The organism is Halalkalibacter okhensis, from assembly GCF_000787375.1.
GTDB lineage: Bacteria > Bacillota > Bacilli > Bacillales > Bacillaceae_D > Halalkalibacter > Halalkalibacter okhensis.
The window spans coordinates 1-52,067 of sequence record NZ_JRJU01000027.1; the positions used below are offsets into that span (position 1 = coordinate 1).

The following is a 52,067-nucleotide window of genomic DNA, read 5'->3' on the forward strand; positions in this document are numbered from 1 at the left end:
TAGAATGATCATACCTCGTCACATTCCATTCCTTATTCACTAAATAACTCGCTCCTCCTTGATGGATACCATTTAATCTCTGAACAGCATCGCTATTAATAAGTTCTTCTAGGACCCCTGTAATCGTATGAACCCCAAAAATAGTATCATTAATAATCATGAAATAACCCCTTTCCTGTGATGAACAATTATGCAGTTTTTTTAAAGATGAGATAAGAAAAATTGTCATTCCGTTTGATTTTCTTGCACATAGAACGTATACTAAGAATATACATGCATACTATAGAAAAAACCGACGGTGCTGGTAACACCATCGGCTTACACAATAGACTGCCCTTTAAAGGGGGCGGCAGATCACACATAATGATGGATCCACCCTGCTTCTCTAGAGCAAGGGTGGATTATTTTTCTTTTGACGTAAGGATCACAACAACCAATGTTGCAAATGCAATCATAAGCATTAGTGATTCAAATACTGTCACCGGCCTCACCCCCTTTCATTTGGGGATGATATACCGTCCACCCTTTAGAAGCTATTCTATTGCTCTACCATTATAGCATAACAAATTGGTAGATTTAAACACTAATCAAACGTATGTTCTAAACTGTACTATTTGCCTATTGCTTAATTCTCATTTCCTCCGCTACTAGACGATACGAGTTAATCCGAGCAAGTGGATCGTGAGTAATGGATATAATCATTAATTCATCAAAGTCATAAGTATCTCTAAGGTTTCTAATTTGTTCTCTAACGGTATCTGGATCTCCAATAATCATATTATTTTTCATTTTTTCTATTTCTTTTTTCTCTTGCTCATTTAGTAGGTACTCTCTCGCTTCTTTCATTGAAGGAATTCCATGTTTTCCTTCTCCCTTCCCTGTTTGAATCCTCCATACACATGAACATAGAGCTATTTCTTCGGCTTTTTCAATTGTTTCTGCACAAATCAATGAAACCGTTAAAATGATTTCAGGACAATTGCGATCCTTATTCGCTTTAAAGTTATTTTTATATGTATCCAATATTACCTGTCCATCATTTTCGCTCATAAATAAACCGAACGCATATGCCATACCGTATTCCGCTGCAAGCAACGCACTTTTCTTACTAGTCCCCAGTAGCCAAGGTTTTGGGGCAATATCGGGAACTGGTGAGGCTGTTACATTTGCATATTTATGTTCTGCCGGAAAATCTTGATCTAAAAAATGGAGGAGTTCTTTGACAGAACTGGGCATTTGAAAAACTTGTTGTAAAAAATTATCGGACAATGCATTTGTCACCTCGGCTGATCCGCCGGGAGCTCGGCCAATTCCTAGATCGATTCGCCCAGGAAACAAGGTTGCGAGTGTATTGTACACTTCTGCGACTTTATAAGGCTTATAATGTGGTAACAAAACCGCTCCACATCCAATCCGGATCGTTTCTGTATTTGCCCCGATATATCCAAGAACCACTTCAGGTGCCGAACATGCTAAGCCAGGAAGGTCATGATGTTCAGCAAGCCAATATCTCGTATACCCGAAAGCTTCCGCTGCTTTTGCAAGTTCCATTGATTCTTTTAGTGCTGTACTTGCCGTTTGATTTGTTGCAATAGGTGCTTGGTCTAAAATACTTAAATTCATTATAACTACCTACTTTCACATGAGATGTTAATGTGTCGTAATGTTGCTATTAACAGGATTAACGTCTTTTGGCAGATCCTCATCCTTTTGTGTAAGATTAGTTATCATTAGATTAATGATAATAAACAAAACAACTACTCCAGCTAATAAAAACCATTTTTTGTGATTCATGTTTTCACCTTCTTCAATTTTTATCTCCCTGTAACGATTATGAATAATACTTTCATTGGGCGCAAATAGTATGATTGAAACTTTCGAATGGAGGAACCTATATGAATAAGCAACGAGCTCAAGAAATAGCCGCTTCACCTGTTATGGCCAATGTCACTTATAATGGGACACCTATATACATTCAAAATGTAAGCAACGATCATGATATTGCTCGGATTTTCCCTTTAACTGATCCACAACATGAACAAGAAGTGAATGTATCAAGTTTAATTGAACATTAACGAAACCACCCTATCTTGGGTGGTTTCCTCGCCTAAGAATAAAGGAAGGTCGCTTAAACATTTTTCTCGTTAAGAATTATTTATAATTTGAGATATTTCATCCTCAGCTATGTCTTCATTTGCTCTTTCTAATTCTTTATGCTCATTCACTGAATCTCCTGCATAACGATCGATCGTATGTTCTGGATGAGCAGAATTCACTTCTGTTCTTATTCCGTATTCTCCTCTTGTATTTGCCTCAGTTGGCATATTGAATTGATGTTTCTTGTTTGCTTTCACTTGTATCACCTCATTAATTATCATTCACTGAACTATTCTTTTCATTCATATTCACACTAAGTATGATCCATTTCCTGATTTCCCCTCTTTTCTTCGGCTTATGTAAAAAATGACCAATAGATCCTCTAAAAGTTATATAATGAAACTATTAACTTGAGTTGAGGTGATTTCAATGAAAATTGAAGAAATTTATGGTAATCTACCCACCTTAGAAACAGAGCGTTTATTTCTTAGAAAGATCAAAACAGATGATTTAGAAGACATGTTTATTTATGGATCAAATGCTAATGTAACGAAATGTGTCACATGGAATACGCATCAAACACGAGCTGATACAAAAGAATTCATTGATTTTGCACTTGATAACTACAAGAATAAACAAGTTGCTCCGTGGGGAATTGAAATGAAAGGGGAACAAAAACTAATTGGAACGATTGACTTTGTTTGGTGGAAGCCAGTCCATAAAACAGCTGAAATAGGCTACGTTATTTCGGAGGATTATTGGGGAAAAGGGATAACAACTGAAGCTGTGAAAAGACTGATAGAATTTGGATTTCGAAATATGGAATTATTTCGTATACAAGCAAAATGCTTCGTCGAAAACATAGGTTCGCAAAGAGTTATGGAGAAGGCCGGAATGTCTTATGAAGGAACAAATAGAAAAGATATGTTAGTTAAAGGCATCCATCGTGATTTAAAAGTATATTCTATCTTAAAAGAAGAATTCCAAGGTTAATTATAGTAAAAGAACAGGATGGAGGTTATTTCTCCTCTCCTGTTCTTTCTAATTCTTCAACTTCCTTCCCAGAATCGTTTTGAACATATTCATTTAAATACGTGTTTTCAGTCGTAGCAAAATTGACAGATAACAAACTTTCTTCAGGATTTAACCCATATAATCCTTTCCTTAAATCTGATACTTCTTCTCCACTTTCAAATTGAGAGTTTTTTCTCTTATTTGCCAATAATACCACTCCTTGTTTATAGATAACCCTCCATTTTAATATTTGAAATAACTCCATTTTTTATTTAACTAAAAGCATGATTCCTCTACATAATTTGTTCATAAGTCGGCGAAGATAATAGCTGTACCATGATCAACATCACTTTCTTAGGAGGTTTCATAATGGGCTTTTTTGATTTGTTTAACGAAGAAGAATCTCAGAAGGAAATCCGTAAAGATGCACGTGAAGTAGATCGATCGACTAATACTGAATTTGCACAAGAAAATGCACATTTGGATTTGCGTGAAGAGGAATTAGATATAGATAAATACCGTGTAGAAACTGGTGATGTGACTCTTCACAAAGATATAGTTGAAGAAGAAAAAGCAGTTAATGTCCCTGTCTCTCATGATCAAGTCGTAATTGAACAAAGAGCTGTAAATCATGAACCGACAGACGAACCAATTACGGAGGAAGAAACGATTCATATTCCTGTTACCGCTGAAAAAGTAGATGTTGATAAGCATACGGTTGTTACAGGAGAAGTATCTGCTCATAAACGTTCGATCCAAGAAACAGAACAAGTACGAGATGTCCTTCATAAAGAAGTGGCAGAAGTTGAAGAACATGGTGAAACAGATATCATTAGAGAAGAGTAACAATAGCTTAACCCTACTTACTATTGTAAGTAGGGTTCTTCATAAATTTATGATTCAAGGCAAAACTATAAAAAACATTATTCAGGAGGTTCCTATGGGAAAACATATCCTTATTGGTGCCATAATTGGAATGCTTTTAGGTTGGCTTATGAATTTTTCACTTTTAACAGGAGGGATTATTGGAGGAGTTTTTGGAATCATTGCTAACATGCTAGTTAAGAGAACAGTTACGGAAGATTTAAATGAGGAAACAAGACGTAAGACGTTACAACTTCGGGAAGAAGAGCTAGAACTAACAAAAAAACGAGTACAAACAGGAGAAGTCAAAATACATCATGAAGTTGTAAAAGATAATAAGACGATTACAGTTCCAATAAAGCGCCAGGAAATGGTGATTGAAACAGCAAATGAAGATGAAATTCGAATTCCCATAAAAGAAGAAGAAATTGAAATTCATAAGCACCCTGTAAAGATAAATGAAGTATCTGTTGAAAATCGCCAAATTGAAGAAAATGTAACCGTAACTGAAAAACTAAAAAAAGAAGTGGCGCATTTAGACGTTGAAGGTGAAGCAGATGTTAAAGAAGAACACTAAAGATCTCTCATAACGCTTTAAATCGAAAGCGTTATGGTTTTCCACCCCCACGTTGTTGGTAATATTTTTACAATATATCTTTACATAAAAGAAAGCATTCTTAAACATACTAATCTCAAATCCAAAGAAAGAGGTGTTACAAACATGGCAAGTAGTAACAATAATTCAAATCAATTATTAGTTCCAGGTGTACAGCAAGCATTGGATCAAATGAAGGTGGAAATTGCATCAGAATTTGGTGTTCAACTAGGAGCTGACACGACTTCCCGTGCGAACGGCTCTGTTGGTGGAGAAATTACTAAACGTTTAGTTCAAATGGCTGAGCAACAAATGGGTGGATCTCAGTTTTAGTCATAAGAACGTGCACTTACAATCTCTGTAAGTGCACGTTTATTTAATTATTTAACTAATCAGTATTCGTTAGTTAAATCTACTCCACATCCTTGCTTGTTTATCAATTCCTTGTATGTACTCATTTTTCCCTTCCATATATTTGAAGATATCTGTAGGGAATTTTTTAGCCAATGCTTGCTTCAATCGGCTATATTTCAAAGATTCTTCAGGATGGGCGATCATATAATCCCTAAAAGCCAAGTGTTGTGAAATTTGGTTGTTTCCTTTTTCATATATATGAACGTGGTGAGTCCTGTTGTCACCGCCCTTACTAAAAAAACGCCTTTTTGAAATACCGTATTCCCCAAGAACTTCATAACCTAACTGTTCCATTTCCTTGTTAAATGCATCTATTTGTTTAATGTTAGTGACCTCAACCATAATATCAATTACTGGCTTAGCATGTATGTTCGGTATGGCTGTGCTTCCGATATGATAAATATTTATGAGTACTCCTCCAAGCACATCGTGTATCTTCTTGCTTTCTTCTTGAAACATCTTGATCCACTCCTGGTTATAGGGCAACACATTTACTTTTCTCATAATCGTTCACCTCGCTATTTTTTACAATTTAAATAACCTCACAAACTTTTCGATAAAATTCTGTAAATTAAATGGTGCATTACTTTGTTGATGATACGCCTTTCTAACAGCTTCCATAATCCAGAGTGGGATTTCTCTCCCATCTATTAAATGGTAATAATCTAAGTATCCTCTCTTTAAATAATCCCAGCGTTTATCACTATCCTCTTTCATATATTCAGATACGTCAATTACTTTTGCTCGACCTTCATGTAGGAGAATATTCTTCAAATGAATATCACTTGCATTTAGTCCTCTTTCAGCAGCATAATTACGTGCGCGTTCAACATCTTCTATTGCTTTTAATGGAATGTGAACTCCTTTTAATAAACAGTCATAAAGAGTTAAACCTTGTTCAAAACTTAATAGGAGAAAATTAGGACCTTGCCCATAAAAGTGAGGGAAAAATTCTGTCTGTCCAAGTGTCTTATAAACTTGAATTTCACTCTCCATTTTTACTAGCTTATCTTCGCTAAAAACCTTAATAGCTAACTCAGGTTCATCAAGTAAACGAAATACAGCGGCGTCTGTACCCACTCCTATAAATTCAAGGTTTTTCGAATGTCCGTTTACCGAAACAAGGTCATTTGCATTTGATGAAATCACTTGTATTTGTTTGATGCTATCCATTATTTTATTTTTAATCATGATGTCCCCCAAAACCATATGACTTGGTAACCATTTTTAAATTATCGAAAACTAGCCAAAAAAAATCGAAAAAAACCTTCACCGAGAACGGCAAAGGTTTTTAAATATAAATAGACCTTTACCATTAACAGTAAAGGTCTTGCTAACAATGTGTAATTGCCAACAAAGCCGAGAGCCTATTACTCTGTAATGACGACTTTGCTGTAAAAGCTACTCCCCTTTAGGAATACTATGAAATTAATATTATCTTAATGTTTTATTTTATTGTTGTCAATTACTTTCTTAGTTATTTGTCTTTCAACAGCTCTAAATAACAATTCTTGAAAGAGATGCTTGCCTTACCGTAATACATTGGCATAATCAACAACTTCTAATCCTTCTGGAATTTTCAAAATCAATATTTCTGGTGCTATATGTGTATGATGCCCATTCAAAAATGATTGTTGGTCATAAAATTGACCGATGGTAAATTCTTGGATGAATTGAGCAAAATGCTTATCAACCACTTCCGCTCGCATGAGTTCTAATGTAGTTCCATGAAGTTCTAAATCAATTCTGCTTATTGCATCAGTGATGTCAATGTTCCCAGAAGTGGATACACCTGTGTAATAATATGCTTCAATCGTTTTATCATTTGTTGGCTTTTGTTCCGTAATGACAGAGACAGAAATAGGATTGCTGTATTTTGATTTCAAATGAAGTTTTGGTTCATCATAATCAAACACCCATTCTTCTGCTCTCACAGCGCCATCAAATGAATGTAGCTCCCCCTTTAACGCAGCATCATGAAAATCGTTATAGAACTGTTCTTCCTCTAACTGAGAGATGTTAGAACCGATGACCTCTTTTTCTTTTGGAATCAGTTGATACGTACAGAAAGAAATAATGAGTAGTAAGACATATCCAGCCAGAAACCATTTTGTCCTACCACCTTCAAAAAACCACCGATATTGCCTTATTCCTACTCCTTTTACAATTGCTATAATTATTAAAATGATAATCATCAGGAGAAATAAACTCAGCATCATTGTCTAACCTCCAATCGATTTAACATTAGAATTGAACTTCCAAAACACAATCCACTCAAACCTATGACTTTAGCAGTAAAAATTATAAACGATGTCTCTTGAAATAAAAATTCATTAATCCACAAAAACACATTTCCGACACCCAGTGGCGCACCAATAAACAAAAATCCAAAAACAACAGCTGGTATCGAAATAACAAAGATTTTGTGAAGCTGCGTGAGCGCCCCAATTAAATATCCTACTGCTCCAAAAAGGGTTACATACAAAATAGTTGCGATTGTTCCAATCATCAATTTATCTGGAATGGTCTGAAGGATCCCTCCTGCTATGGTTAAATCCGTAAAAAAGAAATAAATAATGGTTTTCAATAAGAAACTCGATAACATCGCACAAATTCCAGCAAATGTACATGCAAATATTAGAAATAGAATAGTCGAAACACTGCTACTTAATCGATTCGTCACAAATGAAAAGTCATCAAAACGATAGGCCCGTGTTGTTAACAAGATGGCTGAAATAAACGACCATAAGAACGTAAAAACGATCACTAAATCCGCTGAATAATTACTCACTGTAATAGAGAAGCTATCCGATCCACTACCAACAGAGCTTGCACCATTCAACGAAAAAACAATAGCAATGATCTGCAAAATCATTAAGGATACGAATATCCCTAAATACGCTTTAATTTTATAGCGAAATTGTCTTTTAATGACCTCAAAAAGACTAAGCTCGGTTAAATACATCATCAATTCCTCCTTTCGATTTGTTTGTAAGATATACATATAAATCACTTGAAGAAATAGGAGACATTTCAACCCCATTTGCTTTCGCTTCAAACAATTCAACTTCTGTAAAATGATTCTTTACAACTGCAAACATTTGGTCAATCCCATTCTCCTCAATATGAAAAACTTCCTTTTCTGAGATTAATGGCTTCACATTCCTTGTATCTCCACTAAAGCCAATAGCCATTTCTTTAAAATCTGTCAATGGCAAATGCAAAAGGGTTTTTCCTTCTTTTATAATAAGTACATTCTCTAAAATGTCTTCTACTTCATGTAAATGGTGACTTGACAATAATATCGTTCTAGGATAGGCGATATAATCTTTCAGCAACGCTCGATAGAAGTCTTTGCGTACAGCTTCATCCATTCCTGTTGTGGGTTCGTCAAAAATGGTAATTGGACAACGAGAAGCCAAGCCTATGATCATATTGAATGTGCTTCTCATCCCTTTTGAGAGATTATTGTGACGCTGTTTCGGATGAAAGGAAAAGTAATCAAATAATCGCTCAGCGAATTCTTTGTCCCAATTCTGATAAAAGTTTGAAGCTTCTGTTAGAATTTCTCTTAATGTTAATGAAGACGGTAAACTCATTTGATCATCCACAAAAATTAAATTGGCCGAGACTTTTAAGTTATTAAAAGGGTGCTGAGAAAACACACGGATTTCTCCGGTCGTTTCTTTCAAGAACCCAGCAAGAATTTTTAACATCGTTGATTTTCCAGCCCCATTACGGCCAATAACACCAGTCATCTTATTTTCTTCAATCTCAAAAGACATGCCATTTAATGCTGCTACATTGCGGTAAATTTTTGTAATATCCTTGAATTCAATTACAGTCATTGTACTTCCCCCTTACGCTTCGTCTCTTTAATCATTTGCATTAATTCTTCTTCCTCAACACCTAGGTGATTAGCTTCAATGACGAGATCGAAAATAAGCCGTTTTAACGTTTGATTTTTACGCTTGCTCATGATTTTCTCCCGTGCATCCTCAGCGACGAACATACCTAACCCTCTTTTTTTATAAAGAATGTTTTCGTCTACAAGCAAAGTTAATCCTTTCCCCGCAGTAGCCGGATTAATATTGAACTTGTCAGCAAGCTGATATTGCGAATAAACTTTTTGATCCGTTGCAAAGTGACCACGCAAAATCTCAGCTTCAAGCCATTCAGAAATTTGTACATAAATCGGTTTCGAACTATCGGAATTCAAAAGCAAAAGAACTCTCCTCCTCTCAGGAGTAGTGCATTAGTGTTGTAATGCAGTATACAATATGTATAGTCCTTTTACAAGGTTCAAACGTTGAATTAATAACTTAGAAAGAAAATTTGTAATAGCAAATACAAAAAAACGTCCCCGAGCATTAAATGCAGGGACGTTATGGTTCTCGTTATCTTTACACTTTTAAAATTTATTGCTCCTTACTTATTTTAAGTTAGAGAGCATCAAAAAAGGGGAATTCATAGGAATTTCCCCATTCCATTATAACCTATAGGATTTTTCCATTATTACACCATAGAATTAAGTAATAACGGATCTTCTTCGTTTAAACCAAGTGTGTCTGCTGTTGAAGTATGAATTTGGTGTAGAAGTTCTGGATTTTCCATAAGTGATACGCCATATGAAGGGATCATTTCTTTAATTTTTGGTTCCCACTCTTCAATATGCTCTGGGAAACACTTCGCGATAACTTCTAGCATAACGTGAACAGCAGTAGATGCACCCGGAGAGGCACCTAGCAATGCTGCTATCGAACCATCAGAAGCAGTAATAACTTCCGTACCAAATTGCAAAGTCCCTTTACCTCCTGCTTCCGTATCTTTAATTACTTGAACACGTTGCCCCGCTACGACTAAATCCCAATCTTCACTTTTTGCATTTGGAATAAACTCACGCAATTCATCCATGCGCTTTTCTTTTGATAACATAACTTGCTGAATTAGGTATTTGGTCAATGACATGTTTTTTGCCCCAGCTGCTAACATCGTTACGAGATTATCCGGTTTTACAGAAGTTAACAAATCAAAGACCGAACCATATTTTAAAAATTTTGGTGTAAATCCGGCGAATGGTCCAAATAACAACGATTTTTTATTATCAATAAATCGTGTATCAAGATGCGGAACAGACATTGGAGGAGCACCAACCTTAGCTTTTCCATACACTTTTGCGTGATGCTGTTCTACAATTTCCGGATTATTACACACCATAAAAAGCCCGCTTACAGGGAATCCTCCAATATGTTTCCCTTCTGGAATTCCAGATTTCTGCAGCAAATGTATACTTCCACCTCCGCCTCCAACAAAAACGAATTTTGCCGTATGACGTTCGACTGTACCGCTTTCCAAATTCCGTACTTTTAATTCCCATAATCCCTCGTTAGTCCGATTAATGCCAATAACGCTATGTTTGTACTTCATATTAATATCTTTGCTCTCTAAGTGATCAAACAACATTCGCGTTAATGAACCAAAATTAACATCTGTACCAGAGTCAATTTTGGTTGCAGCTATCGATTCATTCGATGTTCGATCCTGCATCATAAGTGGTATCCATTCCATTAGCTTTTCCGAATCATCGGAAAATTCCATGCCTTGAAAAAGAGGGTTTTCTGAAAGCGCTTTAAACCTCTTTTTTAAAAACTCAACATTTTCATCTCCTTGCACGATACTCATATGTGGCAATGGCATAATAAAGTCTTGTGGATTATGTATCAACTTTCTTTTTACAAGGTAAGACCAAAACTGCATTGAAACTTGGAATTGTTCATTAATTGTTGTAGCTTTGCTAATATCTACAGATCCATCTGGTTTTTCCACTGTATAATTAAGCTCACACAGCGCAGCATGTCCCGTTCCTGCATTATTCCATTCATTAGAACTTTCTTCACCTGCATTTGCAAGTTTCTCAAATACTGTAATTTCCCATTCTGGTACTAATTCTTTTAAGAGTGTTCCTAAAGTCGCACTCATAATACCGGCGCCAATTAAAATGACGTCTGTTTTAGTTTCTTTAATGCTCATTTTAACCAACCTTTTCCCATAAAATTTTACAGAAAAGATGTAGGAGTCAAACTAAACTTAGGCGCGACCTAGTCACACACCTTTTCTGTGTCGATTATAACCATGATTTTAGGTGTATTACAAAAAAATTCTATATATAGATTAATACATCTACTATTATATAATAATTATAAGTTATTTAAAAGCTTGTAAAAGTGAGAATTCATAGTAAAGAGCGACGTTTATAATGAAATAATTCCTCAACATAGCTTTTTATAAGGGTTTGAAGTGACTAACGAATCAAACAATTACAAAAAACTCTTTCATTTTTTTTCGAATTCATACAAAGGGTGAAATAATTAAGTGCATTTATCCTAGAAACGTCATCACTATTTTTACAAAAAAAGAGGAAGAACAGATAAAAATTTGTATGATAAATATCTCACCCTTTGTCGGTATGTGCTAAGTATACTAATCACTTTAGATTACAAAAGAAACGGTCGTCATTGCTACCCTTCATTTGGTTCAGTCCTCGTCGCACGCTTGTGAAATCTGGCACCTAATACATATTGAGCTAAACCGAAGCGATAACTTAATAGAATATAGATCACACCCCCCATTAAAATCCCAGATAATAAAACGATGAATGCGTTTGACCACGAGACAATTGGGAAGTATTGTTGTATGTATGTGGTTATAATTCCAACATAAACACCCATAATGGCTGCAAATAGGAAAATAGCGATCGTTTGTTTCGCTAGCTGACTAAATCGATATTGAGCGTATTTACGAATCGACCAGAACATAATAAAGATAGCTAATCCATAACCAAGATAAGTTGCCAATATCCCACCAAACGGTCCAATATAATAAAGAAGAACATAGTTGAGTGATAATTTTATTAACAACCCAGAACCAAGTGCAAATACAGCATATTTCTGTTTATTAATTCCTTGTAGAATAGCACCTGACACCGCAAACAAAGAAAATAGCAGTGCAATTGGAGCATAATACCGTAACACCGTTCCGCCCATTTCTAAATCATTCGGCCAATAAAATGTGCTGAATACAGGAAAGGATAACGTTGAAAGACCGACTACTGCAGGTACGGTTATAAATAGAATGATCCTATACGTTTTTGTAATTTGCTCTTGTAGCGCGATTTGGTCATTTGTCACGTATGACTTTGTAATCGTTGGAACTAGTGTGATGGAGAAAGCTGTAGCTAACGCCATCGGGATCAGAATAATTTTATGTGCAGTTGAAGAAAAGATCGCAAAGAAAGTCACGGGCTCACCTTGTTCCATTAATCCACTATGAGTTAAGGCGTTTGTCACCGTAAACAGATCAATTAATTGAAACAATGGAATGGCTAAACCAACAAATGATAATGGAATGGCATAGCTTATTACTTCTTTATATATGTCTTTTAAAGAAAGAGAATAGCTAACTTTACTTGCATTCACCTCTTTTACAACAAAAGCTCGCCTCTTGAACCAATAATATACTAGTACAACTAACCCAGCTAGCGCTCCAAAAAAAGCCCCTAAAGTAGCAACTCCCACTGCCAATCCTAATGACCCTTCTTTTATATTTAAAATGAAATAGACAGCCAAAAGAATAAAGATAATTCGAACGATTTGTTCGATAACTTGAGAAACAGCAGTTGGCCCCATCGACTGGTGTCCTTGAAAGTAACCACGAATAATAGCCATAACTGGAACAATAAGTAATGCCGCACTGACCATACGAATGGTAAAAATAATGTCTTCCATTGAATTCCCTTTTAGTTCAGTCGGATCTGAGATAATCCAACTTGCCACAAGAGGGGCAGAAAAATATAGCGCGAGAGCCGCAAGTAGGCCATTAATAAACATAAACAGAATACCTGATTTTAATAATCTGTACCCAACTTGATAGTCTCCCATTGATTGATACTTAGAAACAAATTTAGATACGGCAAGAGGGACTCCTAATGTGGCCATACTTAATAAGACTGTATATGGAATAAAACCAAATTGGTATAAAGCATTCCCGGTTTGTCCTACAAGGAGTGTAAAAGGAATAACATAGATAAGCCCTAGTAGCTTTGATAAAAATGTTGCTGCTGTTAAGACAAGTGTTCCTCGAACAAGTTTTGTGTCTGACATACGAATAATCCCCTATATATTTTTTGATTTCCATATTATAGCACAAACTTGTTCGGAAATTGAGATAAACTCCTTGATACAAATTAGTCATATTTAATACAAGTTAATATGTACGATTATTTCCGCTATAAACAGGTTGAATTACAAATAATCACTAAATTCATATTGAGGTAATACGATTCTAAATGTTGTCCCTTTATTATTGCTTTTATAAACTTTTAGTTCTCCACGATGCTCAAAAATGATCTTTCTTGAAAAGGGAAGTCCAACACCCATTCCCGAAGTTTTGGATGAGATGAAAGGGTCAAAAATAGACTCCCAACGTTCAATTGGTATACCTCCACCTGTATCTGTAACATCTATTGTTATTTGGTCACCTATTATATTTGTGTTTATCACGATTTCTCTTCGATCCTTATCAGCTGAAATGGATTCGCAGCTATTTTTTATTAAATTTACAAACACTTGCTTAAGATGGACTTCACTGCAATAAGCTTTTAGCGGTTTATACTTCTCTTCAAACGATATTTTTACATTGTTTTCTCTTAATAACTCATTCGTAATATCAATCGCTTCATTGATCATTCCATTTAAATCTGATAGATGAAATGTAATGGTCTTATCACTTAAAAACTCCGAATAGCTACTTGTTAAATCTTCTAATTGTTGTGTGGCTGTGCGAATCATGCCAACCATGTCTCTATCTTGTTTGAGTAACGTTTTATTCTTATGGAGCAATTTAGAATAAGCTTTTACAATTTGTAAATTGTTTCTAACTTCATGAATGAGACTTGTAGCAATATCCCCTGTATAATCTAACTTTTTTTGTCGCTCAACTAAACGGTTATATTTAACTGTCATTAAAGTATTCATTCTGACAAAAGAGAAGATAATGATCGATGTAAAGATGATCACTCCAAAACTGCTTATGACAGCACCGGTCCCCGGAGTGAAATTAAGAAACCCCGTAACAAAAAGTAAAATAGCACAGAGAGAAAATGTCTTTAAGAATGATTTTAAATATTGATTTTGAATCCCATTTGAGATGATAACTACAAATATTAATAAAAATAAAACAAGACTCGTATGTAATATGTATAAAAAATGCAACTTTCCATAAACCGGAAAGTATAGCTGTAGTTCTGAGTTGTAAACTGTAACTATTCTTAAATGATCAATACCCAATGTTGTCCAATTTAACAAGTATACAGCTACACTCCATATGACTAAAACACTAAATATTTTATGGTTAAATAAAGATTGAATCAATTTATAACTGGTTGCATTCTTGAAAGTAGGTGCATGTTTTTTTATAATGAGAAAGGTTAAATAAAATGTTACAGGCACTGCAAAAGTGGGTCCCATTCGAAATAGACGAAAGAGCAATAAAATCATTTCTTCTGGTAGGACCCCTTTTAGATAGAGGACAGCTATGTCTATTTGCCATAGGAATATGGATAACATAAAGAGTAACAAAGCAATACTCAATTCAGATCCTTTATAGATTCTTAATACATTCAATGCCAAAACGATAGGAAGCAAACCTATCGTAATAATAAATAATGATGTGATCAACTGCTCTCACCCTTTTTGTAGCTTTTAATATAAGCACACGCGTTATTTCCACCGTACCCATGATTAGTAATCGCGACCTCATTGATTTCTTTAAATATAGTATCACAAACAATGTTCATGTCTTCAAACCCTTTTTTCCGCGTTCGAATCGTAGGAGGAATAAATCCATAATTTATACTAATTAAAGATGAAATCACTTGAATGATCCCAATTGCTCCAAATGGGTTGCCTATCATACTTTTGATCGATGTGTAAGGCACTTTATGATTTAATAATTCCTTTGAACATTTTTGTTCTATTATATCATTTAATTGAATTCCTAGGGCCTGACTATTTACGTAATCAGGATGTCTATGATTCAGCACTTCTCTTAAAGCATTGATCATTTGCTCGCCGCTTTGATCAACCGAATAAATAAAAACGCCATCATTATTGGATACAATACGATCTATTTCACCTAAAATGATTGCTTCTCTCTTAAGAGCATCTGTTTCCCTCTCAAGGATAATAACACCAGCTCCTTCTGACATAGCAAAGCCTTTGCTGCTAGACTGAAAGGGGACTGCTGCATCATCTAAGCTTTGATTTAAAGGTAAGACTTTTGTTTTAGCAAAGGCAAAAGCCGCCGCTTTGCTAATGGGACTATCAACGCCTCCTACAATAGCTACATCGATTACTCCGCTTTTTAAATATACAGCTGCATCTTGAATAGCTTCGAGGCTAGATGTACATCCTGTTGAAATGGTTTTCGTCATTCCTTTTGTTCCTAAATAGTGGGCGATCGCCGAGGTAATGCTATGATGATTGCCTTGATGTCCAAAAATAATAGGAACTTCTCTATAGTTATTTTGGTGAACATTTAGTATTGATTCTTGAAAATTCACATCACCAATATTTCCAACTGACACACCAAAGAATACCCCTATTTTTTTAGATTTGAGATCGCTTAATTTCGAATGAGATAAAGCTTCTTTTCCAGCTGCCATACCGAGTAAGGCCGTTCTTGGAAATCGCGCATATGCCTTATCAGGTAAAAATTCTAATAAGTCTTCTTTTATGACGCCGACAACTGTGGACTCTCCCTTTGGAGTCAAGTGGTTTACAGTTTCCAGACAACATACACCATTTACTAAATTATCTACAAACTCTTTGCTATTAGATGTATTAGGAGCTTTAACTCCATAACCTGTTACGACTACTTTACTCATCTTTTAACCACCCTTTAGGCATCCAATGAAATTCGCTTTTTCTTTATAATAGAATAATAGGGTAAGTTAGTAAATTAGATATATTATAAAAGTTGTAATTTTTTGTCGTTTTGTACAAAAAGAAATGAAACGATTAATGAGCAGGTTGATAAAAGTATTAAGAAAAAGCTTGCTAATGAACAAGCTCCTTTTATCTCTAAGATTTAATTTTATGAGATTAATTTTAACTCTCCCACATTAAGTCCTCCACAAACTGGTATTATTTCTGTAATAATGTCTTTATTAATTTCATCTTTAAGTCCAAGTTTCTTTTGTTTGGCTACCCTTAATTGATGAATAGTAGTAAAAAATACAAAAGATTGATTCTTACAATCCTGGCTACCTCCCATTGTTGGGTCATGTAAGTCAAAAAATAATTCAATTAACTCGTTATAAGATACTTTCCAAGGATTAAACCATACCTCTACTACCTCGATATTTGATCCTTTTAATCTACCTACTCGAACATGGTCAATACCACGAAAAACTGATATAAAAGCTTCTTGACTAAAAAATTCGCTAGCACCAAACACGGCTCTCTCCATTTAAATTCGCCCCTTTTTGAGCGATAAACGTTCTCTCCATTTTAAAAAACCTCTCTTTAGTTTAAAGAGAGGTTAGTATAATTAAATACATTCCTCTCATCTTTCAAAGGTCATACCTTTGCAGGAATTAGCACCGTTCATGTCATTTTGACTTGATGGTTGCCGGGTGTCATAGGGCCTGTCCCTCTACCACTCTGGATAAGAAGTTTATCGCTATTTTATTTTTTCACTACTTTATTATTACTAATTTTATCAACCGATCACGTAAATATCAAGTAATTTTTCAAATATACTGAACAATGATTCAATGTGGATCATAACCAATGCTCATTCACTCTGTTATTTCTTAATAAATGTATCAATTGTTGCTTTATCATCGCCAATAGAATAAGTAGTAAATATGACCTCATCCCCACTCTCCAATTCTTTTGCTGTAATTTGACTTTTAGCTTCGTCAGAGAGCCGATAACTAACTTCTTGTCCGTCTACATAAATAATTACTTCTTCAAGAGATTCAATACTTTTTATCACACCTACTACTTCAGGTAATTCCTCTCCCGCAAGCATTATTCCTCCAACACTGTTAAACTCTACTTCCCCAATTTCTTTGTTTTTCTCTTCATTTATTCCACAAGCACCTAATAATGTCACGGTTAATAAAGTTACAATTACTAATACATTTTTTATTATATGCACAATCCTATCCCCCTTAACATCCTTTATATCTTAAGACGATAATTTTCTGAAAATAGTTTCATGAAACGGTTTCCTGTTCAATCTCTTTTTCTCAAAAAAAAACTGTCTTTTGAGATAAGTCTCAAAAGACAGTTTTCATACATTAACGATCTAACGTTACATCACGTAAGAAGAAATAACCACTTGGATATTGCCAGAATCCTTCTACATCTGATCGTACAGCTGAGATGTTATCAGGAAAGTACAAATACGTATATGGAGATTCTTCAGCTAGCTTGTTTTGAACTTGTGCATATAGCTCAATTCTAGTTTCTGGATCTGTCTCTTGTCTAGCTGCATCAAGAAGTTGATCCAGCTCTTCGTTTGCAATTCGAGAACGGTTTCCTGGTGGCCCAATGTTATCTGAGTGGAATACAGCGTATAACCCGTAGTCGGCATCAATCGTTACCGTACCCCAACTCCCTAGGAATATTTCCATTTGCCCTAGACCTGCACGTTCGATATATGTTCCGAATTCGTACGTATCAATGCTCACATTTACGCCGATTTCTGCTAATTGAGATTGAAGTGCAACAGCTAAATCTTGACGTTCGCGTTCATCATCTGTTAATAAAGTTACATCTAACCCATCAGGATAGCCTGCTTCCGCAAGAAGTTCTTTGGCTTGTTCAATGTCATGCTCAATGGAGTCTACACCTTCACTATAGCCATAAACACCGGGAGCGATTGGAGTATCAGCCGGAATACCGACACCATCTAAAATCCCTTCAACTAATGCATTTTTATCTACAGCCATGTGAAGAGCACGGCGAACGTTGACGTCATTAAACGGCTCTACTTCCGTGTTGAAACCAAGATACACCATTCTTGTACTATTAACTTGTTCAATAAATGTGTCAGGGTTGCTCTCAACACGAGATACATCACTAGGAGAAACCGTAAAGTTAATATCTATTTCACCAGTTTCAAGCTCAGCAATACGCGTTAAACTCTCAGGAATAACTTTAAATGTTACTGTATCCACTTTTGCTTTCTCTTCATGCCAGTAATCTTCGTTTTTAGAAAGCGTGACTGAATTTCCAGGTTGTTGACTTTCAAATTTGAAATAGCCTGTACCTGAAGGTTGTTCATTTGCTGCCGTAAATGGATTTTCACCATTAGCCAGATCCTCATATGACTGCTCAATTAATTGTGGACTGATAATACTACCAGCAGTATGGGCTAAATGAGCAGGAAGTGGTGCAAATGGAAATTCTGTCTCGATATGTACAGTGTAATCATCCACTACACGAACGTCTGTTACCATTCCAAATAAAAAGGCAACAGGAGCAGCAACTTCAGGATCTCGAACACGGTCTAAACTTAACTTAACAACTTCTGCATTTAGTTCTGATCCGTCATGAAATGTAACACCTTCACGGATTTTCGCTTCCCAAACCGTATCTTCAATTTGTTCAAGTGATTCTGCTAACCCAGGTTGAATTTCAGAATTTTGGTCCATGTAGACAAGCCGATCATAAATAGTTGCATTAATCGTGTTAGCAACTGTTTCGTTTGCCCCATGCGGATCCAAAGAAACAGGATCAGACACAACACCAATATTAAGATCTCCTCCAAGTGATGGAGATTCGTTATCAGAACTTGGTTCATCCGTTGTTGAGTCGCTACTACAAGCAGCTACAAAACTAACAACTAATGCAAGCATGATAACAAAAAATTTCGTTGAAACGTTCTTCATGTAAATCCCCCTTTAAAAATAGTTAACTACAAAAAAATTATAGTCTAATAGTTTATTGTCTGTCAATTTGATACAGGAAATAGCAGATCTTTACATGTGATATTAGTTAACAAAACAAAGGAGAGGTAAAGTAATAGTCCATAATATTCCCTGGTTCTTTTTACCTGATTATTATATTGTCACAACATTAAATGAACAGGAGTTTTTAAAAATAAAAGGAGAGCTTATGGAGTGGATATCAAAAATGTAGTTATTTTCTATAGGATTCACCAATTAAGAGGTATGTCGAAAACAAACGAGCAGTACAAGGCGAATCCTGATTCCGTTAAAATGATGAAAAGGAGTCAAGCCTTACTAGAAAACAAGGATTTTAGATAGAATTGGATCGACTAAATTATAGGAACGCCCGGTATGCTCTTTATTTCAAGAATGAGTGATTAGTTTTCATAGACATCTTGGCAAAAAGTCCAATGATTAAGACAAGAAGGCCGATTACACCACCAATAAATTCAGCAATATAAAAGTCTCCATCTCTTACAAAACGAATGAGAAATCCCCCACCAAAAATGGTTAAAATCATAATCCCGAAGAAAATGAACCAATACTTCAATAATGTTTCCTCCTTTAAACAGCCAATCAATGCTCAGTATAACAACCTTTTAAATGACATCTTCCATTTTCTATTAGTGCTTACCTTTTAATTTTTTTACTTGGTACATAATCAACCCAATAAATATTCCACCAGTGGCAAAACCTAATAAATTTGGTATGTAAGAAAATGGTTTAATTGGATCACCCGAAAGATAGTCCATTGTGATCAGCAGGCTAGTTACTAATACTGGAAATATAATAACCCAGAAAAACATTGTCTTGCCCCACTTTGGCATCAAATACCCCTCTACTTCAATGAACCATTTAGTCATTTCAATATAAATAGCAATTCAATTCCAACACAAATAAAGTCGGCATCATTTAATCACTAACTTTAGTAAATTTCAACATATTTAGTCAGCGGATTTCTCCCCAAAAAACTATTTCGTACATTCACTTTCTCAAACATTTGAATGAGTAATGAAGATTCAATTTGAATTATCCAAGACCATACGTTTCGTTTTTAGGATGTGCCCATAGAAATCATCTTCGTATTCCTCTAACAAGCTAAAGCCTTTTGCTTGATAAAAAGCCTCACCCGTTTTATTTCCGTTTTCAACTTCTACATATATTTTTGAAACGCCTTTTAAATCTTCTAAAGCAGCTGCGAGTATTTCACTACCGAATCCTTTCCCTTGTTCGTTAGGGGATATATACATTGCCCCTAAAATAGCTTCTGATTCTCGCAAAAAAAAGTTTGCAAAACCTATTACCCTATCATTCACTGTTGCAACTAAAAAAAGTGAATGACGGACTCGCTTTTCCATGTTTTCATTTGAATAGGCACTCTCAATAAATTTATCTTGAATTTCACTTGGAATGAGCCCCTCATAAGTTTGATTCCAAGTAATTTTCGTAATATTTTGTATGTTAGCTATGTCATCTAAAGTTGCTTTTCTTATTTTTCTTTTTTGAATCATAAACGTACCCTCCAATATTTTTTTAAACCGAACTATTCCTAATGTCTTTCACTTTTTTGCAAACATAGATCATTTCATTATTTTCGTTAGCAAGAAGCGTTTCATTCCAATCTCTATAAATATTAACTATTTCAAAACCATTCGAATCTAATGTTCTTTCCATTTCTTTCGGAAATACATATCTTAAACGAATATTTGTTTTCTTTTCACTGACTAGTTCTCCGTTACTGTTTTTGTACTTTCTCACCGTCGTATAGTGTTGAATTTGGGACAGAGAATCATAAGTACTAATAGTATAAACATCTACCGAATTTAAACTTTCATGATCTGTATATGTTCTCCAATACTCTTCCGTACTCGGTTGTAATAATTCATCCACGCTTGGAAATCTTGTTCCAAATATAAAAATTCCGTTATTTTCTAAGTGCTTGTTCACCGAAGAGAGAAAGCGATCTTGAACTTCATTAGAAAGGAAATGTTGAAACGAATTACCCACTGAATAGATCAACTGGCTTTTTAGATTTAAGCTTAAATTAGTGCAATCTTGTTCCACCCAATCAATATCCAAACCAAGATTAGATGATTTATTTACCGCTTCATCTAACATTCCTTTATGGATGTCGACCCCTACTAGTTTAAATCCATTCTTCGCCACGGGGATCGTTAATCTGCCCGTTCCACAAGCCAAGTCAATAATTATTCCTTTTTGTTTTGATGCCCATTTTAATAAAAATGGAAGTTCTGGGATGTAAGCTTCATTTTCTTTATCGTATAAATTAGGGTCATCATATTCTTCAAAATTATCTATATCCATTTTTGATCTCCTTACAAATAAACATTTGGTCATGATTTGTAACAACATTTTCTCTTTGAGTCCAATTATTTTTAGAGCCTAGTTATCACATAGTTATGTTTCTTTTTCTAACCACCAAACACCTGCACACTCAGGTAATGTTACTAAATTTCCAGTCACCACTTTATCTGCAAGGTCATTCCCAAAGAAAAATCTAGTTAATTCTTCAGCTTGCTCAATATTATCAAAGCTGTAGTCTAAACGTATCCACTTATGAGAAAAGCCATATTTCTCCTCAAGTAATGAATAATATTGTTTTAAAAATTCAGGCGGATTGGGTGTTTCAAAACCCGTGCCCATAGTCTCAAAGATGATCACAAATCCTTTTTCGCGAAGGACGCGCATGATTTCTTTCATAACGACCTCAATATTATGTACGTTATTTTCAACATTTGAACTACCCAGATAACAAATGGACCAACCTGCTACAACCAAGTCAGCGCTTTCGTTTTCAGCTGGAATGTTACGATGGTCGGCAACCTGTGTTTTGTAGTTTATATTGTCGTCACAGTCTAACTGCTTTTCTATTAACTGCAACATTTCAGTCGAGGAATCTAATGCTAAAATGGACTTCACATATGGAGCGAGAATAGTGGTTATTCTTCCTGAACCAGCCCCCATATCAATGACATCTAATTGTTCGATCGAAGTAATATCGTTTATAACATTCATTAAACTAGGTTGTTTTGAAACCATTTGATCGTACATTTCTGTTTGCTTTTTATATACAATTGTATGGTCTGTCATCATTGACCTCCAGTATCTCTTTTATAAAAGAACTAATGAAACCCCTAAAAATCTTGAATACAATCGACCTATAATTATTAATCATCGGGAATAATTTTATAATAATAAACCGTTGAATGAAGTTTGCCATCACCTGACTTTGCATAATTAGGAATTATCCCTACCTGATTAAAACCAATTGAAGAATAAAGGAGATTAGAAGGATCTCCCTCTCTTGTATCAAGAACTAATAATGACCTATTTTCGTGTTTGGCTTGCTCTTCGGCTTTGTTCATCAGTGATCGACCTATACCTTTTCGTCGATAATCAGGGTGTGTCATTAGTTTTCCAATTTCAGCCCTATGTTTACCATTTTGCTTTCTACAAAGTTGTAGTTGTACACTCCCAACTATTTTATTATTCATTTTAGCAACAAAAAGAAGAAGGTCTGAATTTAGTAAATTGCTCCAATAAATTTCTGCATCTACAGTCTGCAATGGTGATAAAAATCCAATTGAAGCACCATCTTCTACAACCTGTATTAGAAGCTCTGATAGCTCATCTATATGATCATCAATAGAATCCATTTGTTCTATTTTTACATTATTAGTCAACATTATCACCTCCGTATTTAATCCCAAATGAAATAACTACATACTAGCGACCTTTTTAACCATTCCTTTATAAATTCTCCACCATCCACACTACAAAAGCAAAGGAAGCTGTAATCATTATGAACACAACCAAGCTATATGTTTCTTCACTAACAAAAGTGTAAACTAGAAATCCAATATATGCCAACAAATATCCTTTATATTTCTTTACCATCGTATCCCCCTAAAAATGAAAAAAAGAAGGTTGCTTCAACTTCCGTGGAGTGCCTCAAACAATTGAAAAGCAACTTTGTTATTCTATTAATATATCATTGATAAAATCTTCTCTTTCAGTCCTGCATTACTTGTGAAAATGATAAATGTTTCTTTTTTAGTAGTTACTACTACTCGCTCAGTATGTCCATATGGAAAGCCAATTCGTATCCCACTCTTTCCCTGCCTCCATAGGTATCATCATATTCAACTTCAATTATTTCAGATAAGGGGATCTGAATATTACTTAATTGCCATTTGATATGTAAGTTTTCATTTTTCTTTGTGATTTTAACTTCCATTATCTTCCCTCCATTCTTACTTTTTTGTATACGGATAGACTACGCAAAAGGTTCCAAAGATTTCTAAATAAACATAAAAAAGGATTTGGAAAGAATTCCAAACCCTTAATTAATCAATTAATCTACTCGCTTTGGATTTTTGAGCTGTTTTTTCTATTTTATTAGCTAGGACAGGTTTTAATAAGAATCCTATTGTAAGTGCCAGTAGCCAGAATCCAGCTAGTGCGACTATATTTTTCCAAACTAGAACTGGAATTACACCCCCAACCGCTTCACGTAACAAATTAATTGCGTAAGCAAATGGCATAAAAGGGTGCACAAGTTGATAAAATGGTGGAGCTACTTCGATTGGAAACGTTCCACCGCCACTTGATAACTGTAAAACAAGGAGAACAATCGCTAATGCTTTTCCAATATTTCCTAGAATAGATGCTAAAGTGTAAACAATCGTCATAAACACAATAGCAATCACCACCGAAAATAGCACTAGAAGGAATGGATGAGCTGCGTACACTCCTAACAAAACTAAATTACCAACACTAACAATAATCCCTTGGAGAATACCAACTATAAGAAATAAGATCATTCTTCCAAAATATATTTGGCGCAGAGTATATTTTCTTAGACGATCATCAGCATGAAGGTTTGTACTAATAAGATTAGATAATAATAAGGCTCCGACCCATAGACTTAATGTTGTATAAAAAGGTACGTTGGCTGAACCATAGTTTGGAATAGGAAACAATTTCTCTTCAATTAAATTAACTGGGTTTGCGAAAAATTCACTTTCTTCATCAAGATCGTTTCGGAGAATTGAGATAATGTCTGTTAACCAGTTCTCATCTTCTATCGTCCTAATTCGATCTGCGGCTTCTTTAATGTTATTCTCTACCTCTGGAAGTTGATTCCGACTGAACTCAGCCAATTCATGTACTGACTGCTTGGCAACAGGTAAGTTATCTGCTAAGATGCTCGTTAACTTACGATAATTCTCTTCAATTCCAGGTAGATCATTACGAATAAAATCAGACACCTGATGTAATTTATCCTCAAATGTAGGCAAATCACTTCGTACAAAGTCTCCTAGCCTCTCAATCACTTCAATTACAGCAGGGAGATCTTGCTGGATATTAGATGTGATCTCATTTATTCTTGTTTCAATCTCTGGTAATCGATCCATTAACAGCTGAATGTTTTCTTCTCCCATCGTTGTAACTAATTTTGCGCGATCAAGAACATCTTCCATTGGACTTAGCTGAGAATAAGCCTCATCAAAGACCAAATCGGCTTGGTCTAATTTTGAACGGATGCTAGTATACACTTCATCCATACTGTTAGACCCTTCCCCTTTAAAAAAAGTATGCAATTCATCCGAATTAGCTTCGGCTTGTTGGGCTTGTTTTCGAATCAATTCAACTTGATCATTTCCAGGAACCTTCCCTTCTTCAAGTTGCATGGACACATGAGTAAGTTCACTTTGAAGAGTTTCAAGTAATACAAGAGATCTTGATAACTGTTCTATTACTGCAAGTTGACCGTTTTCCTCTACCATTTCATAAGAAATATTATACATATTTAAGGCATTCTCTAATAGACGAATATGGGAGGTGACTTCATTATTCAATTTCGTTAACGAACCTACTAATTGTGTTTGAACATGATCTTCCTCAAGCATCGCAAGAGTTGAATCAATTGCACCAGCCGTTTGACCAATAAATAAAGCTTGTTGGGCTAACGTATCAATCACAGGAGGAAATGCTTCTTGTGCATCTTCAAGGAAACTTGTAAAAGCACCTCTAAATTCTTTCATTGAATCTGAATTTGTTTGAAGAGAAATCAGATTTTCTTGTACTGTATTTATTGTAGCTTGAGCCCCTTTCGTTTTCTCTAATGCATCCTGTAAATTATCAGCAATCTCTGCGAATTGGGCTGTCACATTGTCCATTTCTTTTGCTGCTTTCTCAATTTCAGGAATGGCCTCTTCAAGTTTCAAAATTCCATCAGCAAGTTTATGAATTTGAGGAATATGCTTTTCGAGTTCAACGATTTCCTCTGCAACCTGATTTATTTGGGGAATGGCCTCTTCCACTGTAAATAGCTGATCAACTGTTTCTTCAATCTTGTACCAATTTTCATCTATATCTATAACCCATTTTGCATACTCGTCTATTTCTGGAATACGACGCTCTAGCTCATAAACGATTTGCTTTAATTTTCGAAGAGTAGGGAGTTCCTCTTCAATCTTAATGCCTACTCTATCAAACTCCTGAAACAACGCTTTTGATGCTTCCTCAACAAATTGATCATTCATATCTTTAACGATTGTTGATGCACCAGCAGACGTCATTTTTGGGGCGATGGCATTAATCTTTTCATTTACCTGATAGAATATTTCTGATTGAATCGGTTCATCTGTTAGTACTTGCACTAAATCTGCTGAAAAAGTATCGTTAATATATATTCCACTATAATAATCCCCATGCTTAACTCCTTTTTCAGCATCTTCTCTAGAAACAAATCTCCAACCTAAGTTCTTATTCTTTGCCAAGTTTTCTATTAATTCTTCCCCTATATTAATATATTCTCCTTCTAGCTCTGTACCCTGATCTTCGTTTACAACAGCAACTTGAATTCCAACGGTATTTCCATAAGGATCCCAAGCGGCATTTAAATTAAACCAAGCATACGTAGCAGGTAGTATAGACAAGCCAATAAGCAGGATACCAACAAGTGGGACGCGTTTAATATTAAGAAGGTCTTGCTTAAAAATGCTCCAAATTTGTTTCATACTCTCCTCCAAAATCCCTTTAATTGCAAAGTGTACACACTAATGACTAAAATGGTATTATGGTCAATCCATATCGTAAGAAAAGCTAAACATGCCTTAATGTTGTTTAGCCAATCCTTCCATAAAATATAAATTAATTAAGTTTGCAACTTGTTCTTTCGATAAAGGCTCATAGCGTTCCTTCCAGTCATTAACAAGGTTAATATACATCTTAAACATGAGAAATGCTGTAATTTTGGGGTCACATTCACGAATTTCTCCTCGCTTGATCGCAATACTGATTTTCGCCTCAATAAAATCACATATTTCATACTCTAAAGATTGAAGTGCATCAACTACTGCTGGTGTGCCGAGTTCATTTACCTCCTGCGATAGCTTGATTGTTAATTCGTGTGTTTCTCGAAACTCGACAATTCCAGATAATGCAGCATTAAAATTTGTAATAAATGACTGACCAGGAATGATGGATTCATCTGCTGCATGTCTCATTTTTTGAGCGATATCAATAATAATTCCTTTTAATATCTCTTCTTTTGTAGAAAAGTATAAATAAATTGTACCTTTTCCTACTTTCGCTATTTTTGCAATTTGGTCAATGGTTGTTGCTTTATATCCGAAAATAGCAAATGATTTGGCTGCCGCCTCTATGATCGTTTTCTTTTTATCAATTTCCACTTCGTCTTCCCTCCAAATGACTATAATACATTTTTAGTCATCATGTACTGAATAATAAAGTACCATAATTAAACGTTCATTTCAACAAAGAAGAAACATATTCAAAACTACAAAAAAACACACGCTAAATAGCATGTGTTTTATAAAATGAATTCTTTATTTGCCAGTCACCTTAATATCATGATCGATAACATCAACTTTAAATGTAGTAATTTTTTCTTCACTATGAATTAATAATGCCGTAATTTGATCTTCGACATGTTCTTGAATAGCACGGCGCAACGGACGAGCGCCAAATGCTTGATGGTATCCAAGCTCAGCTAGTCTTTCTTTAGCCACTTCGGTAATCGTCATTGATAAACCTTGCTCTGATAGTGTTGCATTTAAATCCTGTAACATGATATCAATAATCTGAATAAGGTCATCTTTTTCCAGGTGACTGAATTCAATAATTGAATCAATTCGATTTAAAAATTCAGGTTTAAAGTAATCCCTCAAGCTCTCAAGAACATTTTGTGTTGCAAGTACCGACTCGCTTTCAGTTTCATTAAAACCAATTGCGCCAAGCTTTTTATCAGTTACACCTGCGTTTGATGTCATGATGATAACTGTCTCAGTAAAATTAACCACTCTCCCTTGACTATCTGTTAATCGTCCATCTTCCATGATTTGAAGAAACATGTTCATCACATCAGGATGAGCTTTCTCGATTTCATCAAGAAGTAGAATTGAATATGGATTTCTTCGTACTTGTTCAGTTAATTGACCAGCTTCATCATGACCAACATATCCTGGAGGTGACCCAATTAATTTAGAAACGGAATGCTTTTCCATGTATTCACTCATGTCAAGTCGAATCATCGAGTTTTTGCTACCAAATAATTCACCTGCAAGGGTCTTTGTTAACTCCGTTTTCCCTGTTCCTGTTGGTCCAACAAATAAGAAAGAAGCTGTTGGACGATTTTTGGGCTTTAATCCTACTCGAGCACGAAGAATTGCTTTCGATACTTTTTCAATTGCATTCTCTTGTCCAATCACTTTTTTAGCTAAGTTCCTTTGTAAATCCTTCATTTTAGACTGCTCAGATTTTTGGAGCTTCTTCACAGGAATGCCTGTACTTCTTTCAATGATATCTTGAATGTGCTCAATGGTTACTTCTACCACAGGTTCAATTACGTCATTTTCTAATTTCTTCATTAGCTCAAACTCTTCATCTCTAAGTCGTGCTGCTTTCTCATAATTCTCCTGTTTTGTTGCTTCTTCTTTTTCTCGAGTAAGATCTTCTAAACGTTTTTGAACCTTACCTTTGTCTGTTAAACCTTGAGTTAGGTTCAATTTCGAACCAGCTTCATCTAAAAGATCAATAGCCTTATCCGGTAAGAAGCGATCCTGAATATAACGATCTGACAACGTTACACATGCTTTTAATACATCATCCGAGTATTTAACATTGTGGTAGTTTTCATAAATAGGGCGAATCCCTTTTAATATTTCAAAAGCCTCTTCTGACGTTGGCTCTTTGACAACCACAGGTTGGAAGCGACGTTCTAGTGCTGGGTCTTTTTCAATCATTCGATATTCTTTCAATGTAGTTGCACCAATAATTTGAAACTCTCCTCGTGCTAATGATGGCTTAAGAATGTTCCCTGCATCCATTGAGCCTTCCGATGAACTACCTGCCCCCACCATCATATGGAGTTCATCAATAAACAGAATAACATTATCTCGTTCTTTTAATTCTGTCACCAGTTGTTGCATTTTCTCCTCAAATTGCCCTCGATAGCTTGTTCCAGCAACTAGTGAACTGATATCGAGTACATATACTTCCTTATTTAATAGCTTAGCTGGGACTTCCCCTTTGACAATCTTTAAAGCAAAGCCTTCTGCAATTGCGGTTTTACCAACACCCGCTTCACCGATTAAAACAGGATTGTTTTTTGAACGGCGATTTAACACTTCAATCACGCGCTCTATTTCTTTTTCACGCCCAATCACAGCATCAATTCGTCCTTGTCTTGCTTCATCCGATAAATTACGACCGTGTTGATCAAGGAATCCATTGCCACCGTTGCTCGGGGCGGCTTCTTTAACATGTTGTTGTGAAAGACTATTGGTAGAACCGGATATCTCATTTTGGATAAGTCCATTAAAAAAATCATCTAAAGAAAATGAAGACATTCCATATTGATTTTGTGTTTGATGGTAACAATCTGAACACAATGAAAGTTGTCTTTTTGATTGATTGATCACGAAATTCATTTTCACGTTTGCTTGATTAGTTTGACATTTATCACATAAAATCATTTCAAACTCCTCCTTTTGACTTTGACTATATTTGACCAATTTTATAAAAAGAAAAGCCATTTAAGGCTGTATAATTCTGTCGTTCTAATGATATTATATTTGACCTTATTTGACTTTTCAAGTGAAAAGTTTGACCTTTTTTAACCATATCACAATAAATAGGTGTTTTATACTAGCTTGCTTGCAAACTCGGGTTGTATACGTACCAATAGATATCAGATCTTCTACATACAATCTACACATTGTACTCACTTCCGCGACTTTCTAGTTAAGAAATACTTGGTTAAAGCTAAATATTCTCTTACATAAGATTGAACTAAAACAGCTCTAGGTGTTTTTGCTGGCAAGCCGCTAACGTCTAGTTCGTTATCTTTTGCTATCTGTATCGCACGGAATATGTGATACGAATTCGTAACAACGAGCCCCTTCCCTGCTAACTCTGGAAGATATGCTTTTGCTAAGCTGATGTTTTCGACAGTCGAAGTAGACTCATCCTCTAAGTATATACGTGATTCATCAATTCCCTTTCTCATTAACTCTGTTTTTATAGCCATAGCTTCTGATATGTCTTCACCCGGACCTTGTCCACCTGAAGCTATGACAACAGCCTCTATATTCTGTAATAAATACTGAGCGGCAGCATCGATTCGATATTGAAGGGATAAGGATGGTTCCGTCCCTTTTACACTTGCTCCTAATATAATGACATAATCAATTTCTTCATCCATCTCAACCGAACAATATCGAAGTATTTGAACATGCAAAAAGCAAACATAAATTAGCAAAATAATAAATCCAGATATAATTATAGGTAGAAAACCTTTGGTCCTAATCATGCCTGTCTCCTTTCTAAAAGATGCCTCGAAAAAGAGCTGCCAAGCAAATGACAACTCTTTTTAATTCAATTTAGTTGCTCTATTTCTTTTTCCAGAAACAACATTAATTCTTGAATCATTGATTCAGAGAAATCAAATCGGATGCCTGCAGCCTCATAGACTTCGGGCAATGACTTCGATGAACCTAATGCTAATGCACTTTTATAATTTTTTAGTGCTTGTTCTGGATGTTCGCGGTAGTGTTTATATATTTGGACCGCTCCTAGCTGGGCAATGACATATTCGATGTAGTAAAACGGAACTTCAAATATATGGAGAACACGTAACCAAGCTGATTGCTGCCACTTCTCAAACCCTTGCCAATCAACTACATTAGAATCAAGTTCCATCATTAACTCTTTGTATTTTTTATTGCGATCAGCAGGTGTATGTTCTGGATTCTCGTACATCCAATGCTGGAATTGGTCAATAATCATGCCTACAGGAAGAAAATCGATGATTCCTTTTAGCTGCTCTTTCTTTGCTCGAATCAGATCTGCTTCATTTTCATAAAAGAGACTCCATTGATCCATAGATAAAAGCTCCATTGACATACTTGCTAGTTCTGCTGATTCCATTGGTGTCTCTCGATAATCTCCAATTGGTTGCTTTCTCATTAAATCATTATGAATGCAATGTCCCATTTCGTGAAGCAATGTGATCATATCATCTTGTGTTCTTGAAGCATTCATGAAAATAAATGAAAGCTCTGATACAGGGAGATTCGAACAAAAACCTCCTGGAGCTTTTCCTTTTCGGCTACTTAAATCAAGCATACCCCGTTCATTCATCGTTGTTAATAGCTCAGCAAAACGTGGATCAAGGTTTTCAAGGATGACCTTCGATTTATTAACAAGCTCCTCAATCGTTTTAAATGGCTGCAATGGTTTTTGACCTTGTGGTACACCTTGTCTATCCCACGGTCTATACGTGTCTACTTCTAGTTCTGTTTTATGTTGTTTCTGTAATTTTTCCTTTAGTGGTTTGACGTATTTACGAATCGATTCGGCCAAAACGTTGCAATCCTCAGGTGTATAATCAAAACGCTCATATTTTTTAAACATATAATCTCTAAAATTAGGGAGACCGGCATTTTGAGCTTTTTGCTGACGTAACACAATTAGTTCGTTCATGATTTGTTGGAGATCTGTTTCTTTAGATTGTATTGCTTCATATAATAATGTAAGAGCTTTTTGTCGTGTATCTCGATCAGAGTCTTGTATGTATGGAGAAAGCTCACTTAATGTCAGTTCTTCATCGCCCCAATGTACGGTGAGCCCTCCAGTATGTTCAAAATAATTCGTTGCAAGTGCATCTTCTTTTACTTCAAGGTCAATATTGTCTAACCTGAAAATTTCTTTTGCATTTTGTTTTCTTTTAATTATCTGTTCATACAAAAGCGGATCTAATTGATCTTTTGCCTTAGAAGATAAAAACGCATCATCAAACAAAGAAGCATATTTCTTATACAGGGGATCAATGACACTTTGATCGTGCTCAAAAATGTCTTTTGCATCTTTAGAGTCACTTTGACATTGAAAGTCGATGTAATGCCCAGACATCGCCTCCTCAATGGCATCAAATAGCTCTGACTGTTTTTTAAGCCACGATTCTAATTCTTCTACAGTGTCCGTAGATTTTTGTAACAAAGCATCAAACATATCTTCTATTTTCTTTGGCTCTTTAAAGTCCAGTTTCTCTACATAAAATGTTGACATAAATCCTCCTCCTTATCAGGTAAGCTCATCGTACCAGAATACAATGTAATAATAAATACAAATTTATCCATATAAAAAAAGACGGCCTCGACTAAGTCGAAGCCACCTAACAAAATTTTTATTTTTCCATCCAGTTCGTGTGGAATGTTCCTTCTTTATCAATACGTTGGTACGTATGGGCACCAAAATAATCTCTTTGTGCTTGAAGAAGATTAGCTGGAAGCGTTTCTGTACGATAGCTGTCATAGTAAGCTAGCGCGCTTGCAAGACCTGGAACAGGAATTCCGAGCTTAACAGCTGTAGCCACTACATCACGAGCCGCTTCTTGGTAGCTTTCTACGATTTCTTTGAAGTAAGGATCTAGTAAAAGATTCGTTAAGTTCGCATCACGATCGTACGCTTCTTTGATGTTTTGTAGGAAACGAGCACGAATAATGCACCCTCCTCTAAAGATCATAGAGATATTCCCTAAGTTTAAGTTCCAATCATATTCTTCAGAAGCTACTTTCATTTGGGCAAATCCTTGAGCATAAGAACAAATTTTACTTAAGTATAATGCTTTGCGAATTTTTTCAACAAATTCTTTTTTATCTCCATCAAATGTAGTGTTCGGTCCGCTAAGGATTTTACTTGCTTTCACACGCTCTTCTTTCATTGCTGAAATAAAACGAGAAAATACAGATTCTGTAATGATCGATAATGGTACACCAAGGTCAAGCGCACTTTGGCTTGTCCATTTTCCCGTTCCTTTTTGGCCAGCTGTATCTAAAATGACATCAACCATAGGCTTTCCTGTTTCTTCGTCCACCTTTGTGAAGATGTCTTTTGTGATCTCAATTAGGTAACTATCAAGTTCGCCTTCGTTCCACTCTTTGAATGTTTCATGCAATTCTTGTGCACTTAATCCAAGAACATCTTTCATTAGGTGGTAAGATTCACAAATTAACTGCATATCACCATATTCAATTCCATTATGAACCATTTTTACATAGTGGCCAGCACCATCTGGGCCAATGTATGTGCAACAAGCATCTCCACCAACTTTTGCAGAGATATCTTTTAAGATAGGCTCAACAAGATCATACGCTTCTTTTTGTCCTCCAGGCATTATAGAAGGTCCTTTAAGCGCACCTTCTTCACCACCAGATACTCCTGTACCAATGAAGTGTACACCTGATTCAGCAAGTTCTTTGTTTCTACGACGAGTATCCTCAAAGAATGTGTTTCCACCATCTATTAAAATGTCGCCTTTTTCTAAGTGTGGCAACAGCTGTTCAATCGTTGCATCTGTAGCAAAACCAGCTTTTACCATTAATAAAATTTTTCTTGGAGTTTCTAATGAAGCGACAAACTCCTCGATGCTATATGTACCTACTACATTTTTACCTTCTGCTTCTTTTAACATTTCTTCCGTTTTTTCAGAAGATCTGTTATAAACAGAAACGCCATATCCTCTGCTTTCAATGTTAAGCGCTAGGTTACGACCCATTACCGCAAGTCCAATAACTCCAACTTGTTGTTTACTCATTTCTACCACTCCTAATATTTTCTTTCTTTAGTGTGCTCGAACTTTACCCAATACATTATTATTTTCTCACAACAAAATTTCTGGGTAGAGTTTTTTTTGAATACTCTATCTATATTACTACCACTCCAACTAACTCGCAAATATTTCTTACTAATTCATTTGAAATTATTGGGGCAGTAGCCTTAATTTTCTGATTTAACTAATAAATACAGCTTGCTTGCATATGATGGATAGTATACCAAGAAAAATGTAGGTGATCATTTGAAACGACAAGAAAGGTTACACTACAAGTTTCAAAATTTACAAGAGAAAAACATGTCGTTTGAACAAGTCTTCAAGCGCATTCTTAAATTTATGAGTTTAAACCCACGAGGCAACTATCGCTTAATGGTTGGAACAGATTCACAGGTTCACGCACGGTGTACTGTCTTTATTACGGGGATCGTCATTCAGAATACCGGAAAAGGTGCGTGGGCTTGTATCCGAAAAATCATGGTCCCCAGAAAAATGCTTCATTTACATGAAAGGATATCATTAGAGACCACTTTAACTGAAGAAATTGTCTCCATGTTTACCGATTCAAAAAAGAACAAAATGATTGATATTGTCTTACCATATGTATACCAGGGAGCCACTTTTTCTATCGAAGGCCATATTGATATTGGATCCGGACAACGAAATAAGACGCGTGAATATGTACAAGAAATGGTTACGAGACTTGAAACCATGGGGGTCGAACCTAAAATAAAACCCGATGCCTTCGTTGCCTCTAGCTATGCAAATAAATACACAAAAAAAGTAGGCGGTTAATACCTACAGTTTACTTTTCTTCCTCTACTAATAAAGTACCAGCAATTGTAGGCACTGCACTGCCACCGACCTTTATAATTGGCTTATGATCGATGAAACTTATTATAATCTCAACCTTACCTGGTCTTCCAACTTTATGACCTTGCGCAATATTAAATGTGTGAGCTTCTGCTGCACTTAGGATTCCCTCAAGAATTAAGTATCCAGCTAGCGCCCCGTTTGCTGCACCCGTTACAGGATCTTCAGGAATTCCAACAGCAGGAGCGAAATCACGAGTATAGAGTAAGCAATCCTCTTCTTGGCTATCAAAAGTAAATAAATGTGTCGTACAAATATTATGGCTTTTGTTATGTTTTTTTAGTTTATCGATTTGTGGTATAGCTTCATCAATGGCTTTGCGCGTTTTGACAGGAATAAGTAAGTGCCAGTTCCCTGTAAAGCCAAGTCTAATAGGATAATCGGTTTCAATATCGTCTTTTTTTAAGCCAACATAATTTGCTAATTCTACTAAGGCAGTATCTATCTTTTTTACTTTTGGTTCTATTTGAGTCATGATAACAGACCGTAATGAATTTTCCTTGATCTCAAACTTAACCGGGACATGACCAATGTTTGTTTCAAACGTGATCATGTTCTTTTTTGTGGCCCATTCACCGATTGTTCCCATTAACCAGGCTGTAGCAACGGTTGCATGCCCACAAAAGTCAATTTCACTACTTGGAGTAAAATAACGAATACGAAAATCTGCTGCAGTACTTTGTGGTGGCATAAGAAAAGCCGTCTCCGATAAATTAAGCTCTTTAGCAATAGATTGCATGTGTACACAGCTAATAAATTCTGCATTGGGTACAACTCCAGCGGAATTTCCACCAAACGGTTTATCCGTAAACGCATCAACGTGATAAATGTTAATCCCTTTCATGTCATCACTCTTTTCAATTAAATTCTTTTGCACTATTATCATAGATGACTTATCCAATGCAATCTAGTCTTCATGTGTTTCTAGAAGTAAAAACCCCCCACTTTTTTGGGAATTGTACGCAATAGATTAACCTTGTGATTTTTCGATGTTCAGAGCTTCATTTTGAGTTTTATGAGTTCTTTTTGGTTTAAGCCAATTTCCTACAAGGAATAAAATAATAATGGCTACACCGATGGTTATGGATTGCCATACATGACCTAAAATCCATTGAACAATTAAACCAAATCGAGGGATCACCCACAGAACACTTAAAAACAGTGAAAATATAAGGATTTTAAAAGGTCTGACATAGTCATTCTCCTCTCACAGTTCGTCCTTTTTAAACTTATGTAAGAAACTGCGAATCATGACATCAAATCTTTCAACTTGTGGTATATTCTATATACTTTTACTACTTTTAGGACTGTCCTTTTTGAATATTAGTTATTTAAGCCTATTTCACCGTGTTAACGTTCATGGTATGATTTTTCTACTTATAAAGAGGTGAAAAGCATGAATTTTATAATTCTTTTCGTTTCAGGAATGGCTTATTTGTTTTTGAACACCTCTTTTCCAATTGAAAAATCTTTTGAGGAAAAAGGCTATGGGGCCGAGGCTGTTATTGAACTCAGTCACGTAAATGATTTTCAAGAACAGAAAACCCAAAGTGTTAAAGCATCAACAATTATCTTGTTTATTTATTTAGTTTCTTTTTTAAATCTAGTAAACTTTGTAAACAAGTATATAACAAGAGGAAAGCACTTCTTATTAGCTGTCTTTTTTAAGTCGAATTATTTTCAAAACGACATATATTCCTAAGTAAATCGTTAGCTGAAAGGAGGAATACATGTGATTTGGATTCGACTAATTACAGTGGCAGTCTTCTCTGCGAGTGCATTAAGCATTTTTTTATATCAAGGAATAGAATTTACCCATGCGATGTTTGATTTATGGAAAAACAAAGCATAATTAAAAAAACGTGCGAATCTAGGAGATTCGCACGTTTTTCTGATTTATTTAAAAAGGCCCCCATGTAATAGCATGAGCAACTAATAAAAATGCACATCCGATCAAAAACCAAACGATCAACAATGGAAAAATAAATTTAGCCCATTTTCCATAAGAAATTCCTGCAGCGGCGATCGTTGCCATAAAGTATCCAGAAGTCGGGAAAATGATATTTGATAGTCCATCTCCAACTTGAAATGCTAGTATAGCAGTCTGTCTTGTCGTTCCTACAATGTCTGCTAACGGAATCATGATTGGCATCGTAATTAAAGCTTGACCACTTCCGGAAGGTACAAAGAAATTAAACAATCCTTGTGTCGCTAACATCCCTAATACGGTGATGGATGATGGTAAGCTGCTAACAACATGTGATAAACCGTAGATGATCGTATCAATAATTTGACTTTCTTCCATCACAACAGCTACGCCACGAGCAACACCAATAATCATTGCACCGAGTAATACATCTCGGAACCCCTTATTAAAAGATTCACTAATTTGATTTCCTGACATACCTGCAACAATTCCGACAATAACCCCCATCGCAAGGAAATAGCCTGCTAATTTAATAAAATCCCACTGATGTGTCAATACTCCATAAATCATCCCGACAAACATGAAGATAACAACTAATCCTGCAACCTTTTGCCTTGTAGTAATTTCATACCTTTTCTCTTCATATATGTGTTGTGAAGCTGTTTCTTTTAAGCTTTGTTTTACTAAATGCGGGTTTTTTTCTAATTTTTTAGCATAGCGAATTAAAAAGACCACACCTGAAGCAATAATAGCTAATAATAATAAAAAGCGATATCCTGCGCCTGAATATATAGGTAATTCAGCAATTTGGTGAGAAAGACCAACTGTACCAGGATTAGTAAGTGCTGCTAAAAAGCCACCTGTGGTTGAAATTAAGGCTACTCCAGCAGCCATCATTTTATCATAGCCTAACTTAATCATAAGAGGAATCAATATTGGTACATATACTAAAGCTAACTCGGGTGTACCAATAAAAGCAGTGATGATCGAAAATGTGATTAATAAAACAGGAATAATTAATACTTTCCTACTAATAAAAGTTCTCGTTAATCGGTCTACACCAAAGTGAATAATCCCAGTATCCTTTAAAACCATGAACGCCCCACCGATCATGAATGTAAAAAAGACAACAGAACTAGCACTTACCATGCCTTGAGGAATGGCTGTTAAAAATTCCATAATCCCAATGGGTGTTGACTCAATAAAAGTAAAGACATCTGGGTTAATCATCATTCTTCCCATTGGCCCTTCAACACGTTCATACTCACCTGCAGGAATGAAATATGACGCAATACTCATAACAGCGACAAAAATCAATAAAATTACATAAATATGAGGAAAAGCAAATTTCTTTTTCGATTGATTATTTTTATTTTCTATTGGTGTAACGCGCGCTTCTGCTCTCATTTTTCCCACTCCTTTTTCTTCAATTCGATGTCTCTCTTTAATTGATAATTACGAATATTCAGTATATAGATTCTACACTAGTGTTAGACACTAGTTTTTTCATCGACCTCTTCAAATACACATTGACCCCTTGACAAGGTGTATTTCGTCTTTCCGATAAACGTTTTTCCGATGTACGGGCTTATTTTATGTCGGTATTTGAGGTCTTCTGCTTTTAACACAAACGTTTCATTAAGTTGAATCAAGGTTAAATCAGCATCTGAACCTATTCGAATTGACCCTTTTTTCGGAAACAAACCAAACCGTTTGGCAGGATTAAGAGCAGTAACTTCAGCAATCTTTGATAATGGGACACCACGCTTATGGTAGCCTTCTGTCAAGAGAACATGCAATGTATTTTGACAGCCAGCAATGCCTCCCCAAACTTCAAATATACTTTCTTGCGCTTTCAAATCTGGAGGTGACGGAGAATGATCTGAACTAATGATGTCAATATCCCCCTTTTTTAATGAATTCCATAAACCTTCCACTTCCTGTCTTTCTCGTAGAGGAGGCGCACACTTGGCAGTAGGTCCAATCTTTTCAAATTCTTCAATGGATAAGCACAAATAGTGAGGACATGTTTCTGCAGTTACATCAATACCTTGTTCTTTTGCTTCTTTAATCCGTTCGATAACTCTTTTGCTGCTTACATGAACAATATGTAATTTACAACCCGTTAACTCCGCATATCGTACTACCCTTTCTACAGCTTCTAGTTCAGAAAGCACTGGTCTTGAATTGCAGTAATCTCGAATGGATAAACGCTTTTCCTTTTGTGCTTTATCTGTTAAATAATTAATCATTTCATTTGATTCTGCATGAAGCGCTAAAATTGACTCTAATTCAGCAATCCTTTCCATTCCCTTAAATAGAGTATCATTATCAGCATGCTGAAAATCATCTGTGCCACACTCTGACATAAAGGCTTTAAAGCCAATAGCTCCTTCTTTATGTAGGTCTTCTAAACGCTCAATATTATCTGGTACTAAACCACCCCATAATCGATAGTCTATGATCGACTTCTCGTTAGCTAACTGCTGTTTTTCTAAAAAGCGTTCCTTCGTAGTAGTGGGGGGATTACTATTTAGCGGCATATCAAAAAATGTCGTCACCCCACCAGCAGCTAGACTTTTACTCCCTGTTTCAAAGCCTTCCCACAAATCTCTCCCAGGTTCATTAAAATGAACATGTACATCAACTAACCCTGGAAATAAATGCAAACCACTAGCATCAATAACTTTTGCGTCCCCCACCTCAATGGATCCTGATTCACATATAGTGACAATCTTGCCGTTATGTATTCCTATATCTGCATCAAAAACATCACTTTCAGTTACAATTGTTCCAGAAAGGATAACCGTATCAAAAACCATGTAAATGCCCCCTGTCAATATTACTGTAATGAGTGTAAAAGATTATATGAATTTGATCATTAGCCATTTAAACTAAATAAAAACAGAAAAATTAGTTAGCGTGCACAATGTCTACATAAAAAAAATAACCTGTTAAACTGTTTTTATCTTATGATTCAGTTTTATCAGATGTTTCTAAACCTTTGGTGAATAATGTTAGATAATTTCACACCCTATTTGAAAATCTAACAAATGTAAACCGTTACATTGTTAAAGTCCTTTTTAGAGTCATTTACTACAAACTTAGATGGGAATTATAATTATTCGAAAAACAAAAATAAGACAAACTACGTTACAGATCGCTCTAGAAACGTTTTTCATTCTGTAAATAAACCTCACAGAATGAAACCGTCCATGTGATCTTCACTAAGTTTGTCTATTTTTCCACTTCCTTCTTCATTGATCGATCTCGCACCAATCTATTATAGTTAAGGCGATAATTTCTGCTGCTTCAAATACCTTATTAATTTCAATATACTCGTTTGGAAAATGTGCTTTTTCCGTCACTCCAGGTCCAAATACTATGGAAGGAGTTTCAGCAAGCTTTGTGAGCAACCCCCCATCTGTACCCCAGGGGGATGCCTCTATCAATGGTTTTTCTTTTAGAATAAGCTGATAGTTTTTGGCTAACGCCGTCATTAACTGGTTCGTTATAGGAATCGAACCTGGGTGCCACCTCGCACCGAACCATTCTAACTTTGGTGGAAAATGCGCAAACCATGTATCCGTTTCCCCTAACTTTTGTAACCATTGCTCCATGTCTTTTTGAGCATCCTCCATTGTTTCATCTGGAGAAACGCCCATTCGCCCTTCAATTTTAACCAGGTCACAAACGGATGATGGCCACTGTCCGCCTTCAATTTTCCCTATATTAATCGGGATAGGAATTGGGATACCCTCATACAATGGATCCGTAATACGACTATTTCTGTCCTTTTCAAGTGCGAGAATATGATTTACAACGAGTACCCCTTTTTCAATCGCACTTATTCCCTGATACCTTGTTCCACCATGAGCAGAGCGTCCTTTCACTAGAATGCGAAACCACATGGACCCTTGCTGTTTAGGAAATATTTTCATATTTGTTGGCTCCGGAATGATGGCCGCATCTGCCCGATATCCCCTTACAATACTAGCGAGCGTTCCTGTACCTCCACTTTCTTCTTCTATCACACTCTCAAAGATCACATCTCCTTTAAGTTGGATACCCATGGCTTGAATGGCTTGAATAGCTAAAATAAGGGACACATTTCCTCCTTTCATGTCTGTTACTCCTCTACCGAACATCTTACCATCCCTCACTTTGCCACTATAGGGATCATCTTCCCATTGTTCAAGATCTCCTTCTGGAACGACATCAATATGCCCATTTAAAATGATGGAACGTCCATTTTTCTTTCCTTTCAACACACCAACTACATTTGGGCTTCCTTGAAAATTATCTTTTGAAGATGCGAAATACGGATGTGCTTTTAATTCTTTTCCATCCGGTTCCCACACATCTATTTCTAACTTCATTTTAGTTAATGTATCAATTATGATTTTTTGAGCATCCGCTTCATTCCCTTGCGTGCTTTGAGCTTGAACTAATTTTTGTAGCAAATGAGTTCCCTTACATCGTTGGGTCTGTAACCAGTTTGATAGTTTCTCGCGAATCTCTTGATGATTCTCCATGTTTGTTCCCCCTTTCTTCTAAAACTCTTCCACTATTTTGACTTCATTTGGGACTATTAATGATGCTTCTGTTGCATCTATTACATCCTGAGTTGAGTGAGGTGCCATTACTTCTTTTAAAATGAGTCCTTGATCTGTCACTTCAATTACTGCCATATCAGTTATTATTAAGTTGACACAGGTTTTAGCTGTTAAAGGGAGTTTGCACTTCTTTACGATTTTGGCATCTCCGTTTTTATTTGTATGGTTCATTACAACGATAACTCTTTTAGCTTTTTTCGCGAGTTCCATGGCGCCGCCTATCCCCGGTACCCTTTTTTTAGGGACAATCCAATTGGCAAGGTCTCCTCGTTCACTAACCTCTAAGCCTCCTAAAATAGTAATATCTAAATAGCCCGAACGAATCATGCCAAAGGCCGTCGCACTATCAAAAAAAGAAGCACCAGGCACGGTCGTAACAGGATATCCCGCTGCGTTACAAAGTGTAGGGTCTTCTTGGCCCTTTTCTGGAGCTTTGCCAATGCCTAGTACCCCATTTTCAGCATGAAACATAACTTGACAATCTGCCTCCAGATAATTCGCTACAAGAGAAGGAATTCCAATTCCTAAGTTAACCATCATTCCATCCTTTATTTCTTGTGCGGCACGATTCGCTATCCTTTCACGAATGTTTACTCCCATGCCCATTTCCAATCTACCCCCTTGCTCTGAACGACTACATCTACAAATATACCGGGAGTGTGAATTTCATAAGGATGTAAATTTCCAACAGGTACGATTTCTTCTACTTCTGCAATCGTTATTTTTCCGGCCATCGCAACTAAAGGATTTGTATTCCTAGCACTTGTTTCATAAATCAAGTTTCCAAATTCGTCCGCTCTCTTTGCATAGACAATCGCTACATCTGCTTTTAATGCAGCTTCTACTAGATATGTTTTGCCCTCCACCTCTACTTTTTGCTTTCCATCTTCCATCATGCTATCAAGACCAATATCTGTTAACACGCCACCTAACCCAACGCCTCCTGCACGAATTCGTTCAGCTAACGTCCCTTGTGGCGAAAACTCAACTTCTAGTTTTTCATCCACCATTAACTGGCCAGCAACAGGATTCGATCCAATATGTGATGCGATTAGCTTTTTTGCTCTTCCTTGACTAATAAGCTTACCGATTCCAATTGTTGGAAATCCTGCGTCGTTTCCTATCAACGTGAGGTCATTGATTCCTTTTTCCAAAAGTCCATTAATGAGAGATGGAGGGTTGCCAACCCCTCCAAATCCACCGAACATAAGAGAGCAACCATTATTCATATACGTCATTGCCTCTTGTAGAGTACGGACTTTATTTAAAGAATTACGTTTGTTTTGCACAAGTTTTGCCCCCCTTAATCTCCTTGTACTTCATGTAATGTTTCTGAAAAAAGCTCAACCAAAAGATTGATCTCTTTTTCTGAAATCGTAAAAGGAGGTGAAATAATGATGGCATCTCCTTCGACTCCTTCTCTTCCTGCTGATGCAGGATAAAGAAGGAGCCCCTTTTCCCTTGCGCTATTGACAATTTTTTGTGTTAACACACCAGAAGATTTTGAGATAAATTCCACGCCAATCAATAAGCCTTTGCCACGGATATTCCCTATTAGTGAAAATTTTTTAGCTAACACATATAGTTTTTGAAGAAGGATATCACCTTTTCTTGCAACTTCTTCTACCAAATTCCCTTTTTCAATATAATTTAAAACAGCTAGTGCAATGGCAGCAGATTGAGGATTGGCGCTAAATGTATGTCCGCTCATAATTGATCTGGAACCTTGTAAAATAGGTTCCATTACTTTATCACTAGCAAGTGCTGCAGCAATCGGAGTATAACCAGCGCTGAGGCCCTTTCCAATCGTTATAATATCTGATGAAATACTCCAATGATCAAGAGCGAACATTTTCCCTGTTCGACCTAACCCTGTCATCACCTCATCTGTGATAAATAAAATATTATAGTGATCACATATCTTTTTGATTTGTTGATAGTATCCATCTGGAGGGATGATAATTCCGCCTGCTGCACCTACAATAGGTTCGGCGATAAAAGCAGCAATGTGCTGTGCCCCAATTCGAGTAATAGCAGTTTCAAGCTCACTGGCACAAGCAAGCTGACAATCAGGAAATATTTTGTCAAGTGGACATTGATAACAATGTGGTGCCGAAACGCTTGGATATTCCTCTAAAAGTGGAACAAATCGTTCACGGCGTTTCACATGTCCAGACATGGATAACGCTCCGATTGTAATTCCGTGATAACTAACCCAACGAGATAGAATTTTGTTTTTTTGTGGTTTCCCTTGTTCTTGAAAATGTTGAATAGCTATTTTCATCGCTGTTTCAGTGGCTTCTGATCCACTATTTACAAAGAAGGACCAATAATCCTCTTTAGAATGAATGCATTTGTTTAATTTTTGCGCTAGTTTTTCGGCAGGCATCGTTGTAAACTGAGAACGGTAAACAAATGATACATGTTTTGACTGTTCATAGACCGCATCCAAGATTTCGGGGACACCATGACCAAGACTTGCGGTTACTGCTCCTGATGAACCATCTAGATACTTTTTTCCATCTACATCATATAAATAAATTCCTTCTCCTCGAACCGCTATAGGATAATTTTCATCCATCATAGGTTTAATGAGTAATGAACGTTTCATTTACATCCCTCGCTCTTTTATTAAGGGCATTAATACTAGTAATTAAAAACGAAAATAATTATATTTTAGTAATCTTGGTTGTTTCATAAGTTCTTCGTAATTTATGCTTTTTTCTAATTTAGTTGTATTAATTAATAATAATTGATCTTCTATTTCTTGTATCACTTCTTCGGATTGATATTCCATGCCACAATTTTCACATTCAAATCCTGGTGTGTCAGTTATTTCAATCGCACGTGTTCCATCAGGAAGTTCCCAGTAAACGGTACATCTTATCCTCTCTGCTTCATGCTGCTCACACCATTCACACCTCATTTTCACACTCCCTCCTGATTCTGTGAACTTGAATTACTGTTATATTTTTTCAATTCAGTTTGATACTTTTTCTCTTTCAATTCATCACGCTTTTCGCGACGGTCTTTTAGCGTTGTATAGCCTTCATTTTCTTGATAACTTGAGCGCCGATTGTACCGTTCTAATGATTTTGGAACGATGGTTTTTTCTTCATCGTTCAATAACGATGATATCCCCGTATTTGTATGATTATTTTCGTAATTTTGATAAATATTGCTGAAATATTCTTCTGCACGTCCAGGGACGTACCCTTTTGGCTCAGGATAACTTGTAATTACACCTTCGAAATTTCGAAGAACTACTTTTTCTGGGCTCTGAGAAATCATATAGTTCGGCTGAAGTGTAATTTTCCCCCCGCCGCCTGGAGCGTCCACTACAAATGTAGGTACGTTATTTTTTAAATGAAGTCTAAAAAAACAATTGTGATAAGGGAGTACTCCAATATGGCATAGGTCACTATTTAAACAACAAAAATACTGGCTTTCTTCAAGCAAAGAAAACCAGTATTTAATGACACATATAGATTAACCGAAAAATTAATAGAGAAAAATCAAATAAACTCTCAAATTCCTAGATGGATCCCCTTTTTCGAGTCTGTTTATAAAATTGTAAAAATGCTTTAGCCATTCGTTCAAAATTAGGTTTATTAAGTTCTATAATCGTACATGGCGGCTCTTTAAGATGTTGTTCCCTTTGGTTTTTTTCATGATGTACCACCTTTCTTAGTTGTTTAATAGATTCATATTCATGTAATTCCAAAACTTGCAAGTCCAATACCTTACTAGCCTCGTCCTTTTTTCAAATGCTATGTAATTACAAAGTTTCATAGTTAATCATACGAGTATCAAAAAAAAACAAATTAAGTCTCGTCTTTTTGATGTTTGATTTGATTGCACGTTAATTATCCCACATAATTCATGCCACTTCTTTCTCTAATGTTCTTATGAAAATAAGCAACAAAAAAGCCAGAACCTCTCATAACATATGCATGAGATTTCTGACTTTTATAATTATTGCTATTTACTTACCAAATTGTGCGGATCAATCACAAACTTCTTAGAAGCCCCTCCATCAAACTCTTTGTAAGCATTTGGTGCTTGATCAAGAGAAATTAATGTTGCATTAACCGCTTTAGCAATTTGTGCTCTCCCACTTAAAATAGACATCATTAAATCGCGATGGTACTTCATCACTGGAGTTTGTCCTGTCACAAACGTATGAGCTTTAGCCCAACCTAAACCTAAACGAACTTTTAACGTACCAATTTTTGCTTCTTCATCAACTGCACCCGGATCTCCCGTTACGTACAGTCCTGGAATACCTAATCGGCCTCCAGCTCTTGTTACATCCATAATCGAATTAAGAACTGTAGCAGGAGCTTCACCTGCTCCTTCTCCGTGACCTGACGCCTCAAATCCCACACAATCAATCGCACAGTCTACCTCAGGCACACCTAGAATTTGCTCAATTTGCTCGCCTAAATCAGGGTGTTTTTTTAAGTTAACAATCTCACACCCAAAACTTTTTGCTTGCTCTAACCGTTCATTATTCAAGTCTCCAACAATTACAACTGAAGCTCCTAACAACTGTGCAGAGTGAGCTGCTGCTAAACCGACAGGCCCTGCCCCGGCCACATACACTGTAGATCCAGGTTTGACCCCTGCACTCACAGCCCCATGGTAGCCAGTTGGGAAAATATCAGATAACATCGTTAAATCAAGAATCTTCTCCAGTGCTTGATCTTTATCAGGAAATTTCAATAATTGAAAATCCGCGTATGGCACCATCACATACTCGGACTGCCCACCTACCCAGCCTCCCATATCTACATAGCCGTAAGCAGATCCAGGTCGATCTGGATTTACGTTCTCACAAATATGGGTATCCTGTTCTTTACAACTGCGACAGCGACCGCAAGCAATATTGAAAGGAACAGAAACAAGATCGCCTTTTTTAATAAATTCGACATCGCTACCCACTTCAATTACTTCACCAGTAATCTCATGTCCTAACACCAAACCACTTGGCGCTGTTGTGCGACCTCGGACCATATGCTGATCGCTGCCACAAATATTCGTTGTTACCACTTTAACAATTACTCCATGATTACATTTTCTACCTACGTTTAAAGGATTCACTCCTGGGCCATCTCGTAAGATTAAATCTGGATATTGAATATCTCGTACTTCTACATCTCCCGGTCCAACATAAACAACTGCACGATTCTTTGTCATATAATCACTCCCAAATCAACAAGATTGTAAGCGTATACATTACAATCTTCATGATACCGTGTATACACAAAAGTACAAGGACAAAGTTGTCGAGAGCGGAACAAGCCTAAAAAAACACTAATTTTTCACAAAATTACTACTATTATCTTATTCTTAACAACAGTAAAAAATCGATAACAGACTCTTTAGCCTGCTATCGATGATGTCTACAAATGACTAATAACGAAAGTAAGTTCTAGGTAGGTCATTCACTTCATAAGCAGCATGTATTCCTGATTCGATTGCTCCTTGGATCCAAGCGTGAGTCGTTGATGCATGTTCCCCAGCAAAATGGACCCTTCCTTCAGGAGTGGCTATATATGGTGATATCTCTTTAATTTGATCTGGCTTAAACATCGCAAAAGCCCCAGCAGAATATTGATATCGAAGCCAACTATGACTTACACCTCCTTGAAACTCACGGTATACCTGATCTCCATGAATGGTCGCCAAGTTTCTTAGAACATATTCCAAACGTTCATCATCTTCCAAGCTATCCCAAGGAATAGCATCGTCATCCCACGTGTAGCTACCCAATATGACACCTGATCCTTGTGTACCAATGCCATGACTTGGGTATTGAACATATTTAATTGGAAGATCTGTGACCGTTTGCCCACCAAATAAACCTTGTCTCTCCCAAAATCTGTTTCTAAATTGGATTCCTGTTTTAGTAGAGCCAGCATAGTTCATTTCCCGTATCGCTTTCCACTTGTTCTCGGAAAATAAATCCCTCGGAACAATTTCCACAAATTGCAATACTGAAAAAGGAATCGTAACAATTGCGAGGTCACCCGTTATTGTCGTTGGTTCCAAAATTTTATGAATAGCATGAACAGTTACTTGATTATCGTGCTGTACAATTTTCTTCACTTTTTGTCCGTAATATATATTATCTTGTAACTCATCTGTAAAAGCATTCGGTAGTTTGTCATTGCCCCCCGTAATTTCATAGAACCGGATCTCAGGAGTAAATATGACTAACAATTCACGCAGAATCTCTAAAAAAGATAGCTCCATCAGACCTTCAAGAGTTAATAGTACCTTAATCATTTCAATCGCACCTGGAGATAATGTGAAACCAAAAGGATTGTATCTCAAATAAAAGTCCATTGAGTATTTATCCAATTCTTGTATAATCCAGGGCCAATTTCCTTTTGGGTCTTGTTCGATCATATCAGTCACTGGCTTAATCGCTAATTGTAGTAACTCTGTAGCCGTTTTTCCCCTTTCATGTGGATAGACAGGGAAGCGTAAGATATCAGGGTTTTGTTCATACATACGGAAACGGACTTTTTTTCCTCTAACATAAATAATATCGTTAGGAGTTGAGTTGATAAACGTATTTAGAGGAAGGTTGAATTTATTAATGTATTCCATCGTTAATGAATGAGTGTGAGGAATGCGCATGGCGCCTGCTTCTAAAAATTGATCATCTCTAAAATCACGTCTTAATGTATAGACTCGTCCTCCCACCCTGTCGGTCCCTTCAAGGATTGTCACATCATGTCCAGCTTGTTTAAGTAAAGATGCTGAGACAAGTCCAGCCATCCCTGCCCCAATAATGATAATTTTTTTCGGGATTTCACTTTTATTCAGTCCATTCCTAATAATGGAAATCATTTTTTCCGAGGATAACTTTGGGAATACGTAGTTTAACATCCTTTTCCTCCTCTACTGATAAGACCGAAACTCATTTACAGCTGTTAAATTACTGTCATCTTATTCAGATTAAGGGGGAAATTATGATCAAAAACAAAAAGAAACGACCGCCTTTATATAGAGCAATCGCTTTTATAATGAATGTGCCAAATTTTAATTTTACTTCCTCTTATGAACGACTGCTTCATATGTAATGATTTTACTTGAATTAGTTGGATATTGTCCTTGTTTATAATCGGCTGATATGACAATATCTTCAAAACCAATCTGTTCAAGAACGATTTTAAACTCTTCGATACCATACCACCGAAGTGGAAATCGTTCTAGTTCTGTTTGTAGTAGGACCCCGTTTCTCCATTTTTCGTAGCGATGGTGAGAGACGGAGTATTGGTTGATATAGTCAACTTCAACCACTTTGCTTTCTAATGTAATGATATCACCATTTTCAGTTTCCCAAGTTCTTGTTGTGACTATGTTAATCGATAATTCATTTTGCAGGAAAATATCGATAATCAACCTTCCGTCATTAGAGAGGTGATTATAGAAATTCCTTAATGCTCTCAGCGAATTCTCTCTGTTATGCATTAGTAAAAATGTTCCAGTCGGTACGATAATTGCTTCATATTGATTATCTAGTGAAAACGCCTCCATTTTCTCTACAAATAGATGTGGATTCAAGTCTCTTTTTTCACAATTAGAGCGGCATATGTTTAACATTTCAACAGAAACATCAAATCCATCCACTTCCAAGCCTTTTTCTAAAAGCGGAATGAGAATGCGACCCGTTCCTACACCTGGTTCAAGAATTTTCCCCTTACAAGAAGCTAATCTATCACTATAAAATTCCACGTCGCCAAATGATAGACCCACATATTTATCTAGATTATAAACATATGAAGATAGTTTACTATAATAACTATACATGTTTTCAACTCCTATTACGTTTAATCGGTCTTTCAAGAGAAGCGATATCCTCTTCTAAACTTATCATTTTTTGTTCACACATATCTTTTGCTTCATTAACTCCGTGATTAAAAAAATAAGGACCCACTTCTTTAATAATAAAATCAAGTAAATTTTCTGCAGCCAAATCTCCTATTTCTTCGGAACGCTCATTATAGAAATATTCTTTTAAGTTTTCTTTTATTTGTGCCTTATGTTCATTTGAAAGCTTCATATACATAAAATTCTCCTTTTTTTGGTTATTATTTAACTCTGTACGTACCACCGTTTAAAGTATAATTACTAAGAAACATTTTTCACGCTACTTATCTTCTCATCAATAAACTTAAAATACGGCAAAATCATTCCAACAAGAGAAACGACACTAATCATTAAGCCAATGGATAGATACAATGGTCTTACACCAACTAATTCACTTACGATTCCACCAATTAGAACCCCCAATGGCATGGCTCCTCTTATGATAAGCAAACGTACGGAAAAAACTTTTCCCATGAGATGATTTGGTATAGTTTGTTGGCCAATCGTCGTATTATGGATACTAAAAATAGCCATTACGATTCCACCGATTATTTCTGTTATGATCGCAAAAGGGATACTTTGGTTAAAGCAAAGAGCAATGAATGTTAGGCCTCCAATGAAAAGAGAACCAAGCATCAGCATTCTTCGGCTTTTATATTTAATCTTAGATACTAGTATAGCACCAATTATGTACCCAATTGGGAAGCCAGCCATAAAGTATCCATACTCAGCAACTGTTCCTCCTAATTCTTCTGTGATATACGGAAGAGTCGTAACCATGGTCACGCCTACTCCAAATTGAACAAAAGCTAAAAAGACCCCTAACCATACAACCACTCGTTGAGTAAAGAAAAATGTTACTCCTTGCATAAAATCTGCTATCCAAGTTTTTCTTATTTCCAGCTTTCTTCTTTGTTCTCTAATAAATAGTAATGAAATACCACTAATAAAAAGTAAGAAACTCACAAAAAGAAGGGTAAATGGAACACTCGTAAATTCAATCACGATTCCAGCTAATAATGGAGATAAAAAGCTCATTAAACGGGCGGTTCCGTCAATACATGCGTTCGCTAACTGTAATTGCTCTTTTTTTACAATAGTAGGTGTAATAGCGTGATTAGCAGGGACATATAGTGGAGTGACTAAACCAACGACGCACTGCACAACATAAATATGCCATACCTCAAGATTGCCTGAGATTAATGCAGTTAAAGGTATGACGAATATGAATCCTCTTATCCATTGAGAGATCACCATAATCCATTTTCTACTCCAACGATCAATATACGGACCGATAAATAGCTGAAGAAAAAGGGATGGAATAAAATACAAAAGCCACATACTCCCTAACGCTAAAGTAGAGCCTGTAAGTTGGTAAATTAAAATGGAATTGCAAAAGGTTCCAAAGGCACCGCCTAGTTCGGATACTCCATTTCCTAACCACGCCGAAACAAACGACCGATTTTTAAATATAGAAGATTTCATAGATTCTCCTTTATCATTGTTTAATGTACTGATCTAATTCCTTGAAAAGTATTCCTAATACATTGGCATTGAGAGAATATTTCGTTCCCTTCATTTCAACAATTTTAGCTCCTCGCAATATTTTTAAGTGATGATGAATGGTCGTTTTCCCCATATTTAACTGATCGGTAACTTCTTGTAATGTGCGGTCGTCTTCCGATAACAACTTCACTATTCGAAGCCTTATCTCATCTCCTAACGCTTTATGTTTCTGTACTAAAGAATGGTTTGGCATATATTTGTCATTTGGCGACAGACTTTCATTTGCTACCGGATAATAGAAAACTTTCGTATCTTCAATATCAGCTTCAATATTCCAAGGGCGATAGACATACTGTGGTATACACAGGACTTTATGTACACTTGGTTCAGGGGGATAGTTGACTCCACCTGTTGTCCAATGCACAAGCTCTTCAGGTGACATTTTTACTTTCATTTTATTTTTAGACTCGTAATCTGTCTGTAGAATTTGACACGTCTGTTCTATATTTGGGGTGATAACCATTTCATACCATCCTGTCATAACCTCTATTAAATGATCTTTAAGCTTATCGACGTTAGACGTACCAATGAACTCAATGTACTGAGGAAAAAAAGGATTTTCACTTGTTACCCTCTTCAATTCAGAGATAGCACTTTCTTCACCTAGTGCAGCACTTTTTCTTATTTGCTGGAATTCATTCCCGATGAATGGCAGACAAATGAATTTAAAATTAACATCCTGCAGCAATTTGATACTCGAACAAAATTCTTCCAGGTTATTGTAGTTTTTTTGGTGAAGCAGTTGTAATAGCGCTTTCCAAGTATTGTTTTTCTCTACATATTCCAAATGATGTAAATAATCATCGGGAAAGGATCCTTTAAGTTCTCTCCAGTAGGTTGTTGATCTTTCTAGCGTTTCAATTAATCTAGAATTGGTGATAGCTGCTATTCCAAGCGCACATTCCCACAATGGTGAATAAGCAAACTGAACTTCATACGTTTCCCTTTTTCTGCTTGTTACATGTAATACTTCCATTTCATCACCTCTATAATTAAATGACTAATTGATACCATTATAATTTATTCGAAACAACACATTCAATAATTTTTGAATTTAATTTTCTATATTAATTGAATATATTGTTTGCGTATTTCATAAAAAAACAAAAAACGTATTTTGTTTTTATAATCAAAATACGTTTTCTATATCGTTAATTCCTTTTGTTATTCTTAAGGATTTCTTTCCACATTTAATATCGATCTCTGATCAATAAACCTTATCAAAGACATAAACCCTCTTACTAACCAGAATGTTACAGTTAATGAAATAAATGTAGTTAGCCAAGACCATCCTTTTTTATATTCAACTGTTTGTGTTTTTCTTTCTAAAAGAATTTCAATTAACGTCATCGGTATGCTGAAACAAAACGCCTTACAGATCGTTAGAAACCACTTAGATTTGTAAGTAAGTTGATTATACCAAACGCATAATAGTGGGAATAGCAAGTAATCAAAAACAATACTTATCCCAAAACGGTCAGGTTTGTATCGTACCGGAAATTTAATTCCTCCTTCTGTTGTTAGATAACTAGCCACAAAGCTAGATAATGTTGCTTTAGTAAAAAAAACAATTAACCAATCTTTAATTGGTGGTTTATGAAAAGAAAAAGGTAAACTAATTAACCCGAAAATCAAAACTGACCTTAAAATAATCTGTTCTCTCTTCTTAGATTTTGTATATAAATTTTGAATTACCCCCACATGTTCACTCTCCATTCAATCAATAGAAATCTTAATTAGTACAATATCATCTCAAAGAAACTAGTCATATTTTAACTCAGATCCAAAAAAATATTTGCAAATGCAAATTTTTTTAAATATATTTTTTCATTTTCATTGCTTGACTGTTTATTGCAAAATACAGCTGAACTCATGTGTACTATAATTTGTGATCTTAATTAAAACTAACTCTTTTTTATTTGAAATATGGGGATAAATTGAAATTCAACACAATCAGTAAGATAATAAGCAAACTAATGCTCCATGCTAGGAGAGGATTTTTATAATGAATTGGAAATACAATAAACATGAACATA

General features: G+C 35.9%; 54 protein-coding genes, 2 pseudogenes and 1 riboswitch. Of the genes and pseudogenes, 7 read left to right on the forward strand and 49 right to left on the reverse strand.

Features of this window, described 5'->3' with window-relative positions; genetic code table 11:
- From LQ50_RS25500 to LQ50_RS25505, 4 genes and pseudogenes are all read right to left on the reverse strand, one after another.
- A pseudogene (locus tag LQ50_RS25500) lies at positions 1 to 160 on the reverse strand (HD domain-containing protein); the annotation flags it as partial.
- Between the two features lie 241 nt (positions 161 to 401).
- Positions 402 to 491 carry a putative holin-like toxin gene (locus LQ50_RS26540; protein ID WP_373279216.1) on the reverse strand — a complete coding sequence of 30 codons (90 nt, stop codon included), beginning with the start codon at positions 489 to 491 and terminating at the stop codon, positions 402 to 404.
- A gap of 127 nt (positions 492 to 618) precedes the next feature.
- Positions 619 to 1,623 carry an LLM class flavin-dependent oxidoreductase gene (locus tag LQ50_RS17165; protein ID WP_034631633.1) on the reverse strand — a complete coding sequence of 335 codons (1,005 nt, stop codon included), beginning with the start codon at positions 1,621 to 1,623 and terminating at the stop codon, positions 619 to 621.
- Between the two features lie 27 nt (positions 1,624 to 1,650).
- Positions 1,651 to 1,794 carry a hypothetical protein gene (locus LQ50_RS25505; protein ID WP_161784695.1) on the reverse strand — a complete coding sequence of 48 codons (144 nt, stop codon included), beginning with the start codon at positions 1,792 to 1,794 and terminating at the stop codon, positions 1,651 to 1,653.
- A 101-nt stretch (positions 1,795 to 1,895) separates the two neighbouring features.
- Between LQ50_RS25505 and LQ50_RS17170 the strand changes: the two genes are divergently transcribed.
- The gene (locus LQ50_RS17170) at positions 1,896 to 2,075 is read left to right on the forward strand and encodes a small acid-soluble spore protein H (RefSeq protein WP_034631634.1); all 180 of its coding nucleotides are present in this window, start codon (positions 1,896 to 1,898) and stop codon (positions 2,073 to 2,075) included.
- 69 nt (positions 2,076 to 2,144) lie between these two features.
- On the opposite strand, the gene LQ50_RS17175 is transcribed toward LQ50_RS17170, so the two are convergent.
- Positions 2,145 to 2,354 carry a hypothetical protein gene (locus LQ50_RS17175; RefSeq protein WP_034631635.1) on the reverse strand — a complete coding sequence of 70 codons (210 nt, stop codon included), beginning with the start codon at positions 2,352 to 2,354 and terminating at the stop codon, positions 2,145 to 2,147.
- A 172-nt stretch (positions 2,355 to 2,526) separates the two neighbouring features.
- Between LQ50_RS17175 and LQ50_RS17180 the strand changes: the two genes are divergently transcribed.
- Positions 2,527 to 3,090, forward strand: coding sequence for a GNAT family N-acetyltransferase (locus LQ50_RS17180; protein WP_034631637.1), 564 nt, complete (start codon positions 2,527 to 2,529; stop codon positions 3,088 to 3,090).
- A 25-nt stretch (positions 3,091 to 3,115) separates the two neighbouring features.
- Here the strand turns inward: LQ50_RS17180 and LQ50_RS17185 are convergent, their stop codons facing one another.
- Complete coding sequence (locus tag LQ50_RS17185; RefSeq protein ID WP_034631638.1) at positions 3,116 to 3,319, reverse strand: hypothetical protein; 204 nt, start codon at positions 3,317 to 3,319, stop codon at positions 3,116 to 3,118.
- 161 nt (positions 3,320 to 3,480) lie between these two features.
- Here LQ50_RS17185 and LQ50_RS17190 point away from each other — a divergent pair, with 161 nt between their 5' ends.
- The 3 genes from LQ50_RS17190 to LQ50_RS17200 all read left to right on the forward strand — a co-directional run bounded on the left by LQ50_RS17190 (position 3,481) and on the right by LQ50_RS17200 (position 4,903).
- Complete coding sequence (locus LQ50_RS17190) at positions 3,481 to 3,957, forward strand: YsnF/AvaK domain-containing protein (RefSeq protein WP_034631639.1); 477 nt, start codon at positions 3,481 to 3,483, stop codon at positions 3,955 to 3,957.
- A gap of 94 nt (positions 3,958 to 4,051) precedes the next feature.
- Positions 4,052 to 4,552: a YsnF/AvaK domain-containing protein gene (locus LQ50_RS17195; RefSeq protein WP_034631641.1), complete on the forward strand. Its 501-nt coding sequence runs from the start codon at positions 4,052 to 4,054 to the stop codon at positions 4,550 to 4,552.
- A 144-nt stretch (positions 4,553 to 4,696) separates the two neighbouring features.
- Positions 4,697 to 4,903 (forward strand): alpha/beta-type small acid-soluble spore protein, encoded by a 207-nt coding sequence (locus LQ50_RS17200; protein ID WP_034631643.1) that lies wholly within the window; start codon positions 4,697 to 4,699, stop codon positions 4,901 to 4,903.
- A 69-nt stretch (positions 4,904 to 4,972) separates the two neighbouring features.
- Here the strand turns inward: LQ50_RS17200 and LQ50_RS17205 are convergent, their stop codons facing one another.
- The 27 genes and pseudogenes from LQ50_RS17205 to gnd form a co-directional block, all read right to left on the reverse strand.
- The gene (locus LQ50_RS17205; protein WP_084138897.1) at positions 4,973 to 5,488 is read right to left on the reverse strand and encodes a GrpB family protein; all 516 of its coding nucleotides are present in this window, start codon (positions 5,486 to 5,488) and stop codon (positions 4,973 to 4,975) included.
- 21 nt (positions 5,489 to 5,509) lie between these two features.
- Complete coding sequence (locus LQ50_RS17210) at positions 5,510 to 6,175, reverse strand: serine/threonine protein kinase (protein ID WP_034631644.1); 666 nt, start codon at positions 6,173 to 6,175, stop codon at positions 5,510 to 5,512.
- 338 nt (positions 6,176 to 6,513) lie between these two features.
- A complete protein-coding gene (locus LQ50_RS17215) occupies positions 6,514 to 7,203 on the reverse strand; it encodes a hypothetical protein (protein ID WP_034631645.1) in 690 nt (229 codons plus the stop codon).
- On the reverse strand, positions 7,200 to 7,949 hold the full coding sequence (locus LQ50_RS17220) for a hypothetical protein (RefSeq protein WP_034631646.1): 750 nt from the start codon (positions 7,947 to 7,949) through the stop codon (positions 7,200 to 7,202). Before LQ50_RS17220 ends, LQ50_RS17215 begins: the two co-directional genes overlap by 4 nt.
- Entirely contained in the window at positions 7,930 to 8,832 is a 903-nt protein-coding gene (locus LQ50_RS17225) for an ABC transporter ATP-binding protein (RefSeq protein WP_034631648.1), read from the reverse strand. Before LQ50_RS17225 ends, LQ50_RS17220 begins: the two co-directional genes overlap by 20 nt.
- Positions 8,829 to 9,209, reverse strand: a complete 381-nt coding sequence (locus LQ50_RS17230; RefSeq protein ID WP_034631649.1) for a GntR family transcriptional regulator — start codon at positions 9,207 to 9,209, stop codon at positions 8,829 to 8,831. The genes LQ50_RS17225 and LQ50_RS17230 overlap by 4 nt, the downstream gene beginning before the upstream one ends.
- Before the next feature lie 290 nt (positions 9,210 to 9,499).
- On the reverse strand, positions 9,500 to 11,014 hold the full coding sequence (locus tag LQ50_RS17235) for a malate:quinone oxidoreductase (RefSeq protein WP_034631651.1): 1,515 nt from the start codon (positions 11,012 to 11,014) through the stop codon (positions 9,500 to 9,502).
- Between the two features lie 488 nt (positions 11,015 to 11,502).
- Positions 11,503 to 13,143 carry a putative polysaccharide biosynthesis protein gene (locus LQ50_RS17240; RefSeq protein ID WP_034631652.1) on the reverse strand — a complete coding sequence of 547 codons (1,641 nt, stop codon included), beginning with the start codon at positions 13,141 to 13,143 and terminating at the stop codon, positions 11,503 to 11,505.
- Between the two features lie 141 nt (positions 13,144 to 13,284).
- The gene (locus LQ50_RS17245; protein ID WP_034631654.1) at positions 13,285 to 14,718 is read right to left on the reverse strand and encodes a sensor histidine kinase; all 1,434 of its coding nucleotides are present in this window, start codon (positions 14,716 to 14,718) and stop codon (positions 13,285 to 13,287) included.
- Entirely contained in the window at positions 14,715 to 15,926 is a 1,212-nt protein-coding gene (locus tag LQ50_RS17250; RefSeq protein WP_034631655.1) for a beta-ketoacyl synthase N-terminal-like domain-containing protein, read from the reverse strand. The genes LQ50_RS17245 and LQ50_RS17250 overlap by 4 nt, the downstream gene beginning before the upstream one ends.
- 209 nt (positions 15,927 to 16,135) lie before the next feature.
- A complete protein-coding gene (locus tag LQ50_RS24450; RefSeq protein ID WP_052144824.1) occupies positions 16,136 to 16,510 on the reverse strand; it encodes a peptide-methionine (S)-S-oxide reductase in 375 nt (124 codons plus the stop codon).
- 93 nt (positions 16,511 to 16,603) lie between these two features.
- Positions 16,604 to 16,715, reverse strand: a riboswitch (SAM riboswitch).
- 134 nt (positions 16,716 to 16,849) lie between these two features.
- Positions 16,850 to 17,206: a hypothetical protein gene (locus LQ50_RS17260; protein ID WP_034631656.1), complete on the reverse strand. Its 357-nt coding sequence runs from the start codon at positions 17,204 to 17,206 to the stop codon at positions 16,850 to 16,852.
- 142 nt (positions 17,207 to 17,348) lie between these two features.
- Positions 17,349 to 18,944 carry a glutathione ABC transporter substrate-binding protein gene (locus LQ50_RS17265; RefSeq protein ID WP_034631658.1) on the reverse strand — a complete coding sequence of 532 codons (1,596 nt, stop codon included), beginning with the start codon at positions 18,942 to 18,944 and terminating at the stop codon, positions 17,349 to 17,351.
- A 418-nt stretch (positions 18,945 to 19,362) separates the two neighbouring features.
- Entirely contained in the window at positions 19,363 to 19,554 is a 192-nt protein-coding gene (locus LQ50_RS17270) for a hypothetical protein (protein WP_034631659.1), read from the reverse strand.
- Positions 19,555 to 19,627: 73 nt separating this feature from the next.
- Positions 19,628 to 19,831 carry a hypothetical protein gene (locus LQ50_RS17275; protein WP_034631660.1) on the reverse strand — a complete coding sequence of 68 codons (204 nt, stop codon included), beginning with the start codon at positions 19,829 to 19,831 and terminating at the stop codon, positions 19,628 to 19,630.
- Between the two features lie 192 nt (positions 19,832 to 20,023).
- A complete protein-coding gene (locus LQ50_RS17280; RefSeq protein WP_034631662.1) occupies positions 20,024 to 20,515 on the reverse strand; it encodes a GNAT family N-acetyltransferase in 492 nt (163 codons plus the stop codon).
- Between the two features lie 22 nt (positions 20,516 to 20,537).
- Positions 20,538 to 21,329 carry a class I SAM-dependent methyltransferase gene (locus LQ50_RS17285; RefSeq protein WP_034631663.1) on the reverse strand — a complete coding sequence of 264 codons (792 nt, stop codon included), beginning with the start codon at positions 21,327 to 21,329 and terminating at the stop codon, positions 20,538 to 20,540.
- Positions 21,330 to 21,422: 93 nt separating this feature from the next.
- On the reverse strand, positions 21,423 to 22,115 hold the full coding sequence (locus LQ50_RS17290) for a class I SAM-dependent methyltransferase (RefSeq protein WP_034631665.1): 693 nt from the start codon (positions 22,113 to 22,115) through the stop codon (positions 21,423 to 21,425).
- A 77-nt stretch (positions 22,116 to 22,192) separates the two neighbouring features.
- Positions 22,193 to 22,711 carry a GNAT family N-acetyltransferase gene (locus LQ50_RS17295; protein ID WP_034631667.1) on the reverse strand — a complete coding sequence of 173 codons (519 nt, stop codon included), beginning with the start codon at positions 22,709 to 22,711 and terminating at the stop codon, positions 22,193 to 22,195.
- Positions 22,712 to 22,775: 64 nt separating this feature from the next.
- Positions 22,776 to 22,922, reverse strand: coding sequence for a hypothetical protein (locus LQ50_RS25510; protein WP_161784696.1), 147 nt, complete (start codon positions 22,920 to 22,922; stop codon positions 22,776 to 22,778).
- An 86-nt stretch (positions 22,923 to 23,008) separates the two neighbouring features.
- A pseudogene (locus LQ50_RS17300) lies at positions 23,009 to 23,262 on the reverse strand (SunI/YnzG family protein).
- 109 nt (positions 23,263 to 23,371) lie between these two features.
- Entirely contained in the window at positions 23,372 to 26,050 is a 2,679-nt protein-coding gene (locus tag LQ50_RS17305; protein ID WP_034631669.1) for a YhgE/Pip domain-containing protein, read from the reverse strand.
- 96 nt (positions 26,051 to 26,146) lie between these two features.
- Positions 26,147 to 26,725: a TetR/AcrR family transcriptional regulator gene (locus LQ50_RS17310; RefSeq protein WP_034631671.1), complete on the reverse strand. Its 579-nt coding sequence runs from the start codon at positions 26,723 to 26,725 to the stop codon at positions 26,147 to 26,149.
- 156 nt (positions 26,726 to 26,881) lie between these two features.
- Positions 26,882 to 29,026: an ATP-dependent Clp protease ATP-binding subunit gene (locus LQ50_RS17315; protein ID WP_034631708.1), complete on the reverse strand. Its 2,145-nt coding sequence runs from the start codon at positions 29,024 to 29,026 to the stop codon at positions 26,882 to 26,884.
- Between the two features lie 251 nt (positions 29,027 to 29,277).
- Complete coding sequence (locus tag LQ50_RS17320) at positions 29,278 to 29,865, reverse strand: YdcF family protein (RefSeq protein ID WP_034631673.1); 588 nt, start codon at positions 29,863 to 29,865, stop codon at positions 29,278 to 29,280.
- Between the two features lie 65 nt (positions 29,866 to 29,930).
- Positions 29,931 to 31,622 carry a M3 family oligoendopeptidase gene (locus tag LQ50_RS17325; RefSeq protein ID WP_034631675.1) on the reverse strand — a complete coding sequence of 564 codons (1,692 nt, stop codon included), beginning with the start codon at positions 31,620 to 31,622 and terminating at the stop codon, positions 29,931 to 29,933.
- A 118-nt stretch (positions 31,623 to 31,740) separates the two neighbouring features.
- The gene (gene gnd, locus LQ50_RS17330) at positions 31,741 to 33,150 is read right to left on the reverse strand and encodes an NADP-dependent phosphogluconate dehydrogenase (protein ID WP_034631677.1); all 1,410 of its coding nucleotides are present in this window, start codon (positions 33,148 to 33,150) and stop codon (positions 31,741 to 31,743) included.
- Positions 33,151 to 33,465: 315 nt separating this feature from the next.
- On the opposite strand from gnd, the gene LQ50_RS17335 reads away from it, so the two are divergent.
- Positions 33,466 to 33,960, forward strand: coding sequence for a ribonuclease H-like YkuK family protein (locus LQ50_RS17335; RefSeq protein ID WP_052144828.1), 495 nt, complete (start codon positions 33,466 to 33,468; stop codon positions 33,958 to 33,960).
- A 10-nt stretch (positions 33,961 to 33,970) separates the two neighbouring features.
- Here LQ50_RS17335 and LQ50_RS17340 read toward each other — a convergent pair whose 3' ends face one another.
- Positions 33,971 to 34,882 (reverse strand): PhzF family phenazine biosynthesis protein, encoded by a 912-nt coding sequence (locus LQ50_RS17340; RefSeq protein ID WP_034631709.1) that lies wholly within the window; start codon positions 34,880 to 34,882, stop codon positions 33,971 to 33,973.
- A 552-nt stretch (positions 34,883 to 35,434) separates the two neighbouring features.
- Here LQ50_RS17340 and LQ50_RS17345 point away from each other — a divergent pair.
- A complete protein-coding gene (locus LQ50_RS17345; protein WP_034631681.1) occupies positions 35,435 to 35,740 on the forward strand; it encodes a hypothetical protein in 306 nt (101 codons plus the stop codon).
- Between the two features lie 198 nt (positions 35,741 to 35,938).
- On the opposite strand, the gene LQ50_RS17350 is transcribed toward LQ50_RS17345, so the two are convergent.
- The 15 genes from LQ50_RS17350 to LQ50_RS17425 all read right to left on the reverse strand — a co-directional run bounded on the left by LQ50_RS17350 (position 35,939) and on the right by LQ50_RS17425 (position 51,732).
- Positions 35,939 to 37,372, reverse strand: coding sequence for a YfcC family protein (locus tag LQ50_RS17350; RefSeq protein ID WP_052144825.1), 1,434 nt, complete (start codon positions 37,370 to 37,372; stop codon positions 35,939 to 35,941).
- An 83-nt stretch (positions 37,373 to 37,455) separates the two neighbouring features.
- Positions 37,456 to 38,787 carry an allantoinase gene (locus LQ50_RS17355; RefSeq protein WP_034631683.1) on the reverse strand — a complete coding sequence of 444 codons (1,332 nt, stop codon included), beginning with the start codon at positions 38,785 to 38,787 and terminating at the stop codon, positions 37,456 to 37,458.
- 435 nt (positions 38,788 to 39,222) lie between these two features.
- A complete protein-coding gene (locus LQ50_RS17360; protein WP_034631684.1) occupies positions 39,223 to 40,500 on the reverse strand; it encodes a peptidase in 1,278 nt (425 codons plus the stop codon).
- A gap of 18 nt (positions 40,501 to 40,518) precedes the next feature.
- Entirely contained in the window at positions 40,519 to 41,187 is a 669-nt protein-coding gene (locus LQ50_RS17365) for a 3-oxoacid CoA-transferase subunit B (protein ID WP_034631685.1), read from the reverse strand.
- Positions 41,172 to 41,870, reverse strand: a complete 699-nt coding sequence (locus LQ50_RS17370) for a CoA transferase subunit A (protein ID WP_034631686.1) — start codon at positions 41,868 to 41,870, stop codon at positions 41,172 to 41,174. The genes LQ50_RS17365 and LQ50_RS17370 overlap by 16 nt, the downstream gene beginning before the upstream one ends.
- Before the next feature lie 14 nt (positions 41,871 to 41,884).
- On the reverse strand, positions 41,885 to 43,192 hold the full coding sequence (locus tag LQ50_RS17375) for an aspartate aminotransferase family protein (protein ID WP_034631688.1): 1,308 nt from the start codon (positions 43,190 to 43,192) through the stop codon (positions 41,885 to 41,887).
- 42 nt (positions 43,193 to 43,234) lie between these two features.
- Positions 43,235 to 43,507, reverse strand: a complete 273-nt coding sequence (locus tag LQ50_RS17380; protein WP_034631690.1) for a YokU family protein — start codon at positions 43,505 to 43,507, stop codon at positions 43,235 to 43,237.
- 2 nt (positions 43,508 to 43,509) lie between these two features.
- Positions 43,510 to 44,040 carry a lysine 2,3-aminomutase gene (locus tag LQ50_RS17385; RefSeq protein WP_373279218.1) on the reverse strand — a complete coding sequence of 177 codons (531 nt, stop codon included), beginning with the start codon at positions 44,038 to 44,040 and terminating at the stop codon, positions 43,510 to 43,512.
- Between the two features lie 522 nt (positions 44,041 to 44,562).
- Positions 44,563 to 45,780 (reverse strand): formaldehyde dehydrogenase, glutathione-independent, encoded by a 1,218-nt coding sequence (gene fdhA / locus LQ50_RS17395; protein WP_034631694.1) that lies wholly within the window; start codon positions 45,778 to 45,780, stop codon positions 44,563 to 44,565.
- Between the two features lie 216 nt (positions 45,781 to 45,996).
- Entirely contained in the window at positions 45,997 to 47,481 is a 1,485-nt protein-coding gene (locus LQ50_RS17400; RefSeq protein WP_034631696.1) for a flavin monoamine oxidase family protein, read from the reverse strand.
- A gap of 159 nt (positions 47,482 to 47,640) precedes the next feature.
- Complete coding sequence (locus tag LQ50_RS17405; RefSeq protein ID WP_034631698.1) at positions 47,641 to 48,405, reverse strand: class I SAM-dependent methyltransferase; 765 nt, start codon at positions 48,403 to 48,405, stop codon at positions 47,641 to 47,643.
- Positions 48,406 to 48,409: 4 nt separating this feature from the next.
- Positions 48,410 to 48,664: a DUF2164 domain-containing protein gene (locus LQ50_RS17410; protein ID WP_034631699.1), complete on the reverse strand. Its 255-nt coding sequence runs from the start codon at positions 48,662 to 48,664 to the stop codon at positions 48,410 to 48,412.
- Between the two features lie 62 nt (positions 48,665 to 48,726).
- On the reverse strand, positions 48,727 to 49,950 hold the full coding sequence (locus LQ50_RS17415; protein WP_034631701.1) for an MFS transporter: 1,224 nt from the start codon (positions 49,948 to 49,950) through the stop codon (positions 48,727 to 48,729).
- Between the two features lie 13 nt (positions 49,951 to 49,963).
- On the reverse strand, positions 49,964 to 51,007 hold the full coding sequence (locus LQ50_RS17420) for an ArsR/SmtB family transcription factor (protein WP_034631703.1): 1,044 nt from the start codon (positions 51,005 to 51,007) through the stop codon (positions 49,964 to 49,966).
- Between the two features lie 194 nt (positions 51,008 to 51,201).
- The gene (locus LQ50_RS17425; protein WP_052144826.1) at positions 51,202 to 51,732 is read right to left on the reverse strand and encodes a CBO0543 family protein; all 531 of its coding nucleotides are present in this window, start codon (positions 51,730 to 51,732) and stop codon (positions 51,202 to 51,204) included.
- Between the last annotated feature and the right edge of the window lie 335 nt (positions 51,733 to 52,067).

What these genes read in the sequence shown, in the direction of transcription:
- LQ50_RS17350 (WP_052144825.1), bottom strand. Translation starts at nt 37,372, where the DNA reads ATGAGAGCAGAAGCGCGCGTTACACCAATAGAAAATAAAAATAATCAA.
- LQ50_RS17340 (WP_034631709.1), bottom strand. Translation starts at nt 34,882, where the DNA reads ATGAAAGGGATTAACATTTATCACGTTGATGCGTTTACGGATAAACCG.
- LQ50_RS17235 (WP_034631651.1), bottom strand. Translation starts at nt 11,014, where the DNA reads ATGAGCATTAAAGAAACTAAAACAGACGTCATTTTAATTGGCGCCGGT.
- LQ50_RS17405 (WP_034631698.1), bottom strand. Translation starts at nt 48,405, where the DNA reads ATGTATAGTTATTATAGTAAACTATCTTCATATGTTTATAATCTAGAT.
- LQ50_RS17250 (WP_034631655.1), bottom strand. Translation starts at nt 15,926, where the DNA reads ATGAGTAAAGTAGTCGTAACAGGTTATGGAGTTAAAGCTCCTAATACA.
- LQ50_RS17170 (WP_034631634.1), top strand. Translation starts at nt 1,896, where the DNA reads ATGAATAAGCAACGAGCTCAAGAAATAGCCGCTTCACCTGTTATGGCC.
- LQ50_RS17200 (WP_034631643.1), top strand. Translation starts at nt 4,697, where the DNA reads ATGGCAAGTAGTAACAATAATTCAAATCAATTATTAGTTCCAGGTGTA.
- LQ50_RS17375 (WP_034631688.1), bottom strand. Translation starts at nt 43,192, where the DNA reads ATGAAACGTTCATTACTCATTAAACCTATGATGGATGAAAATTATCCT.
- LQ50_RS17215 (WP_034631645.1), bottom strand. Translation starts at nt 7,203, where the DNA reads ATGATGCTGAGTTTATTTCTCCTGATGATTATCATTTTAATAATTATA.
- LQ50_RS17305 (WP_034631669.1), bottom strand. Translation starts at nt 26,050, where the DNA reads ATGAAACAAATTTGGAGCATTTTTAAGCAAGACCTTCTTAATATTAAA.
- LQ50_RS17415 (WP_034631701.1), bottom strand. Translation starts at nt 49,950, where the DNA reads ATGAAATCTTCTATATTTAAAAATCGGTCGTTTGTTTCGGCGTGGTTA.
- LQ50_RS17360 (WP_034631684.1), bottom strand. Translation starts at nt 40,500, where the DNA reads ATGGAGAATCATCAAGAGATTCGCGAGAAACTATCAAACTGGTTACAG.
- LQ50_RS17420 (WP_034631703.1), bottom strand. Translation starts at nt 51,007, where the DNA reads ATGGAAGTATTACATGTAACAAGCAGAAAAAGGGAAACGTATGAAGTT.
- LQ50_RS17165 (WP_034631633.1), bottom strand. Translation starts at nt 1,623, where the DNA reads ATGAATTTAAGTATTTTAGACCAAGCACCTATTGCAACAAATCAAACG.
- LQ50_RS25505 (WP_161784695.1), bottom strand. Translation starts at nt 1,794, where the DNA reads ATGAATCACAAAAAATGGTTTTTATTAGCTGGAGTAGTTGTTTTGTTT.
- LQ50_RS17365 (WP_034631685.1), bottom strand. Translation starts at nt 41,187, where the DNA reads ATGGGCATGGGAGTAAACATTCGTGAAAGGATAGCGAATCGTGCCGCA.
- LQ50_RS17380 (WP_034631690.1), bottom strand. Translation starts at nt 43,507, where the DNA reads ATGAGGTGTGAATGGTGTGAGCAGCATGAAGCAGAGAGGATAAGATGT.
- LQ50_RS17400 (WP_034631696.1), bottom strand. Translation starts at nt 47,481, where the DNA reads ATGTTAAACTACGTATTCCCAAAGTTATCCTCGGAAAAAATGATTTCC.
- LQ50_RS17180 (WP_034631637.1), top strand. Translation starts at nt 2,527, where the DNA reads ATGAAAATTGAAGAAATTTATGGTAATCTACCCACCTTAGAAACAGAG.
- LQ50_RS17280 (WP_034631662.1), bottom strand. Translation starts at nt 20,515, where the DNA reads ATGATTCAAAAAAGAAAAATAAGAAAAGCAACTTTAGATGACATAGCT.
- LQ50_RS17195 (WP_034631641.1), top strand. Translation starts at nt 4,052, where the DNA reads ATGGGAAAACATATCCTTATTGGTGCCATAATTGGAATGCTTTTAGGT.
- gnd (WP_034631677.1), bottom strand. Translation starts at nt 33,150, where the DNA reads ATGAGTAAACAACAAGTTGGAGTTATTGGACTTGCGGTAATGGGTCGT.
- LQ50_RS17265 (WP_034631658.1), bottom strand. Translation starts at nt 18,944, where the DNA reads ATGAAGAACGTTTCAACGAAATTTTTTGTTATCATGCTTGCATTAGTT.
- LQ50_RS17410 (WP_034631699.1), bottom strand. Translation starts at nt 48,664, where the DNA reads ATGTATATGAAGCTTTCAAATGAACATAAGGCACAAATAAAAGAAAAC.
- LQ50_RS17355 (WP_034631683.1), bottom strand. Translation starts at nt 38,787, where the DNA reads ATGGTTTTTGATACGGTTATCCTTTCTGGAACAATTGTAACTGAAAGT.
- LQ50_RS17220 (WP_034631646.1), bottom strand. Translation starts at nt 7,949, where the DNA reads ATGTATTTAACCGAGCTTAGTCTTTTTGAGGTCATTAAAAGACAATTT.
- LQ50_RS17205 (WP_084138897.1), bottom strand. Translation starts at nt 5,488, where the DNA reads ATGAGAAAAGTAAATGTGTTGCCCTATAACCAGGAGTGGATCAAGATG.
- LQ50_RS25510 (WP_161784696.1), bottom strand. Translation starts at nt 22,922, where the DNA reads ATGGTAAAGAAATATAAAGGATATTTGTTGGCATATATTGGATTTCTA.
- LQ50_RS17295 (WP_034631667.1), bottom strand. Translation starts at nt 22,711, where the DNA reads ATGTTGACTAATAATGTAAAAATAGAACAAATGGATTCTATTGATGAT.
- LQ50_RS17345 (WP_034631681.1), top strand. Translation starts at nt 35,435, where the DNA reads ATGAATTTTATAATTCTTTTCGTTTCAGGAATGGCTTATTTGTTTTTG.
- LQ50_RS17335 (WP_052144828.1), top strand. Translation starts at nt 33,466, where the DNA reads ATGTCGTTTGAACAAGTCTTCAAGCGCATTCTTAAATTTATGAGTTTA.
- LQ50_RS17285 (WP_034631663.1), bottom strand. Translation starts at nt 21,329, where the DNA reads ATGGATATAGATAATTTTGAAGAATATGATGACCCTAATTTATACGAT.
- LQ50_RS17190 (WP_034631639.1), top strand. Translation starts at nt 3,481, where the DNA reads ATGGGCTTTTTTGATTTGTTTAACGAAGAAGAATCTCAGAAGGAAATC.
- LQ50_RS17210 (WP_034631644.1), bottom strand. Translation starts at nt 6,175, where the DNA reads ATGATTAAAAATAAAATAATGGATAGCATCAAACAAATACAAGTGATT.
- LQ50_RS17240 (WP_034631652.1), bottom strand. Translation starts at nt 13,143, where the DNA reads ATGTCAGACACAAAACTTGTTCGAGGAACACTTGTCTTAACAGCAGCA.
- LQ50_RS17320 (WP_034631673.1), bottom strand. Translation starts at nt 29,865, where the DNA reads ATGATTAGGACCAAAGGTTTTCTACCTATAATTATATCTGGATTTATT.
- LQ50_RS17225 (WP_034631648.1), bottom strand. Translation starts at nt 8,832, where the DNA reads ATGACTGTAATTGAATTCAAGGATATTACAAAAATTTACCGCAATGTA.
- LQ50_RS24450 (WP_052144824.1), bottom strand. Translation starts at nt 16,510, where the DNA reads ATGGAGAGAGCCGTGTTTGGTGCTAGCGAATTTTTTAGTCAAGAAGCT.
- fdhA (WP_034631694.1), bottom strand. Translation starts at nt 45,780, where the DNA reads ATGACAAAGAATCGTGCAGTTGTTTATGTTGGACCGGGAGATGTAGAA.
- LQ50_RS17275 (WP_034631660.1), bottom strand. Translation starts at nt 19,831, where the DNA reads ATGCCAAAGTGGGGCAAGACAATGTTTTTCTGGGTTATTATATTTCCA.
- LQ50_RS17290 (WP_034631665.1), bottom strand. Translation starts at nt 22,115, where the DNA reads ATGACAGACCATACAATTGTATATAAAAAGCAAACAGAAATGTACGAT.
- LQ50_RS17325 (WP_034631675.1), bottom strand. Translation starts at nt 31,622, where the DNA reads ATGTCAACATTTTATGTAGAGAAACTGGACTTTAAAGAGCCAAAGAAA.